General features: G+C 67.8%; 51 protein-coding genes and 1 pseudogene. 22 read left to right on the top strand and 30 right to left on the bottom strand.

Translation table 11 applies throughout. From position 1 onward, the window contains the following. Positions 1-45 precede the first annotated feature (45 nt). From E3O60_RS07265 to rpoB, 5 genes are all read right to left on the bottom strand, one after another. Positions 46-726: a hypothetical protein gene (locus E3O60_RS07265; RefSeq protein ID WP_134408160.1), complete on the bottom strand. Its 681-nt coding sequence runs from the start codon at positions 724-726 to the stop codon at positions 46-48. A gap of 74 nt (positions 727-800) precedes the next feature. Continuing rightward, complete coding sequence (locus E3O60_RS07260) at positions 801-1,499, bottom strand: hypothetical protein (RefSeq protein WP_134497634.1); 699 nt, start codon at positions 1,497-1,499, stop codon at positions 801-803. 197 nt (positions 1,500-1,696) lie between these two features. Further along, the gene (locus tag E3O60_RS07255; RefSeq protein ID WP_166788967.1) at positions 1,697-4,585 is read right to left on the bottom strand and encodes an EAL domain-containing protein; all 2,889 of its coding nucleotides are present in this window, start codon (positions 4,583-4,585) and stop codon (positions 1,697-1,699) included. Between the two features lie 389 nt (positions 4,586-4,974). Beyond that, positions 4,975-8,871 carry a DNA-directed RNA polymerase subunit beta' gene (locus tag E3O60_RS07250; RefSeq protein ID WP_088457226.1) on the bottom strand — a complete coding sequence of 1,299 codons (3,897 nt, stop codon included), beginning with the start codon at positions 8,869-8,871 and terminating at the stop codon, positions 4,975-4,977. A gap of 44 nt (positions 8,872-8,915) precedes the next feature. After that, positions 8,916-12,407 carry a DNA-directed RNA polymerase subunit beta gene (gene rpoB / locus E3O60_RS07245; RefSeq protein ID WP_103429995.1) on the bottom strand — a complete coding sequence of 1,164 codons (3,492 nt, stop codon included), beginning with the start codon at positions 12,405-12,407 and terminating at the stop codon, positions 8,916-8,918. Between the two features lie 642 nt (positions 12,408-13,049). On the opposite strand from rpoB, the gene E3O60_RS07240 reads away from it, so the two are divergent. Then, entirely contained in the window at positions 13,050-13,919 is an 870-nt protein-coding gene (locus E3O60_RS07240) for a spermidine synthase (protein WP_088457228.1), read from the top strand. Between the two features lie 38 nt (positions 13,920-13,957). Here E3O60_RS07240 and E3O60_RS07235 read toward each other — a convergent pair whose 3' ends face one another. Continuing rightward, positions 13,958-14,869, bottom strand: a complete 912-nt coding sequence (locus E3O60_RS07235; RefSeq protein WP_166788966.1) for a metallophosphoesterase — start codon at positions 14,867-14,869, stop codon at positions 13,958-13,960. Between the two features lie 100 nt (positions 14,870-14,969). Then, on the bottom strand, positions 14,970-16,751 hold the full coding sequence (locus E3O60_RS07230; RefSeq protein ID WP_166788965.1) for a CotH kinase family protein: 1,782 nt from the start codon (positions 16,749-16,751) through the stop codon (positions 14,970-14,972). Positions 16,752-16,838: 87 nt separating this feature from the next. On the opposite strand from E3O60_RS07230, the gene E3O60_RS07225 reads away from it, so the two are divergent. The 3 genes from E3O60_RS07225 to E3O60_RS07215 all read left to right on the top strand — a co-directional run bounded on the left by E3O60_RS07225 (position 16,839) and on the right by E3O60_RS07215 (position 19,262). Continuing rightward, complete coding sequence (locus tag E3O60_RS07225; protein WP_240632265.1) at positions 16,839-17,531, top strand: hypothetical protein; 693 nt, start codon at positions 16,839-16,841, stop codon at positions 17,529-17,531. 79 nt (positions 17,532-17,610) lie between these two features. Beyond that, a complete protein-coding gene (locus E3O60_RS07220; RefSeq protein ID WP_134497626.1) occupies positions 17,611-18,771 on the top strand; it encodes a sorbosone dehydrogenase family protein in 1,161 nt (386 codons plus the stop codon). Then, on the top strand, positions 18,771-19,262 hold the full coding sequence (locus tag E3O60_RS07215; RefSeq protein WP_088457232.1) for a SprT-like domain-containing protein: 492 nt from the start codon (positions 18,771-18,773) through the stop codon (positions 19,260-19,262). Before E3O60_RS07220 ends, E3O60_RS07215 begins: the two co-directional genes overlap by 1 nt. 93 nt (positions 19,263-19,355) lie before the next feature. On the opposite strand, the gene E3O60_RS07210 is transcribed toward E3O60_RS07215, so the two are convergent. Then, the gene (locus E3O60_RS07210) at positions 19,356-20,933 is read right to left on the bottom strand and encodes a glycoside hydrolase family 68 protein (protein WP_088458115.1); all 1,578 of its coding nucleotides are present in this window, start codon (positions 20,931-20,933) and stop codon (positions 19,356-19,358) included. 389 nt (positions 20,934-21,322) lie between these two features. Between E3O60_RS07210 and E3O60_RS07205 the strand changes: the two genes are divergently transcribed. Beyond that, positions 21,323-22,180 (top strand): choice-of-anchor L domain-containing protein, encoded by an 858-nt coding sequence (locus E3O60_RS07205; RefSeq protein WP_134497624.1) that lies wholly within the window; start codon positions 21,323-21,325, stop codon positions 22,178-22,180. 4 nt (positions 22,181-22,184) lie between these two features. Continuing rightward, positions 22,185-23,870, top strand: coding sequence for a glycoside hydrolase family 32 protein (locus tag E3O60_RS07200; protein WP_134497622.1), 1,686 nt, complete (start codon positions 22,185-22,187; stop codon positions 23,868-23,870). A gap of 6 nt (positions 23,871-23,876) precedes the next feature. On the opposite strand, the gene E3O60_RS07195 is transcribed toward E3O60_RS07200, so the two are convergent. From E3O60_RS07195 to E3O60_RS07185, 3 genes are all read right to left on the bottom strand, one after another. Further along, on the bottom strand, positions 23,877-24,431 hold the full coding sequence (locus E3O60_RS07195; protein ID WP_134497620.1) for a 2-phosphosulfolactate phosphatase: 555 nt from the start codon (positions 24,429-24,431) through the stop codon (positions 23,877-23,879). Positions 24,432-24,533: 102 nt separating this feature from the next. After that, complete coding sequence (locus E3O60_RS07190) at positions 24,534-25,799, bottom strand: hypothetical protein (protein ID WP_134481001.1); 1,266 nt, start codon at positions 25,797-25,799, stop codon at positions 24,534-24,536. Positions 25,800-26,024: 225 nt separating this feature from the next. Beyond that, a complete protein-coding gene (locus E3O60_RS07185; protein ID WP_241979989.1) occupies positions 26,025-26,471 on the bottom strand; it encodes an EVE domain-containing protein in 447 nt (148 codons plus the stop codon). Between the two features lie 43 nt (positions 26,472-26,514). Between E3O60_RS07185 and E3O60_RS07180 the strand changes: the two genes are divergently transcribed. From E3O60_RS07180 to E3O60_RS07160, 5 genes are all read left to right on the top strand, one after another. Continuing rightward, positions 26,515-27,066, top strand: coding sequence for a hypothetical protein (locus E3O60_RS07180; protein ID WP_134497618.1), 552 nt, complete (start codon positions 26,515-26,517; stop codon positions 27,064-27,066). Between the two features lie 4 nt (positions 27,067-27,070). Beyond that, positions 27,071-27,706, top strand: a complete 636-nt coding sequence (locus tag E3O60_RS07175) for a DUF1684 domain-containing protein (RefSeq protein WP_088457238.1) — start codon at positions 27,071-27,073, stop codon at positions 27,704-27,706. A 311-nt stretch (positions 27,707-28,017) separates the two neighbouring features. Continuing rightward, on the top strand, positions 28,018-29,562 hold the full coding sequence (locus tag E3O60_RS07170) for a DEAD/DEAH box helicase (protein WP_134408150.1): 1,545 nt from the start codon (positions 28,018-28,020) through the stop codon (positions 29,560-29,562). 253 nt (positions 29,563-29,815) lie between these two features. Further along, the gene (locus tag E3O60_RS07165; protein WP_088457240.1) at positions 29,816-30,307 is read left to right on the top strand and encodes a GNAT family N-acetyltransferase; all 492 of its coding nucleotides are present in this window, start codon (positions 29,816-29,818) and stop codon (positions 30,305-30,307) included. A gap of 98 nt (positions 30,308-30,405) precedes the next feature. Further along, positions 30,406-31,374 (top strand): nucleoside hydrolase, encoded by a 969-nt coding sequence (locus E3O60_RS07160; RefSeq protein WP_134408149.1) that lies wholly within the window; start codon positions 30,406-30,408, stop codon positions 31,372-31,374. 60 nt (positions 31,375-31,434) lie between these two features. Here the strand turns inward: E3O60_RS07160 and E3O60_RS07155 are convergent, their stop codons facing one another. Continuing rightward, positions 31,435-32,022 carry an NUDIX hydrolase family protein gene (locus E3O60_RS07155; RefSeq protein WP_088457242.1) on the bottom strand — a complete coding sequence of 196 codons (588 nt, stop codon included), beginning with the start codon at positions 32,020-32,022 and terminating at the stop codon, positions 31,435-31,437. A gap of 202 nt (positions 32,023-32,224) precedes the next feature. On the opposite strand from E3O60_RS07155, the gene E3O60_RS07150 reads away from it, so the two are divergent. After that, positions 32,225-32,902 (top strand): alpha/beta hydrolase, encoded by a 678-nt coding sequence (locus E3O60_RS07150; RefSeq protein WP_134497616.1) that lies wholly within the window; start codon positions 32,225-32,227, stop codon positions 32,900-32,902. Between the two features lie 107 nt (positions 32,903-33,009). On the opposite strand, the gene E3O60_RS07145 is transcribed toward E3O60_RS07150, so the two are convergent. Then, positions 33,010-33,450, bottom strand: a complete 441-nt coding sequence (locus E3O60_RS07145; protein WP_088457244.1) for a DUF5997 family protein — start codon at positions 33,448-33,450, stop codon at positions 33,010-33,012. A 131-nt stretch (positions 33,451-33,581) separates the two neighbouring features. Between E3O60_RS07145 and E3O60_RS07140 the strand changes: the two genes are divergently transcribed. Beyond that, positions 33,582-34,379: a LysR family substrate-binding domain-containing protein gene (locus E3O60_RS07140; protein ID WP_088457245.1), complete on the top strand. Its 798-nt coding sequence runs from the start codon at positions 33,582-33,584 to the stop codon at positions 34,377-34,379. Between the two features lie 123 nt (positions 34,380-34,502). Here the strand turns inward: E3O60_RS07140 and E3O60_RS07135 are convergent, their stop codons facing one another. The 4 genes from E3O60_RS07135 to E3O60_RS07120 are packed head-to-tail and all read right to left on the bottom strand — an operon-like array spanning position 34,503 to position 37,405. Continuing rightward, positions 34,503-35,138, bottom strand: a complete 636-nt coding sequence (locus tag E3O60_RS07135) for a GyrI-like domain-containing protein (RefSeq protein ID WP_134480996.1) — start codon at positions 35,136-35,138, stop codon at positions 34,503-34,505. 5 nt (positions 35,139-35,143) lie between these two features. Beyond that, complete coding sequence (locus tag E3O60_RS07130) at positions 35,144-35,530, bottom strand: VOC family protein (protein WP_134497614.1); 387 nt, start codon at positions 35,528-35,530, stop codon at positions 35,144-35,146. 34 nt (positions 35,531-35,564) lie between these two features. After that, positions 35,565-36,413: an ABC transporter permease gene (locus tag E3O60_RS07125; protein WP_134497612.1), complete on the bottom strand. Its 849-nt coding sequence runs from the start codon at positions 36,411-36,413 to the stop codon at positions 35,565-35,567. Continuing rightward, positions 36,410-37,405: an ATP-binding cassette domain-containing protein gene (locus E3O60_RS07120; RefSeq protein ID WP_134497610.1), complete on the bottom strand. Its 996-nt coding sequence runs from the start codon at positions 37,403-37,405 to the stop codon at positions 36,410-36,412. Before E3O60_RS07120 ends, E3O60_RS07125 begins: the two co-directional genes overlap by 4 nt. Positions 37,406-37,489: 84 nt before the next feature. Between E3O60_RS07120 and E3O60_RS07115 the strand changes: the two genes are divergently transcribed. Next, positions 37,490-38,131 (top strand): TetR/AcrR family transcriptional regulator, encoded by a 642-nt coding sequence (locus tag E3O60_RS07115; protein WP_088457249.1) that lies wholly within the window; start codon positions 37,490-37,492, stop codon positions 38,129-38,131. 5 nt (positions 38,132-38,136) lie between these two features. On the opposite strand, the gene E3O60_RS07110 is transcribed toward E3O60_RS07115, so the two are convergent. The 3 genes from E3O60_RS07110 to E3O60_RS07100 form a co-directional block, all read right to left on the bottom strand. Further along, a complete protein-coding gene (locus E3O60_RS07110) occupies positions 38,137-39,093 on the bottom strand; it encodes a hypothetical protein (RefSeq protein ID WP_088457250.1) in 957 nt (318 codons plus the stop codon). 67 nt (positions 39,094-39,160) lie between these two features. Continuing rightward, positions 39,161-40,168 (bottom strand): hypothetical protein, encoded by a 1,008-nt coding sequence (locus E3O60_RS07105; RefSeq protein ID WP_088457251.1) that lies wholly within the window; start codon positions 40,166-40,168, stop codon positions 39,161-39,163. 50 nt (positions 40,169-40,218) lie between these two features. Next, positions 40,219-41,307, bottom strand: a complete 1,089-nt coding sequence (locus tag E3O60_RS07100) for a hypothetical protein (protein WP_134480994.1) — start codon at positions 41,305-41,307, stop codon at positions 40,219-40,221. Positions 41,308-41,487: 180 nt separating this feature from the next. Here E3O60_RS07100 and E3O60_RS07095 point away from each other — a divergent pair, with 180 nt between their 5' ends. From E3O60_RS07095 to E3O60_RS07080, 4 genes are all read left to right on the top strand, one after another. Next, on the top strand, positions 41,488-42,159 hold the full coding sequence (locus tag E3O60_RS07095; RefSeq protein ID WP_088457253.1) for a potassium channel family protein: 672 nt from the start codon (positions 41,488-41,490) through the stop codon (positions 42,157-42,159). 229 nt (positions 42,160-42,388) lie between these two features. Continuing rightward, the gene (locus tag E3O60_RS07090; protein ID WP_066597804.1) at positions 42,389-42,889 is read left to right on the top strand and encodes a CarD family transcriptional regulator; all 501 of its coding nucleotides are present in this window, start codon (positions 42,389-42,391) and stop codon (positions 42,887-42,889) included. Between the two features lie 40 nt (positions 42,890-42,929). After that, positions 42,930-43,757 carry an endo alpha-1,4 polygalactosaminidase gene (locus E3O60_RS07085; protein ID WP_088457254.1) on the top strand — a complete coding sequence of 276 codons (828 nt, stop codon included), beginning with the start codon at positions 42,930-42,932 and terminating at the stop codon, positions 43,755-43,757. Positions 43,758-43,867: 110 nt separating this feature from the next. Next, positions 43,868-44,269, top strand: a complete 402-nt coding sequence (locus tag E3O60_RS07080; RefSeq protein WP_088457255.1) for an SPW repeat protein — start codon at positions 43,868-43,870, stop codon at positions 44,267-44,269. A gap of 245 nt (positions 44,270-44,514) precedes the next feature. Here the strand turns inward: E3O60_RS07080 and E3O60_RS07075 are convergent, their stop codons facing one another. The 3 genes from E3O60_RS07075 to E3O60_RS07065 all read right to left on the bottom strand — a co-directional run bounded on the left by E3O60_RS07075 (position 44,515) and on the right by E3O60_RS07065 (position 46,207). Next, complete coding sequence (locus E3O60_RS07075; RefSeq protein WP_088457256.1) at positions 44,515-45,303, bottom strand: membrane protein insertase YidC; 789 nt, start codon at positions 45,301-45,303, stop codon at positions 44,515-44,517. 92 nt (positions 45,304-45,395) lie between these two features. Continuing rightward, on the bottom strand, positions 45,396-45,743 hold the full coding sequence (locus E3O60_RS07070; RefSeq protein WP_103478879.1) for a DUF6412 domain-containing protein: 348 nt from the start codon (positions 45,741-45,743) through the stop codon (positions 45,396-45,398). A gap of 74 nt (positions 45,744-45,817) precedes the next feature. Further along, complete coding sequence (locus E3O60_RS07065; RefSeq protein WP_088457258.1) at positions 45,818-46,207, bottom strand: DUF6855 family protein; 390 nt, start codon at positions 46,205-46,207, stop codon at positions 45,818-45,820. A 139-nt stretch (positions 46,208-46,346) separates the two neighbouring features. On the opposite strand from E3O60_RS07065, the gene ppk2 reads away from it, so the two are divergent. Then, complete coding sequence (gene ppk2, locus E3O60_RS07060; protein ID WP_240632267.1) at positions 46,347-47,204, top strand: polyphosphate kinase 2; 858 nt, start codon at positions 46,347-46,349, stop codon at positions 47,202-47,204. A 7-nt stretch (positions 47,205-47,211) separates the two neighbouring features. Here the strand turns inward: ppk2 and E3O60_RS07055 are convergent, their stop codons facing one another. Together E3O60_RS07055 and E3O60_RS07050 are read right to left on the bottom strand one after the other, a co-directional pair. Then, positions 47,212-47,439 (bottom strand): three-helix bundle dimerization domain-containing protein, encoded by a 228-nt coding sequence (locus E3O60_RS07055; protein ID WP_088457260.1) that lies wholly within the window; start codon positions 47,437-47,439, stop codon positions 47,212-47,214. A gap of 96 nt (positions 47,440-47,535) precedes the next feature. Beyond that, a complete protein-coding gene (locus E3O60_RS07050) occupies positions 47,536-48,099 on the bottom strand; it encodes a TetR/AcrR family transcriptional regulator (RefSeq protein ID WP_088457261.1) in 564 nt (187 codons plus the stop codon). 92 nt (positions 48,100-48,191) lie between these two features. Between E3O60_RS07050 and E3O60_RS07045 the strand changes: the two genes are divergently transcribed. Further along, the gene (locus E3O60_RS07045) at positions 48,192-49,028 is read left to right on the top strand and encodes an alpha/beta fold hydrolase (RefSeq protein WP_088457262.1); all 837 of its coding nucleotides are present in this window, start codon (positions 48,192-48,194) and stop codon (positions 49,026-49,028) included. A 104-nt stretch (positions 49,029-49,132) separates the two neighbouring features. Here E3O60_RS07045 and E3O60_RS07040 read toward each other — a convergent pair whose 3' ends face one another. The 4 genes from E3O60_RS07040 to E3O60_RS07025 all read right to left on the bottom strand — a co-directional run bounded on the left by E3O60_RS07040 (position 49,133) and on the right by E3O60_RS07025 (position 54,569). Further along, complete coding sequence (locus E3O60_RS07040) at positions 49,133-50,587, bottom strand: NAD(P)/FAD-dependent oxidoreductase (RefSeq protein WP_134408146.1); 1,455 nt, start codon at positions 50,585-50,587, stop codon at positions 49,133-49,135. Positions 50,588-50,658: 71 nt separating this feature from the next. Further along, the gene (locus E3O60_RS07035) at positions 50,659-51,831 is read right to left on the bottom strand and encodes an AI-2E family transporter (RefSeq protein WP_241979986.1); all 1,173 of its coding nucleotides are present in this window, start codon (positions 51,829-51,831) and stop codon (positions 50,659-50,661) included. 157 nt (positions 51,832-51,988) lie between these two features. Further along, positions 51,989-53,743 carry a pyruvate dehydrogenase gene (locus tag E3O60_RS07030; RefSeq protein ID WP_134408144.1) on the bottom strand — a complete coding sequence of 585 codons (1,755 nt, stop codon included), beginning with the start codon at positions 53,741-53,743 and terminating at the stop codon, positions 51,989-51,991. Positions 53,744-53,867: 124 nt separating this feature from the next. After that, entirely contained in the window at positions 53,868-54,569 is a 702-nt protein-coding gene (locus E3O60_RS07025) for a hypothetical protein (RefSeq protein ID WP_134408143.1), read from the bottom strand. A gap of 83 nt (positions 54,570-54,652) precedes the next feature. Here E3O60_RS07025 and E3O60_RS07020 point away from each other — a divergent pair, with 83 nt between their 5' ends. Beyond that, positions 54,653-55,408, top strand: coding sequence for a phosphotransferase (locus tag E3O60_RS07020; RefSeq protein ID WP_134408142.1), 756 nt, complete (start codon positions 54,653-54,655; stop codon positions 55,406-55,408). 49 nt (positions 55,409-55,457) lie between these two features. Here E3O60_RS07020 and E3O60_RS07015 read toward each other — a convergent pair whose 3' ends face one another. Then, complete coding sequence (locus tag E3O60_RS07015) at positions 55,458-56,513, bottom strand: LacI family DNA-binding transcriptional regulator (RefSeq protein WP_370294247.1); 1,056 nt, start codon at positions 56,511-56,513, stop codon at positions 55,458-55,460. A gap of 240 nt (positions 56,514-56,753) precedes the next feature. Between E3O60_RS07015 and E3O60_RS19090 the strand changes: the two are divergent. Continuing rightward, a pseudogene (locus E3O60_RS19090) lies at positions 56,754-56,871 on the top strand (L-ribulose-5-phosphate 4-epimerase); the annotation flags it as partial.

Genomic DNA, 56,871 nt, shown 5'->3' with positions numbered 1-56,871 from the left:
GGATGCACGCCAACAGAGGCCGTGAACTGCAGGCTTTCAGGTCGGTCAGGCACCGGCCCAAATCGTATTGACCATGTCGTGGGTGTAGCCATCCGGGCCAGCATTCACCCAGAGGGTGGCCAGCCAGATGCCGCCGCGCAGGAAGTGCGACTGGCCGTAGCGGCCGACGTCGGTGGTGGTTTCGGTGATGCAGCGCAGCCCGTCCAATTCCTCGTAACACTCCATGCCCAGCGCACGGAGGCGGGCCTCGACAGCGGCGGTCTGGTCGGCGGCGACCCACACCACACTGGTGGACACGCCGCTGTCGGACGCCCCGGCGGGGCTGACCCACCGGCAGCTGAGGTGCTCGCTTCCGTTGATGATCGCGCGCAGCTCGGGGTCGTCGGCGCCGTCGCGCACATCGGCGCCGGGCTGGGTGGTCCAGGCCGGGTTGAGTACCAGGTCGCCGAACGCACCGACCATCGTGGGGCTGTAGATCTGCTCGCAGGCGGCCGGCTTGGGGGTGCCAGGTTCGAGCACGGCGGTGGGGGCGCTGACCGCGGCAGCCGCCGCCGGCGCTGCTGGCACGGGCCGGGCGTCGGGGTCCACTGCGGGGGTGGGCACGGGCCGGGGTGAGAAGACCACCCACACCGCGGCCAGCACGACGAAGACGGTCACGATACCGCCCAGGATCAGCAGCACCCACTGTGCTCCGGCCGTGATCGTCGGTGTTCCATGAACGGACATTCGGCCTCCCTGAGCGCAATCCTTCCGGAGGATTTTGCGAACAGCATAGCCCGACGGGGCCAGGGAGGTGCTGGTTAGGCGCCGGCCCAGACGGTGGCGACCATGTCGTGGGTGTAGCCTTCCGGGCCCGCGTTCACGTAGCGGGTGGCCAGCCAGATGCCGTCGCGCAGAAAGTGCGACTGGCCCGCGATGCCCTCGGCACCCTCGGTCGATTCGGCGATGCAGCGGATGCCGCCGAGCTCTTCGTAGCAGTTCAGGCCGTCGCCGAGCAGCCGCTGGTGCACCGCTTCGGACTGCTCGGCCGTGACGAAGACCACGTTGGAGGTGAGGCCGCTACCCGAGCCGCCGTCGGGGTTGCCCCATACGCAGGTGAGGTGCTCTGCGCCCTCGATGAGAACGATGAGTTGTTCGTCGTCGGTGCCGAACAGCACGCCGGAATTGACGTCTTTCTCGGCCCACTCGGGGTTGAGGGTGCCGGTCTCGTTCAGGGTGGAAAGCATGGTGGGGCTGTAGATTGCCTCGCAGCTGGTGGGGCGCGGCCCGGCGGCCACCGCGGGCGCGGCGCTGGCGACGGCCTGCGGCTCGGCGGTTGCGGTGGGCGTGGGGCGGGTGCCCGGCAGGGAGTCGTCGGAGCCGGAAGGAGTGCCCGCTCCCCCGCGCCAGACCACGAGCACCACGATCAAGGCCACGACCAGCAGCACGCCCACCGCGCCGAGGGCGAACCACAGCGGGCGCCGGGACGGTGAACCAGTCGGCAACGTTGCAGCACCCATGGCGGTGACCCCCTTCGAGATTTTCCCCCAGCCTAGCTGGCTGTTTGCCTCCGGGCCGGATGCGGGGCATCATGGGTCGCGAGCCACCGTGTGTTCATGACTCCTTGTTGCGCGACCTAGTCCGCACTGTCTGTCACACGGTGGCTCCTCGCATCCGCTGGTCGCGCTTGTCGGCGACGAGCATAAGGACGAGCGAGTCAGGTGGCGAAGACGACCGCGGGAGAAGCGCTGGGAGTCGGCTTCGAGAAGAGGTAACCCTGGCCGTAGCGGCAGCCCATCGCCTGCAGCAGGTCTCGCTGGTTGGTGGTCTCGATGCCCTCGGCGACCACATCCAGATTGAGGGAGTCCGCCAAACGGAGGATTCCTTCCACTATCGCTCGATCGTGTTCGGACCGTTCGAGGTCGCGGATGAACGACAGGTCGATCTTCAACAGGTCCACGGTGAACTCGCGCAAATGTGTGAACGACGAGTAGCCGGTGCCGAAGTCGTCGATGGCGAGCCGCACTCCGATGGCGCGCAGCTCCTGGAAGGTTCGGGCGGCGGAGTCGATCGCCTCGAGCACGGCGCTCTCGGTGAGCTCCAGCCAGAGCTGGTCAGGGGCCAGACCCGAGTCCCTGAGCGCGCGCTTGACGACAGCGCCGAAGTCGTCCTGCACGAACTGCCGGGCCGAGACGTTCACGCTGACGGCAACGTCGCGCTCCAGTGCGGTCGCCGCGTGGCAGGCCTGGCCCAGCACCGTGGCGCCGATGCCCTTGATCAAGCCGACCTCTTCGGCAATAGCGATGAACTCCCCCGGGGAGATCAGCCCGCGCTCGGGCCGCCGCCAGCGCGCGAGGGCCTCGGTCGCCACGACTCGGTTTTCCTGCAGGTCCACGATGGGCTGGTACCACGTCTCGATCTCGCCCTGAGCGACGGCGTCGCGCAGAGCCAGCTCGGTGTCGAGCCGCTGGTGAATGCGGTAGCGCAGGTCGTCGTCGAAGACCTCGTATCGGGCGCGGCCCCGTCCCTTGGCCAGGTACATCGCCTGATCAGCGTTGCGCAGCAATGACTCGGCGTCGTCATGACCGAGCCCGAATGCTATGCCGATGCTGGCATCCACGGATGCGATCTGGTCACCAAACTGGATCGGCTCTGAGATGGCCTTCTGGAACGCCTCGGCGATCTTATTGACATCCCCGCTGCGGCCGACATCCGGGCAGATGACCACGAATTCGTCCCCACCGATGCGGGACACCGTGTCCGTCGCCCTGGCATGCTGGCGCAGCCGGAGCCCAACCTGCATCAGGACGGCGTCGCCGGCGTGATGGCCGAGGCTGTCGTTGACGAATTTGAATCGGTCGAGGTCGATGAACAACACGGCGACGCCGGTACCGCGACGCGACGCCTGGAGGAGAGCCTGGTTGAGCCGGTCGAGTAGCAGCAGGCGATTGGGCAGGTTTGTCAGCGGATCGTGGAAAGCCAGATGCTCGACCCGGGCTTCGGCCAGGCGCCGGGCGGTGATGTCCTCGAGTTGGTACAGGAACCCGCCGGCCTGCTCACCCTCGTTGATCTCGGCGATGCTGACCTTGACCCAGGTTTCCTCACCGTCGTCGCGTCGCATCCGACGGTCCATGCGGCGGCCCGTCGGGCCGTCGAGTCCGACCGTCGCGGATGCCGCGCCATCACCGGCATTCGCCGGGCTGAACATCGACTCGATGGGCTGATTCACCACCGGGATCAATGACCCGGCCAGGTCGAAGAGCCGCTTGTTCGCCTCGACGACTATTCCGTCCAGGGACACGATGGCTGTTCCGAGCGGCGACGAGGCGAAAGCGGCCTCGAAGCGGGCACTGGCCGCCGATGCCGCGTGTTCGGCAGCGCGCAGCGCGGTCACGTCGGTCACGCTGGCAAGGTGCCCCAACACAACCCTCGCGTCTGTAATCGGGGCGGTGCTCACCTGCACCCAGTTGACCTGGCCGGAGGGAGTGCGGAATCGCATGGTCGTCTCGTAGGCCTCCCCGGCGGCGGCGTACTGGTGCCATTCCTGACGCACTCGGTCGGCGTCGTCGGGGTGCATGGCCGCGACCCAGCCGTCGCGCCGCGACTGGCGCTTCGTGAGCCCGCTCAGCTCGAGCCACTGGTCGTTAGCCGAAATGATTCCGCCCGCAGCATCCAGTTGCACGATGCCAACCGGTGCGATCTTGATCAGCGTGTGGAGCGTGTCCGCCGTCTCCGCCAGCTGCCGGGTGCGAGCGTCAACCGTCTCCTCAAGGGTGTGGTTGGCCTCGGCGAGGGCCTGCATGGCCGCGTCCCGCTGGCGATCGAGGGTGCGCAGCCGGCGCGCCGCGATCCAGGCGAGCCCCGTGCCGAGAACTGTCATGACCGCGATCAGGATGGCGACGCCGAACACCGTGTCGTACCAGCCCAGGCGGCGGCCCGCAAGGTCGGCCAGCCCCAGGACGAACGGGCCGAGGAACAAGACAGGAATGACCGGGCGGAGCAGATGCCCCGCGCTGCCCGGGTCGCCCAACAGCGCGATCAGACCGTTGGCGGGACGCTGCAGCAGGATCGACAACGACAAAATGGCCAGCCCGAGCGCCGAGGGCAAGGCCATGCTCGCGAACCCGCCGACACTGTAGAGCGAGGAGACCCCGTAGGCGTAGCCGAGAATCGCGATCAGGCTGATTATGAGCGTCCCGAAGGCCAGTCCGAGCATCACGCTGGCGCGGGCGAGCCGGCTGGCGACGACGGATGCCCCGAGCAGCAGCAGCGACACCGCCGTGGCCGGCGCCATGCGCGCGGTCTGCCCGTCGAAGTCGATACCCGCAAGCTCGTCAATGCCGAGTGATATCCCGAAGATGTACTCGGCCAGGGTGAGCACACCGATCATGGCAACAGCGAGACCCAGACCCAGGCTGACTCGGCGCCGGTCCAGCATTGCCACGGCAGCAGAGACGAGAATGAAGCCCACTGCGGTCATCGGTTTGATCGTCCACAGGCCGGCGATGGCCCCGGGGATCGCGCCCAGCCCGACGTACCATCCGATCAGGAGGATCACACCGACCGCTCCGGCGACGGCCGCTCCGGTGAGACTGGCCAACCGCATGATGTGCCTCTGCTCCCGATGGGCAGGAGCGCCACTCGTCATGATGATTCTACCGGGCCGACGCTCGTCGCAGGTTCTTAACGCAGAATGGGCCCCTGCCGAAGCGGCGGGCATCCGAAATCACGTTGACGGCGTCCGGGGAAGACCGGTGCCGGCCGGGATCAACTCACGGATGATCACGTTCTCCTTCAGGCCCGTTGGCTGAGGTTGTCCAAACCTGGTGACGTGCATTCAGAGGTCGACTCACGGGGTCTCGACAAGCTCGACCGACGAGATGGGGACGCGCCGGAGGATGGCTCACGGGATCTCGACAAGCTCGATCAACGGTGGGGCGTTAACGGGGAATGGCCCCCTGCCGAAGCAGGGGGCCATCCGGGAATCACACTCGGTTAGTTGTACGTACCGGGGGTGAAGTCGTCCGACGAGAAGCTGTCGAAGTCGACGAAGCTCAGGTCACCCTCGGTGAACGCTGCATCATCGGTGAAGATGCGGTTCGGGTAACGCTCAGCCTTGGCTTCATCCGTTGCCTCGACGTTGACGTCGCGGTAACGGGGAAGACCGGTGCCGGCCGGGATCAACTTACCGATGATCACGTTCTCCTTCAGGCCCATCAGCGGGTCGCTCTTGCCTTCCATGGCCGCCTGGGTCAGAACCCGGGTGGTCTCCTGGAAGGAAGCGGCCGACAGCCACGACTCGGTAGCCAGCGAAGCCTTGGTGATACCCATGACTTCCTGACGAGCCGAAGCCGTCTTCTTGCCCTCGGTGAGCGCGGTGCGGTTGAGCTCGTTGTACTTCAACCGGTCAACGAGCTCGCCCGGCAGCAGGCCGGTGTCGCCGTGCTCCACAACAGTCACCTTGCGAAGCATCTGACGAACGATGACCTCGATGTGCTTGTCGTGAATCGGTACGCCCTGCGAACGGTAGACATCCTGCACGCCACCAACGAGGTGCTTCTGCACCGCACGGACACCCTTGACGCGAAGAACTTCCTTCGGGTCGACGGCGCCGATGATGATCTGCGTGCCGAGCTCTACGTGCTGGCCATCCTCAACGAGGAGGGTCGCGCGCTTGAGCACCGGGTAGGCGATTGCTTCGTCACCGTTGTCGGGGGTCAGGATCACCTTGCGGCTACGATCCGTGTCCTCGATGGTGATGCGGCCAGCAACGTCGACGATCGGCGATGCACCCTTGGGGGTACGCGCCTCGAAGAGCTCCTGCACCCGGGGCAGACCCTGGGTGATGTCGTCTGCGGATGCGGAACCACCGGTGTGGAAGGTACGCATGGTCAGCTGCGTGCCGGGCTCACCGATCGACTGTGCGGCGATGATGCCGACGGCCTCTCCGATGTCCACGAGCAGGCCGGTAGCGAGCGAACGGCCGTAGCAGACCGCACACACACCGACAGCAGACTCGCAGGTCAGCACCGAGCGCACCTTGATGTTCTCGACGCCGGCGGCAACCAGCTTCTCGATCATCACGTCACCGACGTCGTCTCCGGCGTCAGCAACGACCTCACCCTTGGCGTTGACCGCGGGGGCGGCCAGGCTGCGGGCGTAGACCGCGTTCTCCACGTTGGGGTGACGTGAGAGAGCACCGGCGGCGTCGACCGTGGCGATCGGCAGTTCCAGACCCTTGGTCGTACCGCAGTCGTCTTCGCGGATGATGACATCCTGCGAGACGTCGACGAGACGACGCGTGAGGTACCCGGAGTCTGCGGTACGCAGAGCGGTGTCGGCCAGACCCTTACGAGCACCGTGAGTAGCAATGAAGTACTCGGCGACGGACAGGCCTTCGCGGTAGCTCGAGATAATCGGGCGAGGGATGATCTCACCCTTCGGGTTGTTAACCAGACCACGCATACCGGCGATGTTTCGCACCTGCAGCCAGTTACCACGAGCACCAGAGGTGACCATCCGGTTGATCGTGTTGTCGGCCGGGAAGTTCGCCTGCATGGCCGCAGCGACGTCTTCGGTCGCCTTGGTCCAGATCTGGATGAGCTCCTGACGACGCTCGAGGTCGGTCGTGAGACCCTTCTCGAACTGCGACTGAACCTTCGCGGCCATCTTCTCGTAGGTACCGACGATCTCCTTCTTGTTCGGAGGCGTCAGGATGTCGCTGAGCGCGACAGTCACACCGGAGCGGGTGGCCCAGTAGAAGCCGGCGTCCTTGATGCGGTCCAGCGTTGCCGCTACTTCCACCTTCGGGTACCGCTCTGCGAGGTCGTTCACGATGGCCGAGAGGGTGCCCTTGTCGGCAACCTTCTCGAAGTACGGGTAGTCAGCCGGCAGCGCCTCGTTGAAGATTGCGCGGCCCAGCGTGGTGTTCACCAGTACGGTTCCGACGGCCTGACCATCGACCAGCTCAACACCATCGGGCTGAGTGCCCTCGGTGAAGTACAGGTCGCTGATGCGGATGCGCACCTTGGCGTTCAGGTCGAGCGACTTCTGGTCGTGGGCCAGGATGGCCTCCGAGACAGAGGTGAACGCGCGGCCTTCGCCGGTGACGCCGTCCTTGAGCGTGGTCAGGTGGTGCAGACCGATGATCATGTCCTGGGTGGGCAGGGTCACCGGGCGACCGTCAGACGGCTTCAGGATGTTGTTCGAGGCGAGCATCAGGATGCGCGCTTCGGCCTGGGCCTCCATGGACAGCGGCAGGTGCACAGCCATCTGGTCACCGTCGAAGTCGGCGTTGAACGCCGCACAGACGAGGGGGTGCAGCTGGATGGCCTTACCCTCCACGAGCTGAGGTTCGAAGGCCTGGATACCGAGGCGGTGCAGCGTGGGTGCACGGTTCAGCAGAACCGGGCGCTCACGGATGATCTCCTCGAGCACGTCCCACACCTGGGGGCGGCTGCGCTCGACCATGCGCTTGGCGGCCTTGATGTTCTGAGCGTGGCTCAGGTCGATCAGGCGCTTGATCACGAACGGCTTGAAGAGCTCCAGAGCCATCTGCTTGGGCAGACCACACTGGTGCAGCTTCAGCTGCGGGCCGACAATGATGACCGAACGGCCGGAGTAGTCAACGCGCTTACCGAGCAGGTTCTGACGGAACCGACCCTGCTTACCCTTGAGCATGTCGCTCAGGGACTTGAGGGCGCGGTTACCGGTACCCGTGACGGGACGGCCACGACGACCGTTGTCGAAGAGCGCGTCAACGGCCTCCTGCAGCATCCGCTTCTCGTTGTTCACGATGATCTCGGGGGCACCGAGGTCAAGCAGACGACGCAGACGGTTGTTGCGGTTGATCACACGACGGTAGAGGTCGTTGAGGTCGGAGGTCGCGAAACGGCCACCGTCGAGCTGCACCATCGGGCGCAGTTCCGGCGGGATGACCGGCACGACGTCGAGCACCATCGCGGCCGGCGAGTTGCCGGTCATGATGAAGGCGTTGACGACGCGCAGACGCTTGATGGCGCGGATCTTCTTCTGACCCTTGCCCTCGGCGATCTGCAGGTGCAGGTTTTCGCTCTCGGTGACCAGGTCGAAGGCCTCGAGGCGCTTCTTGATGGCCTCGGCGCCCATGAAGGCCTCGAAGTACATGCCGAAGCGGTCCTGGAGCTCGTGGAAGACGGAGTCTTCCGGCTTCAGGTCGCCGACCTTGAGGGTGCGGAAGTCTTCCCAGACACGCTCGAGGTGAGCAATCTGCTCGTCGAGGGCCTTGCGGACCTGCGACATCTCCTTCTCGGCGGCGTCCTTGGTGCGCTTCTTCTGGTCGCTCTTGGCGCCTTCGGCCTCCAGTGCTGCGAGGTCGGTTTCGAGGCGCTGCAGGCGGTCGGCGATGCGGGAGTCGCGGCTGCCTTCGAGGGTCTTGATCTCGAGACGCAGTTCGTTCTCCAGCCCAGGCATGTCCTGGTGGCGACCGTCTTCGTCAACCTCGATGACCATGTAGGCAGCGAAGTAGATGACCTTTTCGAGGTCCTTCGGAGCCATGTCCAGCAGGTAACCGAGACGCGAGGGCACACCCTTGAAGTACCAGATGTGGGTGACCGGGGCGGCGAGTTCGATGTGGCCCATGCGCTCACGGCGCACCGACGACTTCGTGACCTCTACGCCACAGCGCTCACAGACGATGCCTTTGAAGCGCACTCGCTTGTACTTGCCGCACGAGCACTCCCAGTCGCGGGACGGTCCGAAGATCTGCTCTCCGAAGAGACCGTCCTTTTCCGGCTTGAGTGTGCGGTAGTTGATGGTTTCGGGCTTCTTGACCTCACCGTGCGACCAACGACGGATGTCGTCAGCGGTGGCCAGGCCAATGCGAAGCTCGTCAAATGTTGTTACGTCGAGCAATTTCTCTCCTTGGAAAGTTTTCGAGTATTCGTCAGTGGCCTGGTTTAGATGTCGTCGATTGACGACGACTCAAACCGGGTGGAAATGTTGATGCCCAGTTCCTCCGCTGCGCGGAAGACCTCGTCATCCGTGTCGCGCAGGCTGACTGCGGTTCCATCGGCCGAGAGCACCTCGACGTTCAGGCACAGCGACTGCATTTCCTTGATCAGAACCTTGAAGCTCTCGGGGATACCGGGTTCCTGGATGTTCTCGCCCTTAACGATGGCTTCGTACACCTTGACGCGGCCGAGGATGTCGTCCGACTTGATGGTCAGGAGTTCCTGCAGGGCGTAAGCGGCTCCATATGCTTCGAGCGCCCACACCTCCATCTCACCGAAACGCTGTCCACCGAACTGCGCCTTACCACCCAGCGGCTGCTGCGTGATCATGGAGTACGGGCCCGTCGAACGTGCGTGGATCTTGTCGTCGACGAGGTGGTGCAGCTTCAGGATGTACATGTATCCGACCGCGATGGGCATCGGGTACGGCTCGCCGGAGCGACCATCGAACAGCTGCGTCTTTCCAGTCGAGTCGATCAGGCGGTCGCCGTCACGAGTCAGAGTCGTCGAGTCGAGCAGACCGGCGATTTCTTCCTCGAGCGCGCCGTCGAACACCGGGGTCGCGACCTTGGTGTTCGGGGCGGCGCTGTGCGCGGCTTCGGGAAGACGGCCGGCCCACTTGGGCTTACCCTCGACCTGCCAGCCCTGCTTGGCGATCCACCCGAGGTGGGTCTCCAGCACCTGACCGAAGTTCATGCGGCCCGGGATACCCAGCGGGTTCAGGATGATGTCAACCGGGGTTCCGTCGGCGAGGAACGGCATGTCCTCGACCGGCAGGATCTTCGAGATGACACCCTTGTTGCCGTGACGACCGGCGAGCTTGTCACCCTCGGTGATCTTGCGCTTCTGGGCGATGAAGACGACAACACGCTGGTTGACGCCCGAGCCGAGCTCGTCGTCGCCATCCTGCGAGTCGAAAACCTTGACACCGATGATGGTGCCACGCTCACCGTGAGGAACCTTCAGGGAAGTGTCGCGAACTTCGCGGCTCTTCTCGTTGAAGATCGCGCGCAGCAGGCGCTCCTCGGCGGACAGCTCGGTCTCGCCCTTCGGCGTGACCTTGCCCACGAGGATGTCGCCGGGGCGAACCTCGGCGCCGATGCGGATGATGCCACGCTCGTCCAGGTCTGCAAGCAGGTCCGGGGAGACGTTGGGCAGGTCGCGAGTGATCTCTTCCTTGCCCAGCTTGGTGTCGCGCGCATCCACTTCGTACTCTTCGATGTGAATCGAGGAGAGAACGTCGTCCTTCACCAGGTTCTGGCTCAGGATGATGGCGTCCTCGAAGTTGTGACCCTCCCATGACATGAATGCCACGAGGAGGTTCTTTCCGAGTGCGAGCTCACCGTTGTCGGTAGCGGGACCATCGGCGATGACCTCGCCGGCCTCGATACGCTCGCCGGCGTTGACGATGACGCGGTGGTTGTAGCTGGTGCCCTGGTTGGAGCGGCTGAACTTGCGCAGGTAGTAGTCCTGCGTTCCGCCCTCGTCGAGCTGGATGGTGACGACGTCAGCCGACACCTCCATGACCACACCGGACTTCTGTGCGGTGAGCACGTCGCCGGCGTCGATGGCCGCGAAGCCCTCCATACCGGTCCCGACCAGCGGGCTGTCGCTGAGCAGCAGCGGCACAGCCTGACGCTGCATGTTGGCACCCATGAGTGCGCGGTTAGCATCGTCGTGCTCGAGGAAGGGGATGAGCGAGGTCGCGACGGAAACCATCTGGCGCGGCGAGACATCCATGTAGCCGATGTCTTCTGCCGGGAAGAGGTCAACCTCTCCACCCTTCTTACGCGCGAGAACACGGGTCTCGGCGAAGCGGGCGGCCTTGGTCAGCGGGGCGTTGGCCTGCGCGACGATGTACTCGTCTTCCTCACTTGCGGTGAGGTAGTCGATCGTCGTGGAGACGACACCATCGATGACACGACGGTACGGGGTCTCGATGAAACCGAAGGCGTTGATCCGCGCGAACGAGGCGAGCGAACCGATCAGGCCGATGTTCGGGCCTTCCGGGGTTTCAATCGGGCACATGCGGCCGTAGTGCGACGGGTGAACGTCTCGCACCTCGACACCTGCGCGGTCACGGGACAGACCACCCGGGCCCAGCGCGGACAGGCGACGCTTGTGCGTCAGTCCGGCGAGCGGGTTGTTCTGGTCCATGAACTGCGACAGCTGCGACGTACCGAAGAACTCCTTGATCGCGGCGACGACGGGGCGCACGTTGATCAGGGTCTGCGGGGTGATCGCTTCGATGTCCTGCGTGGTCATGCGCTCGCGAACGACGCGCTCCATGCGGGACAGGCCGGTGCGGACCTGGTTCTGGATGAGCTCGCCGACGGCGCGGATACGACGGTTGCCGAAGTGGTCGATGTCGTCGATGTCGATGCGGATGTCGGTCTCGACGCCGTCGCGGGTGCCGCGGATCGTGGTCTGGTTGTCGTGCAGCGCAACCAGGTACTTGATCGTGGCCAGGATGTCCTGGAGCGTGAGAACGGAGTCGGTGAGCGGCGCCTCGAGGCCCAGCTTGCGGTTGATCTTGTAACGACCAACCTTGGCCAGGTCGTAGCGCTTGGAGTTGAAGAAGAAGTTGTCCAGCAGCGCACGCGCGGCCTCGGCGGCGACCTGTTCTCCCGGGCGCAGCTTGCGGTAGATGTCCTTGAGGGCTTCTTCCTTGGTGAGGATGTTGTCCTTCTCGAGGGTGAGCTCGATGGACGCAAAGCCCTTGAACTCCTCGAGGATCTCTTCGGAGGTGAGTCCGAGGGCCTTGAGGAACACCGTGACGGACTGCTTGCGCTTGCGGTCGATGCGAACGCCGACCTGGTCGCGCTTGTCGATCTCGAATTCGAGCCAGGCACCACGGCTCGGGATGACGCGGGCGGAGTAGATGTCCTTGTCGGAGGTCTTCTCCTGTTCGCGGTTGAAGTACACACCGGGCGAACGCACCAGCTGCGACACGACGACACGCTCGGTGCCGTTGATCACGAAGGTGCCCTTGGGGGTCATCAGCGGGAAGTCGCCCATGAACACGGTCTGGGTCTTGATCTCACCGGTGAGGTGGTTCATGAACTCAGCGTTCACATACAGCGGTGCGGAATAGGTCTTGCCCTTTTCCTTGCACTCGTCGATGGTGTACTTCTCCGGCTCGAGCTCCGGGTTGGTGAAGGACAGCTGCATCGTCTCGCTGAGGTCCTCGATCGGCGAGATCTCCTCGAAGATCTCGTCGAGACCGGTGCGAGCGTTCAGGTCGTGACGACCGGCAGCCTGGGCCTCGGCGAGGCGAGCTTTCCAGATGTCGTTTCCGACGAGCCAGTCAAAGCTCTCGGTCTGCAAAGCGAGCAGATCGGGAACCGTGAGGTTGTCAGAAATCTTTGCGAACGAAAGACGGCCAGCAGCTCGTCCGTTCTTGGGTGAATTGGTGGTTGCGTTGCGCGCAGCAGCCAAGGAAGTAACCTCCGTGGACCCCGTCAGGTCTAATCACTGTTAGTAATTTGGTATGGACTCCGCAGATCCTGAGCAGGGATGTCCATCCTTGGATATGAGGACATCCGGCTCAGAAATGTGCTGCAAGGTGGCTTGAGCACGCAAAGCCGACCGCAATATGAAGGCAGAGTTAAATCTGGGAGCGCAAAGGTCAACTATATGCCGTTGTTGCGCCCGTGTCTACTGGAATATTGACCTTCGCCAAATTCTCAGGTATAACCCGGTTTCACCGGCCGGCTGGAGCGGCGGGCGGGGTGTTGAGTTGCTCCATTGTGCCTCATCCGGCAGCGTCCTGCTGCGGCCGTCGAGCGCGTGTCGTCGGTATCGCGCAGCCATCCGCTCCGGGCGTGGTCGCCGACTTGCCAGTTGGCGCCGTGTGGCGGGCCCTGAAGGGGCGTCAAGTGGCACCTCACCGCAGGGGCCGGTGGTGAATTGCCAGTTGGCGCCCGCCGCTGGCCCCTGTGGGGGCGTCAACTGGCAACTCAGCTCAGCGACGGCCGCATCGTGGCTCCCGATTTGCCGCAAAGTGCCCCTTCCGGGCCAGCTAAGGCTGCATTTGGCACAAGTCGGCGCACGGATGCGCGGGGCTGTCAGACTGGGGGGATGAGCAGGGGCGAGCACGAACATCCGACGATCACACTGAAACTGAGCGGGCACCAGGCCGTCATCGAGCCGGACCGGTTCACGCCGGGCAGCTACCAGCTGGTGGTGGACGGCACCCCGCAGTCGCACGTGAACATCGACAACCCCGACGAGTTGTTCTTCGAGTACATCCAGCGCATCGGGCACGTCATCGACCTGATCGGCGACCCTGGCGAGGCCATCACGGCCGTGCACCTCGGCGCCGGCGCGCTCACCCTGCCCCGCTATGTGGAGGCGACCCGGCCCGGCTCCCGCCAGCAGGTGGTGGAGATCGAGAGCGACCTCATCGACTTCGTACGCGCCGAACTGCCCTGGGACAAGCGCGCCAACCTGCGGGTGCGGCACGGTGACGCCCGCGAGGTGCTGGGCAAGTTGCCCGCTGGGCTGCACGGCTCGGTGGACCTCGTGGTCGTCGACATCTTCTCGGGCGCCCGCACCCCGGCGCACGTGACCAGCCGGGAGTTCTACGAGCTGGCCGCTCCGCTGCTGTCGCCGCGCGGTGTGCTCGCGGTGAACGTGGCGGATGGGCCGGGCCTCGCGTTCGCCCGCAGCCAGGCCGCCACGCTGTCGGCCGTGTTCGGGCACGTCATCGGCCTCGCCGAGACGCAGGTGCTCAAGGGGCGCCGGTTCGGCAACATCGTCTTCGTGGCCGCGCACACCCCGCTCGACCTGCACTGGGTGCCGCGCCTGCTGGCCGGCGGCCCGCATCCGGCCAAGGTCGTCGAGGGCGCCGAGCTGGCCCAGTTCATGTCGGCCGCGTCGGTGTCCACGGATGCTACCGCCACGCCGTCGCCGCTGCCCGGCCGCACCGTGTTCCAGATCGGCAACTGAGCGCCCTCGCTCACGGTTCTCAGGACCAGGCCAGCGCGCTAGCGGCTGAGCCGGATGGTGTCCCCCAGCGTTGCCGTGCCCTCCGCATCGGGCCGGTAGTACTGGAGCACGAACTCATCGGCCGTCGCCTCGATCACGCTCGCCCCGGTCCCCTCCAGGCAGAGCCGACTTCCCTCTCGCAGTTCGACGGGACACACCCGGGTGTTGGCCGTACCCCCGATGCCGGCTGTGAGGTAGTGCAGACCATCGACCACGACGTCCTCATAGATGTGCTGATGGCCCGCGATGACAATATCGGCCCCCCACCCGGCGTAGTCCCAGCCAGCGGTGGGCCGCATCTCCCGGTTGTCTTCGTGGACGCCGGAGGTGTAGGCGGGGCGGTGGAACAGCACCACGTTCCAGGCATCCGGTCGCTCGGCACGCTGGTCAGTGAGTGTTTCCTTCAACCAGCCCCGCTGGATCTCCAACTCCTCTGGGGTGGTCTCGCTGTCCAGCACGATCAGGGTAACGTCGCCGACATCCTGTGTGTACCAGCGCTGCTGCTCGTCGGCGGCCGTGCTGAGGTACGGGAAGGCCGCACGATAGGCGTCGAGGCCGGCACCCACATCGGAGTAGTCGTGGTTGCCGAGCGTGGGCCACAGAGGTGGCGCGCCCCGCCCGCCCTCGCCTTGCTCGAAGTAGCCCCAGACCGATTCGGCATACGGAGTGCAGTCGACTTCGTTCTGGGTGTTGTCTCCGGCGGTCACGATGGCGTCAACGCCCCAGGAGGCGACCTGATCCGCCGTCCATTGTTCTCCGGCGTCGCACGTCCCGAAGTCGGAGATCAGCGCCAACCGGGTCGGCGGTGGCGGAGACGGTTCGATGCTTTCGGAGGGTCTCGGGTCGGAATTGGCCGGGGGAACGAATACGCATCCGGCCAGGACGAGAACAGCAGCCGCGGAGGCGACCACGCCCGCCACTGTGCGGCGGGCGCTTCGGCCATCCACTGCTCTCGTCTTCCGAGTCCTCACGTGTGACAGACCCCAATTCGGCTCAACACTTCGTCGCTCCCTAGGGCAGCGCCGGAAGGGTGGGCGTTGCCTTGGCCAGCAGGCGCACCTGGATCGCCTCGATTTGCTTGGACTGACCGGTCGTGCCCGCAGAGGCACCATTGCTCACCCACGGCTGCCAGCCGATGTCCTGCACGTGGGTGCGGTACGAGATGTCGTACTGGGAGGCCAGCTCCCCGGTCAGGCGGAACTGGATTCCCTCCATCTGCAGGGCTCGCCCGGTCGTCCCGATGTTGGAGGTAGGACGCCAACCCATCCAGCCGATGTTCTGAACGTGGGCGTTGGCCTCGATGTTCGCGACCGCAGGGGATCCCGGCGTCTCGACGACGAGCGATTCCATCTGCCTGAACTGGCCAAGGGTGCCCCCTACCTGGCCGGTGTTCACTTTGCGCTGCCAGCCGACGTCCTGCAGGTGGGCCTTGTACCGGAGCATCGGTGTGGCGCCCTGTTCCTTGATCAGCATCGTGGCGCGCGTGGCCAGCCAGTCGCGGAGGTAGCCGACCTCGCCGGCGTAGGTGCTGTGGTAGTTCTTGCCGAAACCGGCGATCAGTAGCGTCGGCGTGCCCAAAATGGGCCACACGGCGAAGTTCGCAGCGGCGGAGGCCGCGATTTCGCTCTCCCAGCGGGTGATCTTGGCCGGCATCAGACCGACCTCGTGGGAGATACCCGCTTGCCACAGCTCGTTGGCGCGCTGGACGAACTCCTTGGAACGGAACAGGTCGAAGTAGAAGCCGTTGCCCTGCTGCCGCAGAATCTGCGCATTCTTCGCGTAGTCGGCCTGCGGATCCGAGCCGAGATGCAGCGCGCGGTCGTAGTTGCCCAACGCGCTATCGAAGTCCCACACCGGTCCGGCGAACAGCTTGCTGGCAGGTCCGTTTTTGTAGAAGTAGACGCTTGACTGCGTGATCTCAGGATTGGCTGCCTGTTCGAACACGTAATAGAACTTGACGAACGAGTCAACGTCGATCAGGGCGCTCAGCGCCACCCAGTCGACCTGCGGCGCCGCCAGGATCGCGTCCACCCTGTTCAGGGTGTTCTGGATGTCGTTCCAGCCGGCCTGGGTCTCGGCTGGAAGCGGACCCCCGTCCGGAACGCCGGCCTTCGAGTCCTTCAGGACGAACAGTGACCTACTGGTCGCGGTTCGGAAGTTGTAGGGCTCGGCCAGGCCATAGTTGTTGTCCAACTCGACCATCACGCCCGTCGGGTCAGTGAGGTCCACGCGGTTCGTCTTGACCTCGGTCTTCTCGCTGATCAGATAGTTGCCGAGGTAGGTGCCGTTGACCCGGAGGTCGACCCATCTGGACTCGGGCGAGTAGGCCAGCCCAATTGACGTGGCCAGCTCGAAGGCGGCCTTGTTGCGCATCAGCGACGCATCGGCGGCGTTCGCGAGAAGAATCCACGTCTTCGACGGGGCCATGCCCAGAACAGCGGTGTTCTGCTCGAACTTGATCTGGTACGGCTTTTTGGCCAAGTTCCAGGTGTAGTTGCCACGGCCCTTGATCTCGCCGAGAGCCGGCACCGAGATGCTGTTCACCCCGGCAGGGTCCTCGACAGTCATCGTTGTCGCGACCTTATTGTCTTTGGATGCGTGCACGTAGCTCAGCGTGTTGCGCGAGGCGTCTGGGTCGCTGAGGGTGATGTTCAGGGTAGGCAGGTTCGGTGTCTGTGGTGCTGCGGTGGCGTGTGTCGGGTCACCGACATTGACGAGGGTGATGGTGAGGGCGGCGGTCATGATGACGACCAACGCTCGCAGGGCTAGGCCCTCGCGAGACTGTATCTGCATTGGAGAGGCCTTTCGTGTGGTCCCCTCAACACGGGGACATAAGCCGGATAGCGAGTCGGCGTCGGCGTTGACGACGATGCCCGTCTGGTGGCACACCATACGCCTAACCTGAGGATCTCTCATGCCTCTTGCGCAGATGAAAGCTCGGGACATACCCCCGATCGGGCGTCAGCGCCTCGCCACCGGGGTTACTCTGGAGGGGAACCCGACCTCCCCGCGGCACCCCACGGCCGCCCTGTCAAGGACATCATCCTGACCATCATCACTGGCTACGACGCCGTCACCCTCCGGGAAAAAGTCGACCTTCCTGCCGCCGCAGAACGTCTCGACGACCTCGGCCAACTCCGCAGCCTCTCGGCGCTGAACGAGAAGGTCACCCTGCTGCGCTTGCTCGACCGCCTCGACGAGGCGTTCGAGATCGCCAACCAGGCATTGCGCCAGGCCCGGTTCACCGGTGACCGGCAGGACTTCGTACTGTGCCGCATCCGCCGCGCCCAGGTGATGCAGTTTCAGGCCAAGCTCGAGGAGGCCGCGTCCGAACTGACCCAGTGCGTGCTCGAGTCGGAGACGCACGAGTGGAACCTCACCGCCGCGTTCGCCCGGGAGACTCGCGGCAAGGTGCACTTCGAACAGGACGACCTCGACGGCGCCTTGGCCGACTTCACCGCCGCGGTGTTTCTGCGCGACAAGTCCGGGGCCTCGCCCGATGAGCTGGAGAGCGCCCTGATCGCCGTGGCCGTCGTGGAGTCCTTCATCGGCGAGCGCCGCGCCCTGCGCTGACGCCCCACCGCGCACCGCTCCCGGTGCCGGGGCACGGATCTGACCAATTCCAAGAGTTTCGTGGCATTCTGCAGGAGATATGCATCACAGACGGGTTTGGGCCGGCGTGGTCGCCGCGGGCATGGTGACATTGCTGTGCGCCTGCACGGCGAGCACTCCCCGGCCCAGCGCCAGCACCAGCACGCCGGCGCGGCCCACTCCGGCGGCGACCGCCCCGGCGGCGGACGCGTCGCCCGTGCCGGTGCGTCCGCTGGGTGAGCCCGTCGTGATCGCGGAGGGGTTGGACGCTCCGTGGTCGATCCTGCGGTTGCCCAGCGGCGCCACCCTGATCAGCGAACGTGACACGGCCCTCCTGCGCGAGCTGCTGCCGGACGGTGGCCTGCGGGACGCCGGGACCGTCGCCGGGGTCGAACCGGTGGGCGAGGGCGGGCTGCTCGGGCTGGCGTTCCTGGCCGCGGGCGACGGCGCGGCCGACCCGACCACCCCTGATGCCGGCTGGGTCTACGCGTACTTCACCGCCGCATCCGACAACCGCATCGTGCGGATGCCGCTGACCGGCACCGCGGGCGGCCTCGGTCTCGGCGAGCCGGAGTCGGTGCTCAGCGGCATCCCCGCGGCAAGCAACCACAACGGCGGGCGCATCGGGTTCGGCCCGGACGGCCTGCTCTACGCCACCGTCGGCGACGCGGGCGAGTCCGGCAACGCGCAGGACCTCGGGTCGCTGGGCGGCAAGATCCTGCGCATGACCCCGACCGGGCAGGCCCCGGCCGACAACCCGTTCGGCAGCCTGGTCTACTCGTACGGCCACCGTAACCCGCAGGGCCTCGCCTGGGACTCGTCCGGGCAGCTCTGGGCCAGCGAATTCGGTCAGAACACCTGGGACGAGCTCAACCTGATCACCGCCGGCGGCAACTACGGTTGGCCCGAGGCGGAGGGTGCAGGCGGCGGTGGCGCCTTCATCGACCCCGTGCAGCAGTGGTCCACCGATGAGGCGAGCCCGAGCGGCCTGGCCGTGGTGAACGACACCCTGTTTCTGGCCGCGCTCCGCGGCGAGCGGCTGTGGCGCGTCGATCCCTCCACAGGCACCGTCGATGGGTGGTTTGTCAACAGCTTCGGGCGCCTGCGCGATGTGGTGTCCGGGCCGGATGGCACACTGTGGTTCGTGAGCAACAATACGGATGGCCGGGGCGCCCCCTCCCCCGGCGACGACCGTCTTTACCAGGTGCAGGTGGGGCCCTGATGGCCGACCTGGTTCGGGTGCGCCACTGGGCGGACGCGCTGATAACCCTGCACCTTGACCCCAGCTGGTCCTTCGACTTCGACAACGCCAAGAAGCGCGCGGGGCTGTGCAACTTCACCGCCAAGAAGATCACCGTGTCCCGGTACCTGGCCGCCCGGTACGGCGACGACGAGATCCACCAGATCCTGCTGCACGAGGTGGCGCACGCCCTGGCCGGCGCCCGGGCCGGGCACGGCCCCGTCTGGCGGAGCGTGGCCCTCGGGCTCGGCTACGACGGCAAGCGCACCCACGACGGCGAGATCGCCGACGACCTGGCGCCGTGGGTGGGCACCTGCTCCGCCGGCCACACTCACTACCGGTACCGCCAACCCACTCGTCCGCTGGCCTGCGGGCTGTGCGGCCGCGGCTTCACGGCCGCGCACGTGATCACCTGGACCCGGCGCGAGATCACTCCGGCCGCCCGACGCCGGGCCGCCGCCGCCGCCCGCTGACGTCCACGGGCGGGACACACCTCGATCCCCGCCGCAGCAGCCGCGGTGGGGATCGAGGAATCAGCCGACGCCCGGGATGGGCGCCTTCTGGTGCTACCCGATGGGACGGGGATCGGGCGTGTCCGGGACATCCGCGATTTCGTTCGCGGGGATGTCGGCGTATGCGCCCAGCCCGTCGGTTCCGTAGCTGCGGTCGACGAGCACCTCAGCTCCATTGATGTCCACCCTCACCGTCGGCGCCAGCGTTCCGCCTCGACGGAAGTCATCCGACGTTCCGATGGTGTCGATGAAGGACTGAACCAGGCCGTCGGGCATGACGTAGTGCGAGTACGCCTGGAACTGCCCCGGGTGCTGGTTGAAGTCGGGCGCGAAGGGGAACCCGGCCGCGTAGTTGAGATTGGACGGGCTGCCCAGGGCAAGACCCGAACCCCGGTTGACCGGCTCGAAGTCACTGCGCACGCCGTTACCGACGAAGCCGTACACACCTTCGGGACCGTCGATGCCCGGCGCGAACGTCGAACGGTGACTGATCGTGAAGATGTAGTACTTGCCGTCCTTCATGTAGATCTGAGGACGTTCCGTCTGGTCGGTCACGCAATTCGCTGACAGGATCGGTGGCAGGAAGTGCCACTGGGTCAGCGCCTTGTTGTCCGCGACCGCCAGGCCGACGTTACCCATCCGCAGGTTCGCGTCAGACGCGATCTCCGGCGGACCGCCCGGAACCCCCTGTCCGACCGGCACCTCACGTTGCGGATCGGCGGGATCGTAACCGAGGTCCTCTGCCGTGCACTCGACCGCCTCGCGGTCTCCTGCCGTGTTGCCCTCGAAGACCATGAAGGTCTTGCCGGGGTGAGCGGGATCCTCGAAGGTGAACGGGTCACGGAAGTTCACGGACGAGTTCTGGTCCTTGGTTTGGTACAGGGTGCCGTCTGGAACCAGCAGCTGGTGCTGGTCGCGGAAACCGGTGAGCCACACGCCGGTGTCATCGGCGAAGATCCGACCCTCGGTCTGCACGATACGCGGATCGGCCGGCTTCACGTCCTGACCGGCCGCGTCGCGGTAGAAGGCGACCGCCGTGTAGAACGTACGCAGCTTGTTGCCGGCGAAGATCCGGGTGGAACCGGACCATTCCGTCTGATGGCTGAACGACTGGTCCTCGTAGATCGCCCCGGAGGCGCCGTCAGGGAAAACCAGACCGCCGTAGGTCCAACCGCCGTTCTCCGGCCTCTGCTCGATCGGAACATCCGCCTTGCGGAAGAAGAAGCCGAGCTTGGCGTAGGTGTGTCGCTCATCAAAACCCAGATTGCGATCAGCGACCAGCGAGAAAATCACCTCCCACCCCTTGAAGCTGAGCTGATCGGCTTGACCGTTGGTCAGGGTCCAGGTGTCCCAGACCCACACCTGCCCGCCGCTCATGTCGGGAAAGCTCTGCGGGATGGTCGGCATGGTGTATTCCTCGGGCATCGAGTTCTCCCGCGGTGGGGCGCTGGGGTCACTCATCGCCTTCAGCTGCCGCGCGTCAGCGCGCGTCCAGCGTGAGGTGAAATCCGCCTCAGGCTCATAGGCCTGTTGGCTGTGCGGTGTGGGATTGGGAAAGCCCGGGTTGACGGGAACGAAGTCCGCCGCCTGGGCAGGAAGTGTGCCTAGGGCCAATGTGCCCGCGATGAGCATGGTGGCGGAGAGCAGGCCAATGGCCGCCCGCCGCGCTGGCCGGTATTGAATTTTCACGATGTCCGCTTTCGATCAAAGTTGGATGATCGACCGCTCAATGACGCTTACCCCAGGGCCAACCATCTGCCTCCCATCGCGAAAGGTCAAGCGTTCTTGAGAAAAAGTCAAGACTCCAGTCCGGGTTCTCGGCAATGTTGAGGGAATTTCAAAGCTTGAGATCCGCGTGATACTGCGGCAGGGGTCCCCCAGGGCACTCTCGCACCGAAATGGCGCTCTTGACGGTGGTTCTGGCACAGGCGTAACCTCCACGGAGATCTCTCAGGTGGCGTCTCTCCCCAGAAGCACCATCCATCGCGGTCGTCCCCCGACGACCCAACACCTGGAGAATCATGGATACCAAAACATCACGGCGCGCGGGCACCCTAGGACGGGGCCTTACCGCCGGCGTGGCCGCCGTTGCCGCCATACTGCTGACGGCCTCTCCCGCTCTCGCCGCCCCGTCCGTGTCAGTGTCGACACTGCGCGAGGTCTCTGCAGCGCAATTGGCCGATTCGCTCGCCGGCCGCGGGCTCAGAGTGCAGGACGCCACGTTCTCGGGCGTCGACGTGCAGGCCGGACTGTACAAGGCTCCGATGCTCGAAAAACGGAATTCGTCCGGCGTCGCGCTCTCGACAGGGAGCCTCATCAACGCGGATCCACAGTCGGATGCCGACGTCGACTTCACCAGATCCTCGCTGATCGGACCCAATACGAGCCTGACGACGACGGGCGACTTCGGTGGAGCCGGCGATGCTGACCTCACCGCGCAAGCGGGAGTCTCCAGCTACGACGCCGCCGTGCTGACACTCACCGTGAAGCCCAAGCACAAGCATCTTTACCTCGAATACGGATTCGGCAGCGAAGAGTATGCGAACTGGACCGCCCAGGGATACAACGATGCGCTCGGCATCTGGGTGAACGGCCAGCTGTGTTCCACCGTTCCCCGCACCTCGGAACCCGCCGGAGTCAGCACCATCAACCCGACCGCCAACCCAGAGCACTACGTGCCCAACTTCACCGACCGCACGCCGGGCACCCTGCCCACGGAAATGAACGGATTCACCAAGCCGCTCCAGTGCCACGCGAGAGTCACGCCCGGCACACCGGTCACTGTGAAGATCGCCGTGGCCGACACCCTTGACGGCCAACTCGACACGACTCTGCTGCTCGCGGCAAAGTCGCTCTACTCCAGCCCTTCGCGTCGCTGACGACATGGAGAGCTCGCCGGCCACTGCCGGGACCCCGACGGGAAAGAACGGTGGGAAGAAGCGGCGTGCCCGCCTCATCGTGATCGCCTCCGTCGTGGTCCTCGCGGTGGCCGGCGCCCTAACGTGGGCGCTGCTGGCGCGGCCTACCGCCCAGCCACCCGTCACGTCGTCGCAGACGCCCGCGCCTCAGCCCACCGACGCCCGGCAATTCGAGCGACCGACTGACTGGTCCGACTACCGCCCGGCGTTGCACCTCACGCCTGCGCACAACTGGATGAACGACCCGCAACGCCCGTTCCTCCTTGACGATGTGTGGCATTACTACTACCTCTACAACGCCGACTACCCCAACGGGAACGGCACCGAGTGGTACCACGTCACCTCCACTGACCTCGTGCACTGGAAGGACGAGGGGGTGGCGATCGAGAAATACGGCAACGGCCTCGGTGACATCGAGACCGGAAGCACGGTCATCGACGTCGACAACACCGCCGGTTTCGGCGCCGGAGCGGTCATCGCGATCATGACCCAACAGGCCGACGGCATCCAGCGCCAGTCCCTGTTCTATTCGACGGACGACGGGTACACCTTCACCTCGTACGAGGCGAACCCCGTGATGGAGAACCCTGGGACGACGGATTTTCGCGACCCGAAGGTGATCTGGGATGCCGCCGGTCAGGTCTGGGTCATGGTGCTCGCCGAGGGAGCCAAGGTCGGCTTCTACACCTCGCCGGATCTCACCGAGTGGACCTACGTATCGAGTTTCGAGCGGGACGACCTGGGCACACTGGAGTGCCCCGACCTGTTCCAGATGTCCGTGGACGGGGAACCAGCGAACACCCGCTGGGTGCTGGCCGCCAGCGCCCACGGCTCGAAGTACGACAAAACCACCGGTTTGGCCTACTGGACGGGAGACTGGAACGGCACATCGTTCACGCCCGACAGCGAGGCTCCGGGCTGGCTGGATGACGGGGCGGACTTCTATGCCGCGGTGACCTGGGACGACCCCCGCGAAAGCGCCGAGGAGAGACTGGCCAGCCGTTACGCGATCGGCTGGCTGAACAACTGGGGGTACGCCGGCGACCTGCCCACGACGGACTGGCAGGGCGGGATGTTCTCGATTGTGCGCAGCATCCGGCTGGTGGACCTCGACGGTGCCGCGACCCTCGTTTCGCAACCGGTGGATGCTCTTTCCGAACTCGGCGGGGAGGCGATAACCGCCGAAACGACTGTGCTGCCGCCCGGCGACTCGGATACTCTGCCGCAGCCCGGGACCGGTTCCTATCGGCTGCAGGTGACCCTGTCGCCCGACGAGGCCGGCCCGGCGCGGGAAGTGCGGTTGAAGATCAAGGACGGCGGCGGCCATTTTGTCACCGTCGGCTATGACTTCGCGCTGCAGAACGTGTTCATCGCCCGGGATGCCGATGCGGCCGCAGCCACCATGCCGGAGCTGTACCGGGCGGTCCGCGGGGTGTCCAGCCCGCTGCGAGATGGCGCCGTGGACCTCGACATCTTCGTCGACTATTCCTCCGTGGAAGTGTTCGCCGACGGCGGCCGGCAGACCCTCAGCTCGCTGGCTTTCGGGGAGCCGGGCGCCAACGGCCTTCGCGTGGAATCCGTTGACGGCAGCACGGTGGTCAGGTCACTGACCTTGACTCCGCTGGCCGTCGCGGCTCCGGAGCGCCAGTAGCTGCTCTCAGGCCGGGAAGGTGAAGTCGGTGACGACAGCGACCGCGGCATCCGTGGCCGGGGCCAGTGCGGCGGCGACCGCTGCGGTCCGGCCGGTTTCAGCGAGGGCCTGACCGGTTTCGGAGGCCTTCACGAGGTGCTTCACGGCACGCTTGAGGCCCACAAAGCTCGCGGCAGCGGCGGCGGCTTCGGGTGAGCAGTGGTCGATGCCCCGTTCGGCGAGGGCGTCGATCACGGCGCCGGCCACGAGCAGGTCTTCCATGGCGAAGCGGATGGTGCCGTCGGCACGGCGCTCCCCCACCGCGACGACCGCCACCGAGAAACGGTCACCCTTCTCGGTCTGGCGGGCCAGCGCCCAGTCGGCCACGAGGGTGCTCGTGGCGAGGTCGGCCGCGATCACGGTGTGTGCGCCGAGCGGCGTGGGGAAGCCGCGCGCGACATCCACGGCCGGCAGGGCATCGGCGAGCACGACCACGTCGGCCTCGGCGGCGAGGGCCTGGAAGCCGGCGACGCCCCAGTCGAATCGGACCTGGTACTTGATCTGGGGCTCGGCGTCGCTCACCGGTTCAGAGTACCGGGCGCGGTGCTCTCCCCGCCGGGATTCTCGTCACCGGACGACACTGTCGGCGGGCAGAACCACTCCGAAGGCGGGCAACTCGGCGAGCTAGCGGGCGTCGTAGTGCGCGAGGGCGTCGGCGTCGGTGGCGTGGGTCATGGCCCGGCGGGCGGCGTCGAGCGCGGTCACCGGGTCGGCCTCGGCCTCGGCGAGGGCGAGCTGGCGTTCGGCCTCGGCCAGACGGGTGCGGGCGCCGGCGCCGACCCGGGCGCGGTTGGCGGTGATGAAGTCGCGGGTGATGCCGATTTGACTGCGAGCGGCCAGCCGGGCGCCCACGTAGGCCTCGCGGGCGTTGTCGCGGCGCAGCTGCCGGTTGCGGGCCTCGGAGCGGGTGACGTCGAGGCCGTCGAGGGCCTCGCGCAGCCGGGCGAGGTCGGCGGACGGGTCGCTCACCCGGCCGGGACGGCGCAGCTCAGCCACGACCGCATCCGCGGCGGCGATCACCCGGTTGAGGTCGGCGCTGGCGTCGGACTCCTCGTGCCGGTCGCGCAGCGCGCGCGCCTCGGCGAGTTCGGTCTCGGCCACGGCGAGGGCCGTGCCCAGGCTGGCGAAACCCACGTGCAGCTCGTCCTCACCGGTTTCAATGGCGTCCAGCAGCGCCGAGGCGGTGAACAGGGCGTGCTCGGCGGCGCTGACCTGCTCGCCGACCGGTTCCGTGGCCCCGGCCGCCAGGCGCGCGTCGGCGGCATCCGCGGCCCTGAGGCCCACATCAATGGCGGCACGGGCGCGCTCGACATTGCCGCTGATCGAGGCGAGCGCCGACGCGGAGTAGCTGGTGGCGAGCCGGTTGAGGGTGGCGGCGCCGCCGGCCAGCCGGTCGTTCGCGCGGTCGAGGCGGCGTCGCAGCCGCTCGAGTTGCAGCGGAGCGTTCTGCTCGACGACCCGTTTGGTATCAAAATCGCGCGTCTGCGCGTCGAGGCGGGCGGTGGCCTCGTCGGCGAGACGGGTGATCTTCTCGGTCCACTGGCGGACCTGCGCGTCGGTGTCCGGGTCGCTGTCGTCGAGCTGGTGTTTCAGCGCGAAGGCCTCGCGCAGCTGGCGCCTGGACACGGTGAGGGCGTCGGCGAAGTCGGCTGTGGCTCGTTCACCGAACTGGGCGATCGCGAAACCGAGCTCATCGGTGGCGGCCTCGATGAGGTCATCCGCCCGCACCAGGCTGATCGCCGCGGCGCGCTCTCGTTCGGCGATCTCGGCGATCTCGGCCGCACGGATGCCGCGGGCCTTGCGCCGGGACGCCGACACGAACAGCCAGATGACGCCCACGACCACGCCGAGGACGATGACGGACGGGAGCCACCACAAAGCATCAGTCATGCGGCCATCCTATTGAGCGAAGCTGGTGGAATGGCTGGTGGCAGGCCGGTCCCGGGCGCGTTTCGGACGGCGCCCGGAGGGAGCGGGACCACCCCGAGACCACCCCGAGCTGCTCACTGCACCTCCTGCGGCCCAGCGCGCCCGCTATAGCGGGCGCGGCCAGCCATACGAGGTGCAACGAAGCCTCACGGGCGCGAGGCACGGGCGGGCGGCGAGGCCGCGCGGCTAGCGGCGGCGGTCGTCGGCGCTGGGCCGGCGCATCTGCGCCCGGATCAGCTCGAAGTCGTGCCGGCTGATCTCCAGCAGCCCTCGGCGCAACTGCCGGCCCCAGTCGGGGTCGTCGCGGGTGAGGTCGAGCACCTTCAGCAGCGGCCGGATCGACGCGGGCTCGGCGGCCGGGTCGTACTGCACCCGTCGCCGCCAGGGCCGGTACTCGCTGCCGGAGTCACCCACCTGCACCACCACGTTGTCGCTGACATAGCCGATCGCCGTGAACTGCCGCAGTCGCTCCCCCTCGAATTCGGTCTTGGGCGAGTAGTAGACCAGCCCATCGGATTCGTTCATGCTTTCGAGGATCTCGCGGGCGGCGAAGTTCATCTGGGCCAGGCCCATGGCGACGCTCCGCAGCACATACTCCTGCTGCACCACCCCGAGCCAGTACCGAATCGCCACGTACCAGTTGTACTGCATCGCTCTGACAGCACAGACTGAGAGCATGCGCGTACTGCTGAAAGTGATCCTCGACTGCACCCCGGATGCCGCCTGGCGGGCCCTGGCGAGCCCCACGGTGTTCCGCGAGGTCAGCGGCCCGCTGATGAGCATCGCCTCCCTCGAAACGGAAGGCTTCCCCACCCGCTGGACGCCGGGAGAGCACCCGGTGACCATGAGCGGTCTGGGCCTGGTGCCGCTGGGCGAGCAGATGATCCGGCTGGAGATGCGCACCACCCCGGACGGCGTGCGCATCGTGCACGACACCGGCAACGGCGTCTCCGGCGCGATGAAGACGCTCACGCACTGGGACCACCGCATGGCCATCTCCCCCGACCCGGCCGGCACCGGCAAGACCCTCTACCGCGACCAGCTGATCTTCTCCGCCGGTCCGGCCACTCTGGCGGTGTGGCCCGGCCTCTGGGCGTTCTGGCAGCTGCGGATGCGTCGACTCAAGGCCCTGGCGCCCACCTGGCAGTACGACTTGGGCGCCGACGATCCCGCATTCGTGGCCGCGGGCGCGGCCGAGGGCCCTGACGGGAACGACGGGTTAGCCTGACGGTATGAGCACAAGCATCGGAGCCCTGCAGATCGCCGACTGGCGCCGCCGCGTGTTCGGGCTTTACGGCGGGGTGCGGCAGCTGAGCGCTCGCAAGCCGGCCGCCGGCCACGAACTCTGGCGCTCCGGGCGCGATGAACTCTTCGCCGGGCATCCGGCGTCGCCGCTGCTGCCGGACGACAGGGCCGCATTCACCGGGCTCACCGTCGCAGCTTACGACCCGGACTGGCGCTTCGAGGTGGAGGTGCACCGGGCAGCGGAGCCGCTGCGCATCACGGTGGAGACCGGCACCGACGGTGTCGTGCCGTTCGACCTGGTCGGCTCCGTGCGGCTGCCCTACATCGGCTCCCTCGACCTCTGGCGGCTCGCCAGCTACGGCGGCGGCCTGTTCCTGCCGCTCAAGGACGCCCTCGCGGGTAAGTCCGGCGGCACCTACGGCGGCGGCCGCTACCTGCTGGACACCATCAAGGGCGCCGACCTCGGCCCGGGCACCGGCGACGACAGCCTGATCCTGGACTTCAACTTCGCGTACAACCCGTCCTGCGCGTACGACCCGATGTGGGCCTGCCCGTTGCCGCAGGCCGGCAACATCGTCACCGCCGAGGTGCCGGTCGGCGAACTGTACCTGCCCAGAGACTAGAGTCGAAAGTCCCGGCCAGCCCCTGATACGGCTGGATTCTGGCTGCGCGCTTGACAGCATCCGCTAGAGTAGGGGTACTTGTGAGTGCGTAGTTGCGCTCACTGCGTCGTAGAACGCCCTCTTCTTATCGACGGCCGCCTCGCCCGAGTATGACTCGTTGCTGGCGGCCCTCTCGATTTCCGAATGAAACTTTCTTACGGCGAACGGATGTGCCCATCGGCACCTTCGCCATGTGAATCCTCCTGGCTCCGGCCGTCGCTCTGTGCGTCACCGGTTCGAGCGAGGAGACTGATGCCCCGAAAGGCACCACTTTGTCTGAAACTTCCTTTGGCGCGCTTGGCGTGCCCGCTCCCCTCGTTGCCGTGCTCACCTCGCAGGGCATCGACAGCCCGTTCCCGATCCAGGTCGACACCCTGCCCGACACCCTCAAGGGCCGCGACGTCCTCGGCCGCGGTAAGACCGGCTCCGGCAAGACCCTGGCCTTCTCCATCCCGATGGTGTCCCGCCTCGGCGGCAAGCTCGCCGGCGGCAAGCGCCGCCCGGGCCGCCCGCTCGGCCTGATCCTCGCGCCGACCCGCGAGCTGGCCACCCAGATCACCGCGGCGCTCACCCCCCTCGCCGAGGCCTACGGCCTGAACACCACCACCATCTTCGGCGGCGTCTCGCAGAACCGTCAGGTCGCCGCGCTCAAGGCCGGCGTCGACATCGTCGTGGCCTGCCCCGGCCGCCTCGAGGACCTCATGAAGCAGGGCTTCGTGAACCTCGACTCCGTTGAGATCACCGTGCTCGACGAGGCCGACCACATGGCCGACCTGGGCTTCCTGCCCGTCGTCACGCGCATCCTGGACAAGACCCCGTCCAGCGGCCAGCGCCTGCTGTTCTCGGCCACGCTCGACAACGGCGTGGACAAGATCGTGCGCCGGTTCCTGCACAACGAGGTTCTGCACTCCGTCGACGAGGCCACCAGCCACGTCTCCGCGATGACCCACCACGTGTTCGAGGTCGATGGCGCCGACAGCAAGAAGGAGCTCATCGAGAAGCTCGCTTCGGGCAGCGGTCGCCGCATCCTCTTCATGCGCACCAAGCACCACGCCAAGAAGCTGGCCAAGGCGCTGACGGATGCGGGCATCCCCTCCGTCGACCTGCACGGCAACCTATCGCAGGTGGCCCGTGACCGCAACCTCGCCGCGTTCAGCGCCGGCGACGTGAAGGTTCTCGTTGCCACCGACGTGGCCGCCCGAGGCGTGCACGTTGACGACATCGAACTCGTCATCCACGTCGACCCGCCCGCAGAGCACAAGGCGTACCTGCACCGCTCGGGCCGTACCGCCCGCGCCGGCAGCGCCGGTGACGTCGTCACCATCGTGCTGCCCGCGCAGAAGCGCGACACCGACCAGCTGCTGCGCAAGGCCGCCATCACGGTGACCCCGCAGCGCGTGAACGCGTCGTCGCCCGCCGTTGTCGCCCTCACCGGTGACGTGGCCGCGTACGTCAAGCCGGTGCCGCGTGTCGAGCAGCCGCACGGCCAGTCGCAGGGCGGCCGCTCGCAGGGCGCCAACGCCCAGCGCAAGCGCGTCAACCGTGACGAGCGCGACAACGGCGGCCGCGGTTCACGCGACGCCGGTGGCCGCAGCGGCCGCAGCGGCGATGCCGTCGCCGCCGGTGGCGCCCGTCGCGACCGCACCGAGCGTCCGGCCTCCTCCGGCCGCAGCCACGCTCCCCGCACGGGTGGTTCAGGTTCGGGCACCGGCGGCTCCGGCCGCTCCGGTGGCCTTCAGGTCGGCGGACTGGTGCGCGGCTCCGGTTCCACCGGCGGCGGCGCCCGTCGCTCGGCTCCGCGCCGCGCGCAGGGCTAGTCAGCCCGTACTGCTTGTACGACCCGAACGGGCCGGCTCCTCACGGGGCCGGCCCGTTCGTCGTTCCCCGGCCCTGGCTGCATAACTCCTGCAGAGCTCTGCCCGGCCGGGGTTCCGCCGCGTGATTCTGGGGTGCCACCGGCGCATCCCTTGAAAGTGCAGGAGTAGTGCTCGGGCCGGGCCGGCGAGGGGCAGGGCGGGGCCGGCGGCTGGATGGTTCGGCGGGGTCGGTGGCCGGGGTTAGGGTCGAAGTATGAACACCACCGTTGTTGTTCGGCCCGTCACCGAGACGGATGCCGACAGCCTGGGCCGCGTCCACGCGGCTTGCTGGCACGAATCCTATGACCACATCCTCAGCCAGGCTGCACTGTCGCAGCTGCACCCGGAACGCCTTGCCCAAATGTGGCGCCGTTTCTCGGTGCAGGGCCCCGGCTACCGCCACGTCGTGGCTGAACTCGACGGCGAGATCGTCGGTTTCGCCGGCAGCGGCCCCGGCCGCGACGCCGGCAAGCCCACCGAGCACGAGCTTTACTTCGTCTACCTGCTGCAGGCCCACCAGGGCACCGGCATCGGCCAGGCCCTCTTCGACGCCGTCGTCGATCCCGGCCCCACCTACCTCTGGGTCGCCGCGGACAACCCCCGCGCGCACCGCTTCTACGCCCGTAACGGCTACCTGCCCGACGGCCAGGAGCGCACCGAAGAGGTGCTGGGCGAACCATTCCGCGAGGTGCGCCTCGAGCGTTAGCAGCCGGCCACCCAGGCCCTGAGCCGAGCCCGATCCCGCCCAGCGGGGTCGGGCTTTCGCGCGCCCACCAGCCACGCCCGGCACCGTAAAATCAGGGGATGCCTACGATTCCTGTGATCCTCGACGTCGACACCGGCGTCGATGATGCCCTCGCCATCCTCTTCGCCGTCGCCCACCCCGACATCGAGGTGCTCGGCATCAGCTGTGTCGCCGGCAACGCCTCACTCGAGCGGGTCGTGGAGAACACCCTGCGGATCCTCGATGTCGCCGGAGCTCCCGACATCCCGGTCGCGGCCGGCGCCCGCCGTCCGTTGATCTCGCCGGCCCGCAGCGCGTCGCACGTGCACGGCGAGGGCGGTCTGGGCACCGTGCACCTGCCGCCGGGCGAGCGCACGCCGGCGCCGGTCAACGCCGTCGAGCTGATGCGCCGGCTCATCACCGACAGCCCCCGCCCGGTGACCGTGGTGGCACTGGCCCCGCAGACCAACCTCGCGCTGCTGCTGCGCCAGTACCCCGACCTGGCCGAGAACATCGAACGGATCGTGTTCATGGGCGGCTCGGCCAGCGTGGGCAACGCCACTGCCGTGGCCGAGTTCAACGTGTGGCACGACCCCGAGGCGGCGGCGATCGTACTCGACGCGGGCATCCCCACCTTCATGTACGGGCTGGACGTCTTCAACCAGGTGAGCGTTGACCGCGACCTGGCCACCGCGCTGGAGAGCGGCGACTCCGGCTACGGGCGGGTGGTCGGAGCGCTGCTGGCGAACCGGGTCGCCCGCAGCGAGAACAGCGCGGCTGAGTACACCGGGCTGATCGGTGACGCCGGGGCGCTTTGCGCGCTCGTCGACCCGGATGCGCTGACCACCCGACTGTTGCCCGTGCGGGTGGAGCTCACCGGGTACGGTCGCGGCCAGACCATCGTGGACCAGCGTCGCCGGGTGGGCGAAGACATCCTGCACGGCACCGCGGGCACCTGGGAGGTCGTGGAGGTCGCCCTGGACGTGGACGCCCCACGCTTTGCCCGCCTGTTCCTGGACACCCTGGGCCTCTCCCCCCTCGCGAACTGAGAGAAAAGCCCAAAAACTCGCCCGCGAAGGTGCTTAGGTCACAGTTCGCGGATGCGGGGGTCAGCGCAGGGCGCCGACCGAGGCCAGGGCCATGCGCAGGAGGCCACCGCGGCCGCCTTCCATCTCGGCCGAGACGGCGTCGGTGGCCGCCTCCTCCGGGGTCATCCAGGTGAGCTCGAGGGCATCCTGGCGGGGGTCGCAGGTGCCGGTGACGGGCACGACGTAGGCCAGCGACACGGCGTGCTGGCGGTCATCCGTGAACGCGGTGATGCCGGGCATCGGGAAGTACTCGGCAACCGAGTACGGCACCGGGCTCGGCGGCAGCTGCGGGAACGCCATCGGGCCGAGGTCCTTCTCGAGGTGCCGGAACAGGGCGTCGCGCAGGGTCTCGCCGTAGAGCACCCGGCCGGAGACCAGGGTGCGGGTCATTTTGCCCTCGGGGGTGGCGCGCAGCAGCACACCGACCTCGACGACCTGGCCCAGACCGTCGACGCGCACGGGCACGGCCTCGACGTACAGCAGCGGCAGCCGCTGGCGGATCTCGGCGAGCTCGACATCGCTCAGCCAACCCGGGTTCGAGTTGGGCGGCGGTGCGTCATCCCCGCCAGGCGTCCAGTCCGGATCGGGGTCAGGGGTGCGCACGCTCATAGTTCATTCTCACTCACGAGAGCCGCGGATGCACCACCGGGGTCCGCGAGTCCGCCCGCCCCGACCCCGCGAGCTGTGAGAAAAGGCACTTTCGTGGGCCTTGGGTCTTAGTTCGCGAGACCCCGCGGGTCTCGGGCGGGCGTGGAAGGATTGAGGGAGTCGGCGCTTTACCTGCGTCGACACCGACGTGAGGAACCGACACATGGCCACCAGCATCCGCCCCGAGCCGATCGATCCGGCCGCCGTGCTGTGGTCGGCCGCCGCACCCGACCGGGTGGGGCGCCCGCTGCTGCTGGTGCTGCACGGCTATGGGTCGACCGAGGGCGATCTGTTCGCGCTGGCCCCGCACCTGCCGCTGCAGCCGACGATCGCGGCGCTGCGGGCGCCACTGCCGGCCGGTCAGGGTTGGTCGTGGTTTCCCATCGGGGTGCCCGGCGATCCCGTCGGTGACGCTCTCGACGCGGCAGCGCTCGGCATCATCGAGTGGCTCGACGCCCTCCCCGAGCAGCCCACGTCCATCGGCCTGCTCGGCTTCTCGCAGGGCGGCGCCATGACGCTGCAGCTGATGCGGCACGCGCCGGAACGGTTCGCGTTCGCGGTGCAGTTGTCCGGGTTCATCGGCAGCGGCACGCATCCGGGCGACGCACGGCTCAAAGAGCTCGCGCCGCCGGTGTTCTGGGGCCGCGGCACTCTGGACCCGGTGATCCCCGAGGGCGCTGTCGCCCGCACCCAAGCCTGGCTGCCGGCGCACTCCACACTCACCGAGGGCATCTACGAGGGAATGGGCCATTCCATCTCGCAGGCCGAACTCGGCGAGATCGTCGCGTTCCTGCGCGAGCAGTACGCGGCTCCGGCGACGCCGGCGGTGCCGACCGTCTGACCGGCGCACCCCGGCACGGATGCCCCGACGTGCCCCCGAACGGACGAATTGCCCCGTCCCAATGGAGCAACTCGTCCGGGGCGGGGCAACTCGGTGAAACCAGAGAGCTAGGAGTTCTTGCGGGCGGCCTTCTCGTTCTGTGCGGCGAAACGCTCGGCGTGCGCCTTCTTGCGGGCCTTCTCAGCATCGCGGTCCTTCACGCGGATCTGCTCCTCGCGCACCTCGAACTGGGTGGCGCGCTCTGTGACGAGCCAGGCCGGCGGCTGCTGCAGCAGTGCCTGGATCTCGGCGCTGGTCAGCGGCTCGGTGACCTCACCGCGCACCAGGCCTGAGATCGACACGCCGAGCTTGGCGGCGACGACCTGCTTGGGGTGCGGGCCGTTGGCGCGCAGCTGGGTGAGCCACTCCGGCGGGTTCGCCTCGAGGGCGGCCAGCTCGGTGCGGGACACCGGCGTGGACTGGAACTCCTCGGGTGCTGCTTCGAGCAGAATCCCGAGCTTCTGGGCAGCCGTGGCCGGCTTCATGGTCTGGGGCTTCTTCTCGCTCATGGTTCCAGCGTATAGCCTGAGAGCACTATGGTTTCGGTGTCCTGCGCCCGGACACCACCAAAACGGCCCGCCGCCGGCACGTCGCACGCGCCCGCGGAGCCACCACCCACACTGATTTTGCACACGAGAGGATGCCGGTGACCTTTTCCATTGCCTTCGTCGCCGGGGTCACCCCCACCAAATGGACCCGCATCTGGGCCGAGCGGCGCCCGGAGGTCGAGCTCTCGGTCTTCCGCACCAGCATCGCCGATCAGGAGCTCGTTCTGCGCGACGGCCGCGCCGACGTGAGCCTGGTGCGCCTGCCCATCGATGACGACGGCCTGAGCCTGATCAACCTGTACAACGAGATCCCCGTGCTGGTGATGGCGAAGGATCACTTCCTGGCCGACGCCGACAGCGTGGTCGTGGCCGACCTGGTCGACGAGCACTTGCTGCAGGATCCCGACGACGTCCCCGAGTGGCGCGACGCGGCCGTTGAGGTGCGCGACGGCAGCCGCCGCCCGCTGCCGCCGATGCGCGACATGGACGAGACCATGGAATTGGTCGCCGCCGGCGTGGGCATCGTCATCCTGCCGCACTCGGTGGCCCGCCTGCACAGCCGCAAGGATGTCGTCTCCAAGCCGGTGGAGGACACCGCCGAGAGCCGCATCGCACTGGCCTGGCGCACGGTTGACACCACGCCCGACGTGGAGGAGTTCATCGGCATCGTGCGCGGCCGCACCCCGGACAGCTCACGCACCAACGCGGTCGCGGCCGGCGACGAGCCCGTGAAGAAGGAAAAGAAGACCGCCAAGGCCAAGGCCGCCGCCAAAGCAGTGCGCGCCGCCGCGGCGGCGGCCAAACCGGCCACCGCGCGCAAGACGCAGAGCGCCGGCCGCACCCGCAACTCCCCCAGCCCGCAGGCCGGCAAGCGCCGCGGCGGTCGCTGACCCGCCTCCCGCACGTCCCCGCGGGGAACACCACCCCCGAGATGCCCCGCTGCGGACGAGTTGCCCCGGCGCACCGGGGCAACTCGTCCGCAGGTGGGCAACTCGCGGAAGTGGGTCGCGCAATTACGCGAGCGACACCGGCTGCCGCACCACCGTGCGCAGCTTCTCCGGCGCGACGCGGCGCGGGTCGCCCAGGTAGACCTCGTGGTGCCGGCCGCGCTCGCGGAGGCCCGCCTGCGGGAGAACCTCGCCGTGCAGCCGGGCCAGCGCCGGCGCCTCGTCGTCGTAGGAGCCCACGTGCAGCAGCTGCGCGCAGAGTCCCTCGTCGAGCCGCTCTATGCGCACCCGGTCGAGGGCGGGCAGCGTCTTCTTCTTGCCGCGGGCCGCCGTGATGGCCTCCTCGATCGCCCCGTCGCTCACCCAGTCCGGTTGGCTGATCAGCATGGTCCAGCTCCACGCGGCCTTGTCGCGGGCACTGAACACGGATGCGTCGTCGGCGTACCAGAGCCCCTCCAGCGGGCCCACCACCAGGTCGCGGCCGCCACCGCGTTTGCTGGTGAACTTCACCGTGTACGACACCGCGTAGAGCGCCTCGACGGCCTCGACGTAGGCCGGCGCCGTGTTCGGATTCCCCGACCCGTCCACGGCGAGGAAGCGTTGCGGCGGCACCACCAGCGTCTCCCAGTCCCGGTTCTTCGGGGCGTACACTGCGCGCAGTTCTCGCTTCACGTCGTACGGCGCGGTCGCGACCTCGGTCACCAAAATCAGGCTTCCATCACTGCGATGACGTTGCCGGCCGGGTCGGCGAACCAGCCGCCGGTTGGCATCCCGCCGCCGCGTACGATTCCCCGCTCGTCCTGCTCGAAGCCGTCGTAGCGCAGCATTTCCACACCACGTTCCACCAGGGCATCCACCGACAGCTCGATGTCGGCCACTGCGAGGTTGAGGATGGTGAACACCGCGGGTTCGTGGTCCTCTTTGGGGTAGACGATCACCATCGCGCCGCCCGGCAGGGTGATTTCCAGCAGGCCCATCGGGTTGTCCACGACGTCGAGTCCGAGCACATCCCGGTAGAAGCCGCGGGCTTCCTCCAGGTCCGGCACGGCGAACCCGCTGAAGCCACGCAGGTAGGTCAGTTCTGATGTTGTCATGATCAGCTCCCTCTGGTTGAGTTTCCGAACCCGGTCAGCGGGAGCTGATCGAGGCGAACTTACGGATGCACAATGGCACAAACACCACGAGCAGCACAACAACCCCGATGAGCACGGTCAGCACTGGATTCTGCAGCGTCCAGACATCAGGCACCGGAGCGCTGCCCTCGTTGCCGAACAGTTCGCGGGCGGCCTGCACGAGCGCTGACACCGGGTTGAGTTCCGCGAAGACCCGCAACGGGTCGGGCAGGGTCTCGATCGGCACGAACGCGTTGGAGATGAAGGTGATCGGGAACAGGATGATGAACGAGGCGTTGTTGATCACCTCGGGTGAGCGCACGCTCATGCCCAGCAGCGCCATAACCCAGCTGAACGCATAGCTGAACAGCAGCAATAGCCCGAGCCCGGCGAAGAACTCGCCCATCGACGAGTTCACCCGCCAGCCGACCAAGAAGCCGGTGGCCATCATGATGATCATCGAGATGGTGTTGAGCACCAGGTCACCGTTGGTGCGGCCGACCAGCACCGCCGACGAGCTCATCGGCAGGCTGCGGAACCTGTCGATGATGCCGTCCTTGAGGTCCTGGGCCATGGCCGACCCGGAGAAGGTGGAGCCGAACACCACCGTCTGGGCGAAAATGCCGGCCATCAGGAACTGCACGTAGTCGGTGCCCTGCACCGCGATGGCGCCGGCGTACACCTGGCTGAACAGCAGCACGAACATGATCGGCTGGATGACGGCGAACACCAGCATGTCCGGGGTGCGCTTGATCTTGATGAGGTTGCGCTTGGTGGTCGTCCAGCCGTCCGAGTACCACAGCGACAGCGGGTTCCAGGTGGGCGGCGCCGGGGCGGGCCGGGTGGCGGTGGCGGTGGCGGTCATTTCACCTTCTCCATCTTGTCGTCTTCGTTTTCGCCCGCCGCCATGTCGGCCTTGTGCCCGGTGAGCTTGAGGAACACGTCATCGAGAGTGGGCCGGCGCATGCCGGCGTCGTGCAGTTGGATGCCGGCGGTACGCAGGTCGGCGAGCACCTGTTGCAGCGCCGGCGGGCCGTCGGTCACGGCCACGTCGAGGCCGCGTCTGTCGCTGGAAACCTGCGGTTCACCCGCTCCGTACCGGGCGAGCACCTCGCGGGCGGCGGGGGCGTCGGCCGCGTCGACCAGGGCGATCACCACCCGGTGGCCGCCGATCTGCGCCTTGAGCTCGTCGGAGGTGCCCTCGGCGATGACCTTGCCATAGTCGATGACCGCGATACTGTCGGCCAGCTGGTCGGCCTCCTCGAGGTACTGGGTGGTGAGCAGCACCGTGGTGCCGTTGTCGACGAGCTTGTTGATCACGCCCCACAGCGCAATCCGGCTGCGCGGGTCGAGCCCGGTGGTCGGTTCGTCGAGGAAGAGGATCTTGGGGTTGAACACCAGGGCGCCGGCCAGGTCGATGCGTCGCCGCATGCCGCCGGAGAAGCCCTTGACCGGCCGGTTACCGGCCGCGGTGAGCTCGAACAGTTCGATCAGCTCCTGCGCCCGCCGACGAGAGGCCGCGCCGCCGAGGTGGTAGAGCCGGCCCACCATTTCGAGGTTCTCGAAGCCGGTGAGGTTCTCGTCGACGGCCGCGTACTGGCCGGAAACCCCGATGATGCTGCGCACCGCCTTCGGGTCCTCGAGCACGTTGATGCCGTCCACGACAGCGGTGCCGGTGTCGGGCCGGATGAGGGTGGTCAGGATTTTGACCACCGTGGTCTTGCCGGCACCGTTGGGCCCGAGGATCGCCTTGACGGTGCCGCGCGGCACGGTCAGGTCGAGTCCGGCGAGCGCGTGCACCGGTCCGGACTTGGATTTGTAGGTCTTGGTAAGCCCGAAGGCTTCGATGATTGTCATGCCATACCCCTGCCGTCGGATGGCTACACTGATATGTGTACGTTGTGCACATGTGAGCTTTTATCGTAACGAAACGGATGCGCGTTGACAACGGGTCTCGGCAATTCTCCGGCGCGAACTTCGTACCGGCATGGCGACCTGCGCCGCGCCCTCATCGAGGCCGGCGTCGACCTGGCCGGCGAGGGCGGGCCGTCCGCTGTGGTGCTGCGGGAGGCCACCCGGCGGGTCGGGGTCACCCCCAGCGCGGCGTACCGGCATTTCGCTGACCGGCAAGCGCTGTTGGATGCCGTGTGCTCGAGCTGCCAGGCGCTGGTGGCGGGGGCCATCGAGGCCGATCAGGCGCGCATCCCCGCGACGGACGCGACAGAGTCGGCCCGGCTGCGCTTTCGCGCCGTGGGCACCGGGTACCTGCGTTTCGCCCTCGAGGAGCCCGGCCGATTCCAGACCGCGTTCTCGGCGTCGTCGGACCTGGAGAGCGCCACCAGCTCCGCGCGCGCCGGCGAGCGCGGCCTCACCCCGTTCCAGCTGCTCACCGTCGCGCTCGATGATCTGGTGACCGAGGGTCTACTGCCGGCCGAGCGCCGGCCGGCAGCGGAGTTCCTGGCCTGGTCTGCCGTGCACGGGCTGGCGGAACTGTTCATCGACGGGCCGCTGCGGGCCCTGCCGGACCCGGTGAAGCAGACCCTGATCACCCGGGTGATCGACATGGTGGAGCAGGGGCTGTAGCCGCCTCAGCCGACCGCTGCCTCGGAGCCCAACTCCACGCTCCCGTCGGGTCGCCAGGTGAGGTAGGTATTCAGCGGGCCCGTCAGGGAGCCGTCGACCGGCGACGAGAAGATTCCCTCCGCCCGCCAGTACAGCCGCAACCCCGTCGCCGGGAACTCCTGCTCCAGGGTGCACGTGGACAAATAGTCCAGGGTCTGGGGCACCACGATCAGGCAGACCATGTTCGAGGTCGTGCGGGCGACGTAGTAGACCAGCTGCGGCACGGATCCCGCCTCGACCGAGCCCATCGAACCCAGTTGCCGCAGGGTCGGCGGGTCAAACACCTCGGGGAGCGGGATCGCGGGCAGGTCCTCCGGCGTCTGCTCCCGCTGGAAGGCCGACAGCGCGAGGGGTGGTGAAGTGCTGGCAGCGGTGGTCGAGGGCGCGGGCGCGCCGCCCGGCACGGTGCCGGCGGAAAACTGTCCGCCGACGATCACGCCCACCAGCACCGCGGCGGTGAGTCCGCCGATGAGCAACAACCGCCGTCGCCCCGCGGCGGGACGAGGCGCATCCGCCGCCGGCCAGTCATCCGCTTCGCCGACCGCGTCGGGTTCGGCGGTGTCTCCGGGGCCACCCAGGTTGTCGGCTCCGGCGAGCGCCGCGCCGACACCCGTCTGCGCAGCGATCACGGCCGCATCGATGGCGCCGGTCTCCCGAATGATCTCGGCCTCGAGCCTGCGCAGGTCCTCGTGCACCCGATGATCGCCCGCGGCGTCGGCGTCCGCCGCGAACACCCGGTGTTGCAGAGCACGCACTCGGGCCAGCGGCGCGAGCAAGCCGCCCGGCGACGTGTCGAGCGGATGCGATGCCCACCACAGCGCGTCGAGAACGTCCCAACTCCCGGCGTGGTGAGAGCGCACCGCCTCGAGGAATTCGGGGTCGTTCAGCGCCAGGTCGTACAGGTCGTCGTGGTGCTGTGCCACTGGGTCCCCCTCATCGCTGGGCACAGCCTGACACACGGGCCGGCGGTGCGCTCACCCCGGTGGGGGGCTACGGGCCGGTGGGCGAGCGGAGCGTCATTTCCGAGGTGACCTCACCCGTGCGGCCCCAGATCACGGTGACATCACCGATCATGTCGCCCATCTCGTCCTCCACGTAGAAGTCCGGCGGCAACTGCGCGAGGTAGTCAGCGCTCTCCCAGGACAGGCGCAACCCGATCGACGGATATTCCGACTCGAGAGCGCAGGTCGACAGGTAGCCGCTGCCCTCCGGAATCGCAACGAGGCAGATCAGGCTGCCGCTCGCCCGCACCGCGTAGAACGGTGACCGCCCCACCAGGTTCGGGCCCTCTGCCCACCCCGCCGAGCCCAGATATCTGAAGGAGTCCGGCTCGAAGGTGGCGGACATCGCCCGCGCGGGGATGTCCTCCGGACGCTGCGCCTGCGCGAACAGCGCCGCCGGGTTGCCGGGTGTCTCGGCGGTGGCGCTCGCGGACGGCGCCGGCGACGAGGCCGCCTCGGTGAGCCGGCTGCCCAACACCGCGCCGATCACGGCTGCCGCGACCAGGGCCACGGCCACGATCGCGGAGGGCAGCAACCGTCGGCGCGCGGTGCGCCCGGTCGGGACCTCGGCGGGTGTCGCCGGTGCGGGTGAGTCGCCGGTGGCCTCGGTCGGGTCGAGGTGCGGCGGGCCGTCGGCTGTCGGGGCGGTCGGCTCCGGGTCGGCCATGCGGCGCCTGAGGTCAGCGTGGGCGGCGGTGATCGCGTCCGTCGCGGCCGAGCGTTCGGCCACGATCTCGGCCTCGAGCTCCCGCACGACCTGGGCCACAGCGTGGTCGCCGGCAGCGTCGCCATCCGCCGCGAAGACCCGGCGTTGCAGCTCCCGCAGCCGGTGGATGGGCGACGGGCTCCCGCTCGGGGCGGGGTCTTCAGGGTGCCACTCCCACCAGAGCGCATCGAGCAGGTTCCACCGACCGGTATGGGCCGCGGTCGCCGCCGCCAGGAAGCGCTGATCAGCCAGCGCCTGGTCATACGGGTCGTCGTAGACGTTCTCAACCAATGAAACCCCCATCATTGTTGCACCCAGCCTGTCACACCCCGCGGCCGGCTTCAGGGGACCAGCGCCCGGCCGGTGCCCCGCGTCTCGATCGTCGAGTCCCGCATCCAAGTCACCGTGATGTCCATCACCATCGCTGTCCGGCCGTTCTCTTCCACCGGAAGAACGTCGCTGCTCTGCCAGGACAGGCGGAGGCCGCCCCGGGGAAAGTCCGCCTCGAGGGTACAGGTGGTGAGATAGCCGGCGCCCTCGGGCATCGCCACGAGGCAGATCGTGTTCGACGCACCGCGCGCGGCGTAGTAGGGCGAATCCGTCACGCCGTTGGCATCGACGTCCCGCCACCCCGACGAGCCGAGATATCTGAACGAGGCGGGGTCGTAGGCCCCCGGCAGCGGCACCCGCGGGATGTCTTGGCCGGTCTGGACCCGGGCGAAGACCTGGGCCGCCAGCACCGGCACGGTCGGGGTGCGGGTGCTGGTTGCGGTGGGGGTGGGTTCCGGGGCGCCGGACCGACTGGCGCTGGTCACCTGGCTGCCCACGAGGGCTCCGAGCAGCAACGCTCCGACCAGGCCGGCGCCCAGCAGCAGGCGGCGGCGCGGAGGCACCCACCGGGGCGTGCTGCCGACGATACTGCTGCCGACGACGACGTGAGGAGCGAACGGCGTCCCGGTGGCCGGCAACTCGGTGGCCGGCTGCTCGGTGCCGGACGACTCGGTGCCCGGCCGCTCGATGGCCGGCGACTCGGTGTCCGGCGGCTCGCGACCCGCGTGCGCTGCAGCGAGCGCCGCGCCGATGTTCGCCCGTTCTTCCCCGATCTCCGCTTCCAGCTCACGCACGGCATCGGCCACGGCACCGTCGCCGGCCGCGTCGCCATCCGCCGCGAACAACCGGCGTTGCAGGCTGCTCAGCCGGGCGACGGGTGAGGGGCTGCCGCTCGGGGCCGCCTCGGCAGGATGCCTGCACCACCAGAGCGCGTCGAGCACCGGCCAGTGGCCCCGGTGGGCCGCGGTCACGGCGCGCAGAAAGTCCGGATCGGTCAGGGCGCGCTCGTACGGGTCATCGTCACGCCGCGCCTGTGCCACGAGACTCCCGTCATTGATGCGCACATCCTGCCACCATCCGGCCGATCCGGCCCCGGGCATCCGCCGGCCTTGCCCGGTCAGCGCGAGAAGGACACGGTGCTGTTTCCGCTGAAACGCCCGGTGCCCTACGCGCTGGTCGAGCGGCTCGCCCGCGCCCTCATCGCCGCGCGGGCGACGTAGAACCGTCGGCGCGGCCCCGCCGCCATTGGCCGGGTCCCCGGCCGGTGGCAGGATGCCCGCATGATGGCGACCGGCATCCGTACCAACCCGTGGGGCGGGCAGCGCCAGACACGCTGGCAACAGGCGGTGGACTGGCCGCTCACGATCGCAGCCATCCTCTTCCTGGTCGCCTATTCGATCACGGTGATCGGCGATGTGGATGTCGCCACCGCCGACCTCCTGCGGCTGCTGATCCTGGTCAGCTGGGCGCTGTTCCCGGTGAGCTACCTCGTGGAGATCGCCCTCGCCGACCACCCCTGGCAGTGGGTGCTGCACCATCCGGTCAACCTGCTCTTCGTGTTGCTGCCGCTGCTGCGGCCACTGCGGCTGCTGCGGGTCGTCGCGCACAGCAACGTCTTCCAGCAGTCTGCGGGCACGGCCTTTCGCGCCAGGGTGCTGGTCTACCTCGCCGGCGCCGCGACCCTGGTCACCTACATCGCCGCCCTCGCCGTACTCGAGGCCGAACGGGCGACCCCGGACGCCAACATCACCTCGTTCGGTGACTCCTTCTGGTGGGCCGCCGTGACCATCACCACCGTCGGCTACGGCGATTTCACTCCGGTCACCCTGCGCGGGCGCACCATCGCCACCGCGCTGATGCTCGGCGGCGTGGCCGTGCTGGGTGTCCTCACGGCCACCCTCTCGTCCTGGATCGTGCAGCGGGTGTCCGAGCTCGAGGACCGCCACAAGTAGCCGAAAACCGGCCGCGGACACGAATAGGGCCAGCGAGGCGGGAATGATACACTCTCCGAATACCCTTAACGAACCGCTGTGCCATTTTCAGTCGCGTGTTGTATCCAGTGAGTTGCCCTGGGTGCGTCGAATCGGCTGTGGCAGCACCGCGGCGGAGCACGGCCGGCGCCCCGCGCCGCCGTCCGGGTGATACGTCAACCACGCTCAACGAATTATGAGGCTGCATCAGATGATTTTCGAAGTCGGCGAGACCGTCGTCTATCCCCACCACGGCGCGGCAACCATCACCGCGGTCGAGACCCGCACGATCAAGGGTGTCGAGAAGCGTTACATCACGCTCACCGTCCACCAGAGTGATCTGGCCATCAACCTGCCCATCGACAACGCCGAGCTCGTCGGCGTGCGCGACGTCATCGACGCCGCCGGTGTCGAGGCCGTCTTCGACGTGCTCCGCAGCGATGTCGAAGAAGAGCCCAGCAACTGGTCGCGTCGTTACAAGGCCAACACCGAGAAGATGGGCAGCGGCAGCGTCTATCGCGTCAGCGAGGTCGTTCGCGACCTGTGGCGCCGCGACCGCATCTCCGGCGTTTCCGCCGGCGAGAAGCGGATGCTCATCAAGGCTCGCCAGGTTCTCGTCTCCGAGCTCGCGCTCGCGCAGAAGTCCACCGAAGAAGAGGCCTTCGTCACCCTTGACGACGTGCTGAACGCCAGCGTCGCCGAAGTCGCCTAGTTCACCACCTCTGTAGTTCATCACCTTGACGCGTCGCCGGATGCGCAGCCTGTCTGCTGCCGCCCGGCGGCGCGTTTGTGTTGTCGGGGTGCTGGTGGGCCTGGCGCTGTCCGGCTGCGCGTCCGGCCCGTCGCCCGCATCCGGCCCGGTGCCGCCGCCGGTGGGCGGTGGCCTCGACTATCAGCTCGGCGGCGCCTACGACCCACCAGCCGGAGTGGACATCGTCGTGCGTGACAGCACCGATGAGCCCGCGGCCGGCCTCTACTCGGTGTGTTACCTGAACGGTTTCCAGACCCAGCCGGCAGAGTCCCAGCGGATACTCGAGGATTCGCCCGAGCTGATCCTTACAGCCGGCGGCGGGCCGGTGCGCGACGAGAATTGGCCGGACGAGCTTCTGTTCGACACCGGCAGCGCCGGGAAGCGCACCGCACTCGCCGCGCTGCTGCTCCCCCTACTGACGAACTGTGCGACGTCCGGCTTCGACGCCGTGGAGATCGACAACCTCGACTCGTACACCCGGTCGGCCGGTCTGCTCACCGCCGAGGACAATGTCGCGTTCGCGCGCATCCTGGTCGCCGCCGCGCACGACGAGGGCCTGGCGATCGGCCAGAAGAACGCCGCCGACCTGGCGGAGCCCCTCGCCGAGCTGTTCGACTTCGCCGTCGCCGAGGAATGCGACCGTTGGCAGGAGTGCGGGCTCTACCGGGCGGCCTACGGCGATCGGGTGCTGGCCATCGAATACACCGACGACCTGCGCGTTGACTTCGCCGCAGTCTGCGCGGTGCCTGACCGGCCGCGGTCGATGATCCTGCGCGACCGCGATCTCGTCGTGACCGGTGCACCGGGGTACGTATACGAACGCTGCTGAGGCGGCTCCGCCGACCGGGTTCGGTGGGGCGACCAAACCATCCGGCCGACGGCGGCGAATCAGTGTCGTGAGGCAACGGGCCTTGCGGTTCACACTTCAGGAGCTCCCCCATGCGATTCATTCCCACCAAGGTCCACGCGGTCCTCGACTACGTCGTTGCGATCGCCCTGATCCTCGCCCCCACCATCTTCATGTTCGAAGAGGTCGGCGGCGCCGCGGTCATCGTTCCCCGCGTCCTCGGCGTCGGCCTGATCCTCTACAGCCTGTTCACCCGCTACGAGCTGGGCCTGATCAAGGTCATCGGCATGCCGATCCACCTCGTCTTCGACGTGCTGGCATCGATCGTCCTGATCGCGTCGCCGTTCCTGTTCGGCTTCGCTGACGAGGCGCCGAACGCCTGGCTGCCGCACATCGTAGTCGGCGTCGCCGTGATCCTCGTCGTGCTGTGCTCGAAGAGCCAGCCCGGCGTCAGCGTCTCCGGCACCAGGGCGCACGCCAACAGCGTCGCCTGACCCGCACGGCCCTCGACTGCGGCAGGCGCCCCCGGCACTGGGAGCGCCTGCCGCTTTTTCGCGCCCGGACATGCCGAGTTGCCGCAAGATGCCCCTCCGACCGTCCCTAGCGGGATCTTGCGGCACGTGCGTGTATCACCCGCGCTCGACTTGCCGGAAACTGCCCCCTCGGGCGCGCGATGGGGCGTTTTGCGGCAAGTCGGCGCCGCGCTACTGTCCGTACCGCGACGGGCTAGCGCGGCGGATTAGCGCGCCGGACGCAGCATCCGCCACAGCAGCGCTCGCTCGGTTACGCCCCAGAGCGCGCTCACCGTGAGGTAGATCGCCGCGGCCAGCGGCACGAAGGCCGCGAAGACCACGCTGATCAGCGGCAGCCAGCTGAGCACACCGGTCATGGTCGCCTGGGCGGCGGGCGAGAGCGCACCCGGGGCGGCCGGCGACGCCGCGCCAGGGGCGGGCGCGGCGGCGGATACGGCTCCCTGGGCCAGCATCAGCCGTCGGCTGAGCAGCTGGGCCACCAGCAACACGCCGAGCAGCACGCCGCCGACCAGAAGCACCGTGGGGGTGGGCCCGGCACCCCAGCCGGTGAGGATGCTGGTGCCCAGCGGACTGCCGAACAGGCCAGCTGCGAGAAGGGCGTTGTCGTGCCCGTTGATGGTGCCCAACACAAACAGGCCGTAGACGATCGAGAGGATCGGCGCCTGCACCAGCAGGGGCAGGCACCCGGCCAGCGGCGAGGCGTTCTCGGCGGCGTAGAGGGCGGCCGTCTCGCGTTGCAGACGCTCCGGGTTAGTGCCGTGCAGCCGCCGCAGCTCGGTCAGCCGCGGGGCGAGGCGTTGGCGCAGCTGCTGCGCGCGCGCTTGGGATACCCCCACCGGGATGAGCAGCAGGCGCAGGGCGAGGGTGAGCACGATGACGGCGAGGGCCGCCGCGTTCGCGGTGGCGAACGGGGTGAGGAACAGGGTGAGGTTGTGCAGAACGGCGTAGGCCGCGTCGAGCACGGCCGCGATGGGGCCGAAGGCATAGATGTCCATGGAAAGCTCCCGGTCGGAATACGGAAAAAGAGGAACCGTATGGTCGCGACAGGGCGGCGGGGCACCCGGCGGGTGCGGCGCGAGAGAGCTCCCTAGGCGACCGGGAGGGCGCGGCCCGGGGCGCGCGGCTGAGGCTTCCCTGGCGCATCCGGAACGCTTTGGCCGACCTGGGAGGCCAGCTCGGGGTAGGGCCGGGCGACGGGGGTGGGGGCGCCGGTGAGCACCATGACCAGCATCGCGAGCACCTGCTGGGCCGCGCCGGTGACGGCCACGGCCGAGGCGGCCAGGGTGAACAGCGCCGCGAGGGCGAGCAGCTCGCCGAAGCCGCGGCCGCCGAGGGAGAGCGCACCGAGGCCGAACCCGGAGCCCAGGCTCAGGCCGAGCAGCACCGACAAGCGGGCAGTCGGCGACGCCGGCGGCATCAACGTGCGTGCGCGCATCCGGGGCCCCTTTCTTGCGGTCGACCCGGCCAGCCTAGCCGGATGCAGCGCGGCTGCGCTCAGCGCGGCCGGACTCAGAGCGCCCGCATCGAATTGTTGCGCTTCTCGTGGGTGAGCTCGGCCAGGCCCAGGTGCTCGAGCAGCGGGGGCAGGTACATGCCGAAGCGACCGCGGTAGCCCTTGCGCAGGCCGTACCAGCCGCCGACCGGATTGTCCGGGGACCGGCCCCACGCTTCGACGCTGCCCTCCGGTGCGGTCTTCTGTTCGTCGCTGGCGCCGAGCGGCACCCAGTCGCCCTGCTCGACCAGCCAGGCGTGCAGGTCGTCGATGGCCCTGGCCTGATACTTCAGGGTCGTGGCGCCCACCTGGCAGACAAGTTCGTCGCCCTCGCGGTACATCGAGTACGTCGAGGTGCCGGGCGCTGTCGTGAGCTGCCAGGGCTCGGCAGGCGTTCCGTCGGTCATCAGGGTCTCCATTCGTCAGCGAATGCGGGGAACCCACCGGCTCCCGTCGGCCCCAGCCTAGGCCGGGCGCCGCGAAACGCCACGGCGCCGTCACGCCACCGAGTACGCTGAGCGCACGTGAATCAGGGAGGACCCGCGCATGGCGAAGAAGGATGCATCCGCCACACCCCGCATGGACAAGAAGCTCTACGAGGGCGAGCTGCGTCGGCTGCAGTCCGACCTCGTGACCATGCAGGAGTGGGTCCGCGAGTCCGGCGCCCGGATCGTGGTGATCTTCGAGGGTCGTGATGCCGCCGGCAAGGGGTCGGCCATCAAGCGGGTCACCGAGTACCTCAATCCGCGCATTGCGCGCATCGTGGCGCTGCCCGTGCCCACCGACCGCCAGCGCGGCCAGTGGTATTTCCAGCGCTACATCGAGCACCTGCCCACCGCGGGCGAGATCGTACTGATGGACCGGTCCTGGTACAACCGTGCGGGCGTCGAGAAGGTGATGGGCTACTGCACGCCAGACGAATACCGCCGGTTCCTGCACCAAGCTCCCCTGTTCGAACGGATGCTCGTCGAAGACGGCATCATCCTGCTCAAGTACTGGTTCTCGGTGTCCGACCGGGAGCAGGAACTGCGCTTCCGGTCACGGCTGAACGACCCGATGCGGCGCTGGAAGCTCTCGGACACCGATGTGCTCTCGATCACCAAGTGGGTGGACTATTCGAAGGCCAAGGACGAGATGTTCGTGCACACCGACATCGCCGAGGCACCCTGGTGGGTGGTCGAAAGCGAAGACAAGCGCGCCGCCCGCCTGAATATGATCAGCCATTTCCTGTCGATGGTGCCCTACGAGCAGATGGAGCCGCCGCCCGTGCACATCCCGCACCGGCCGCCGTCGTCGGACTACGAGCGGCCACCGCGCGAGCTCACGCGCCCGGTGCCCGATCACGCGGCGCGCATCACCGAGCTGGCCGCGGAGGCCAAGGCCAAGAAAAAGAAGAAGAGCTGACCCGGGGTCAGCCGATGGTGCGGGGTCGGGCGGGTTCGCGCAAGCGTGCCTTGGCCCCGTGCTCGATCAGCACCGGGACGTAGTCGCGGATCGGCTTGCCGTCGAGCAGGTGGCGTTCCTCGGTGACGACGCCTTCGATGACCGACCGCGGCCGATCGGGAAACTTCTCGGCCAGCCTGTCGATGACTTGGGAGACGGCCTGGTCTTCGTGCTGCTGACGTTCTTGAGTGTCCACGGGATCAGTTTGCGCCGACGCCCGCACCCGGGTCAACTTCGGAGATACTGAACGCCCCACCCTGCACGGACGTGCGCGCCCGCGTCGCGACGATGGTCAGGCCGCGCGGGGCCCGTCGAGCAGGGCCTCGGCGGCGGCGCGGGCCGATCTGGCGGCATCCGGGGTGCCACAGATGGCCGCGGTGGTCTGAGCGCCCTCGGCCAGCAACACCAGCATGGGTGCCAGCTCGGCCGGGGCGCCGGCCGCCGCGACCAGCTTCCCGACGTAGCCCTGGAAACCGACCTTCTGGGCCCGGGCGGCCTCGGCCACGGCCGGCACCGTCGCACCGAGTTCACCGAAGGCGTTCACGAATCCGCAGCCCCGGTAGTCGTCGCTGACGAAGCACTCGAGCAGATAGTCGTAAATCGACAGCACCCGCTCGCGCGGGGTCGTCGCGGTCGCGGCAGCGCGTTCCAGGCCGGCGGACCACTGCTCGTGCCTGCTGTGCAGCACGGCGAGCACGATCGCCTCCTTCGACGGGAAGAGGGCATAGAGCTTCTTCAGTGACAGCCCGGTCTCGGCGCGCAGTTCGTCCATCGACACGGCCTGGATGCCCCGGCTGTAGTACAACCGGTCGGCGGCGGCGGTCGCGACTTCACGCGGGCTACTTACAGTGTTCACACAAACCTCACTTGCATTGAGAACGTTCGTTCTCTAGGCTAGCAAACAGATCGGAGAACGCACGTTCTCTGGCAGACGAAGGGGACCATGACATGTCGTTCATCACGGTTGGCACAGAGAACAGCACCAACATCGACCTCTACTACGAAGATCACGGAACCGGCCAGCCGGTGGTGCTGATCCACGGCTTCCCGCTCGACGGGCACTCCTGGGAGAAGCAGTCTGCGGCCCTCCTCGACGCGGGCTACCGCGTGATCACCTACGACCGCCGCGGCTTCGGCCAGTCCAGCCAGCCCACGGTCGGGTTCGACTACGACACCTTCGCCGCCGACCTCAACGTCGTACTCGAGACCCTCGACCTGCGGGACGTCGTCCTGGTCGGCTTCTCGATGGGCACCGGAGAGGTCGGTCGGTACCTGGGCAGCTACGGGTCCGACCGGGTGGCGAAGGCCGTCTTCCTCGCCTCCCTCGAGCCGTTCCTGCTCAAGACCGACGAGAACCCGGGCGGCGCCGCGCCCCTGGAGTTCTTCGAGGGCATCGTCGACGCCGTCAAGGCCGACCGCTACGCCTACTTCACCGAGTTCTACACGAACTTCTACAACACGGCCGAGAACCTCGGCAGCCGGCTGAGCGTCGAGGCCCTGCAGAACAGCTGGAATGTGGCCGCCGGCTCCGGATCGTTCGCGGCGGCCGCGGCCCCGCTGACCTGGATCACCGACTTCCGCGCCGACGTGGCGAAGATCACGGTTCCCTCTCTGATCGTGCACGGCACGAGCGACAACATCCTGCCGATCGACTCCACCGGCCGACTCTTCGCGAAGGCCCTGCCGGCGGCCGAGTACGTCGAGATCGACGGCGCCCCGCACGGGATGCTGTGGACCCACGCGGCCGAGATCAACGAGGTTCTGCTGGCCTTCCTGGCCAAGTAGGCGGCACCCCTCGACCACCGCAACTGTTGCCCGTGCGGACAACTGTGCCCGGCGTACCGGGCGCACCTGTCCGCATGGGCAACGGTTGGGCCTAGGAGCATGCCTCAGGGGCGCTGGGCGGGCGGCGCCTCGGCCAGGAGGGTGCGGGCCGCGAGGCCGATGATGGCGCTGTAGGTGGGGTAGGCGAACCGCACGTGGGCGAGGGTCGCCACATCCACGCCGGCGGCGATGGCCGTGGTCACCGACTGCACCACCTCGATGGCGTTCTCGCCCACGGCGTGTGCACCGAGGATCAGCTCCCGGCGCCGGTCGGAGATCAGCATCAGGAACCCGCGTTCCCTGTCGTCGATCACCGCTCGGTCCAGGCTCGCATACGGCACCGTGGCCACCACGCAGAGCGGGTCACGGGCACGTGCCTGCTCCTCGGTGAGCCCCACCCCGGCATAGTCGGGATCGGTGAACCCGCCCGCGGGCAGCAGGTGGTGCGGGGTGCGACGGTTGGTGCCCAGCACCGCGTTCTCGGCCGCGGCCTCACCCTCGAACTGGGCGGCCTGCACGAGCATGTCACGGCCGTTCGCGTCGCCGACGGCGAAGATGTGCGACACCTCGCTGCGGAAGTACTGGTCGACGGGAATCGCGGACCGCTCCGTGGCCACGCCCGCGTTCGCGAGGCCCAGGTCGTCGACATCCGCCGGCCAGCCGGTCGCCATGATCACGGCATCGAACTGTCCTGACACCGGTTCACCGGCCGCACGCCAGGTCAGGAGGATCGAGCCATCCGGCTGCTTCACCAGCGACTCGACGGTCTCGATGCCGGTCTCGACCCGAGTGCCCTGCTCGCGGAACGCCGTGGTCACCCCGGCGGAGACGGCGGCGTCGGAGGCCATCAGGATCCGCGGTGCCACGTCGAGCAGCGTCACCCTCGAGCCGAACGAACTGAAAATGGTCACCAGCTGGGCGCCGGTGTTGCCGCCGCCGATCACCGCGAGGCGTTCGGGCAGGGCGGGCAGGGTGAGTACGTGTTCGGGCACCGTCGCCAGGTCGGCGCCGGGGATCGGCAGCCGGCGTGAGTGACCGCCCACGCAGATCAGGATGTTGTCGGCGCTGATGCGGCGGCCGCTGTCGAGCTCCACGGTGTGCGGGTCGACGAACCGGGCCCGTCCCTCGAGGACGAGGTCGATGCCGGCGGCGCTGAACCGCTCGGCCTCGCGTTTGATCGACCGTACTCTGTCGACGGATTCGGTGACCCTGGCGGCCGTGGTGCGCCAGTCGAATCGCTGGATGACGGCCTCGATGCCGTAGGTCTCGGCGGTGCGCACCTCGCGCATCAGCCTGGCCGCCTTCGCGAGCGCCCGGGTGGGCACGCAGCCGGTGTTCACACAGGTGCCCCCGGTGCGATCGGCCTCGACGACCACGACCCCGGCCCCCAGCTCGGCCGCGCGGAGGGCAGCGGCCGTGCCGGCGGGGCCGGCGCCGATCACCAGCACGTCGTAGTGCGAGCGGGGTGCGGTGGCCGCGGCGGAGCCGGCCGGGGAGGAGACAATGGGATCAGCGGGCATGGGAACCTCCTGGCAACAGAACGGAGCACCGACTCTGCCAGCGGGTCCTGAGAAAAGCCCTTGACCGGCAGCTAGGCGGGGCCTGGCACACCCTTGGTCGGCTTGCCCTGGCTGGACTTGGCCGCCCGGCCGGCCTTGCGCAGGGCGCGCTGGCGGGCATCCTCGACCTTCATCAGGGTGCGGGTTTCATCGAGGTCGCCGATCAGGGGGCGCCACCAGGCGGCCGCGGGGTCGGCATCCACCAGGATCGTTCGGATCAGCAGGGTGAGCGGAATCGCCAGGATCGCGCCGATGGCACCGAGCACGATCGCCCAGAACAGCACCGAGGCGAAGGTTAGGGATTGGCTGAGGGCGACGGCGTTGCCGACCACCCGGGGCTGCACGATCGACTGCACCACCCCGTTGACGATCGCGTAGATCACGATCACGGGCAGCGCGAGCTCCCAGCCGCCGGTGAGGAACGCGAACACCGTGGGCGGGATGATGGCGATGAAGTAGCCCACATTGGGGATGAAGCTGCACAGGAATGACAGCAGCCCCCAGAGGAACGCGCCCGGCACCCCGAGCAGCACGAGCGCCACGGCGTTCAAGACACCTTGGACGATGCCGAGGAGGGTGGTGGCCACCATGTAGCGGCGCACGCTGGAGGCGAAGTTCGTCAGGGCCTCCACCAGTGTGGGTCGGGTCGGCCGCAGTTGAGTGAGCAGGGTGGGCAGGTAGCCGGCGTCCGCCGCCATCAGGATCAGCATGGTCAACACGATCACGAGGGCGACCGTGATGTTGGTGATGCTGCCGAAGAGTCCGGAGACGACCGAAGCCAGATTGCTCGGGTCAAGGCTGTCCTCGACGGCCTGCACCTGCGCCGAGCCGAATCCGAGGCTCGCGAGCCAGTCGGTGATGGTGGTGGCGATGTCGCTGATCTGGCTGGAGAACTGGGGCAGCAGGGTGGCGAATTGGCCCAGGGCCAGGCCCAGCGCCGCCACGAAGGCCGCCAGCACGATGAACACCGTCGCGACAACGGATCCCGTGGCCAGACCCCGCGGCACGCCGCGCCGTTCCAGGCCCCGGCGCACCGGGTGCGCGCAGATGGTGAGCACCAGCGCCAGGAGGATCGGCGCCGCGATGCCGGCAATGGCGGCCAGGCCGAAGACCGCCACCGTGGCACCGCCCAGACCGACGAGGATCGAGGTGCTGCGGTGCGACGAGACCGGCGGACCGACGATCACCGGCTCGTCGCTGGCCACGCCTCGGGGGTGCGCCTCGTCCCTCTGGGGTTGTTTCCTTGATCGGCGTCGCCACATGGGGTCCCTTCCGCATCGGTTCGCGTCAGGCACAGTGTCCTCCCCCGCAGCCCGCCGCGGCGTCACCCGTTTCGGGTGAGCCCGCGGGGTCAGGCGGGCGTCAGAGCCCGGGTAGGTGCCGGATATTGGACCGCGCCATCTGCACCGCCTCACCCACCCCACCGTTGAGCACGGTCTTCGACAGGGCCAGCGCGAAGCCCTTCACCTGCTTGGCGGTCACGTTCGGCGGCAGGGACAGCGCCAGCGGGTCGGTGACGATGTCGACCAGGGCGGGCCCCTCATGGGCGAAGGCGGCCGTGAGCGCGGACCGCAGCACCGCGGGGTCTTCCACCCGCACGGCATGGAAGCCGAGCGCGGTGGCCACGGCAGCGTAGTCGACGGCGGGCACGTCGACACCGAAGTCGGGGTACCCGTCGACGAACATCTCCAGTTTCACCAGGCCCAGAGTGGAGTTGTTGAACACCACGACCTTCACCGGAAGCTGCTGCGCGGCGATGGTGATGAGCTCGCCGAGCAACATCGCCAGTCCACCGTCGCCGCTGATGGTGACCACTTGTCGGTCGGGGTAGGCGCTCTGGGCGCCGATCGCCTGCGGCACCGCGTTGGCCATCGACCCGTGCAGGTACGAGCCGATCAGCCGGCGACGCCCATTGGGGGTGAGGTACCGGGCCTGCCAGACGTTGCCCATGCCGGTGTCGGCGGTGACGATGGCGTCGTCGGCGACGAGCTCATCGAGCATGGCGGCCGCGAACTCCGGGTGGATCGGGCGGCCGTGGTCGACATCCGTGTAGGTGCCGACGACCGAGCTGAGCAGTTTCTCGTGCTTCTTGAGGGTGCGTTCGAGGAAAGCCCGGTCGGTCTTCTTCGTCACCAGGTCGGTGAGGGCCGCGAGCGTGGCCGCCACGTCGCCGTGTACCGGATGGGTGACGCTGACCCGACGGCCCAAGTGGGACGGGTCGGTGTCGACCTGGGCGATGACCACCTTGTCGCCGTCGGGCAGGAACTGCTCATAGGGGAAGTCGGTGCCCAGAAGCAGCACCAGGTCGGCGTCGTGGATGCCGGCGTGCGCGGCCCCGTAGCCGAGCAGACCGGTCATGCCCACGTCGAACGGGTTGTCGTACTGGATCCATTCCTTGCCCCGCAGGCTGTGCCCGATGGGCGCGGCGACGAGGTCGGCGAAGGCGATCACCGCGTCGTGGGCACCGGCGACGCCGGCCCCGGCGAAGATCGCGACGGTCTTGGCCCGGTTGATCGCGTCGGCCAGGGCACGCACGTCATCCGCTGCGGGCACCACGGTCGGTCGCCCCGGCAACACGAAACGGGGCACGGCGCCCTCGGCATCGAGTTCGGCGACGTCACCGGGCAGGGTGACCACCGATACCCCGCTCAGGGCGACCGCGTGCCGCATGGCCGCGTTGACCACCTTGGGCGACTGCTCGGCGGAGGAGACCAGTTCCCGGTAGTGCGAGCACTCGGTGAAGAGCCGGTCCGGGTGGGTTTCCTGGAAGAAGCCGCTTCCGATCTGACCAGTCGGGATGTGGCTGGCGATGGCCAGCACCGGCGCTCCGCTGCGGTGTGCGTCGTAGAGTCCGTTGATCAGGTGCAGGTTTCCCGGACCGCAGCTGCCGGCGCACACGGCGAGGCGTCCGGTGAGCTGGGCCTCGGCGCCGGCCGCGAAGGCCGCGGCCTCCTCATTGCGCACGTGCACCCAGTCGATGCCGCCCTTGGCGGCTCCGCCGGTTCGACGCACGGCGTCGACGACGGGGTTGAGGCTGTCCCCGACGATGCCGTAGATGCGGCGCACCCCGGCGTCCACGAGTTGGGCGATGATCTGGTCTGCGACGGTCTGAGCCATCCGTCCAGTAAACCCCGCGCGCCCGGCACGGCGATATCCCTCGAGGGCACAGTCAGCGAACTCTCAGCGGCGCTGGACTTGGCTCACGGAGAAACTCCAGGGGCGTCACCGTACCGAGGTCGGTCTAATCGCCCGCGGATACCGCGACCGGCGTGACGTCCCAGACCACGGGTGCGGGGTAGAACGGATTGACGGCGGGATCAGGCGCCGAGAAAGCCATGCCACCCAGGTTGTGCCAGCCCAACCCGACCACCGTGGAACCTTTGGGTGCCGTGTACAGCACACAGGCGAGGTACTCGTCCGGTCCCCGGTCCTCGTCGAGGTCGAACCGCTCGAGCTCGAACGGGCAGATCGTGTTCGCCGTCAAGGAGCCCATGTATTCGCGCTCCACGATGCCGCCTTCGGTGCCGTCGTCGAGCACCGGACGCAGGAGCGGGGTCGCGTAGGCGGTCACGCTGCCGGTGACCCAGCGGTACTGAATCACGGCGAAGAACGGGGTTTCCCCCGCGAACCCCGCACCGTTGTCGAAAACGTCCCAATAGGAGGGTTCTCCCTCGACGACACCCAACACGGTTGTTTCGATCGCGTCCCCCGGCACACCCTTGTAGTTGGACTGCGGAAGCAGGGCGATCTCGCCGACCTCGAGGTGCTGTCCGGGCGTGGCCGTTGGCGCCCTGTCGACCGGCATGGCGACGGTGTCGAACGGCAGCGCGGGCAACTGGTCGTCGTCGGCATTCCCCGAGCAGCCGGCCAGCAGAACGCCGACGGCGAGTGCGCCGACGAGCGGCAGCGCGGCCCCTCGACCCACCAGTTCACGAAGTCTCATGTGTATCCCCCTGTGGCAAACATCGCAGCGCGTCGGGACAAAAGCAATTCCGGGCAGGGGCATCGTCGTGGGAGGCTTACCGCGTGAACGGAAAACTGGCTGGCGGATTTGACGGCGGTGCCCATCTGGTCGACGGCACGATTCGTCGAATTCCCGGCCCCTGGACACCGGCCGTGAACGCCCTTCTGCAGCATCTGGCATCCACCGGTTTCGTCGGAGCGCCGCGCCCGCTCGGCTCTGACGCGCAGGGCCGCGACGTGCTCAGCTATCTCGACGGTTCGACCGTCGGCAACCTCCGCCCGTGGCCGCGCTGGACCCACAGCGACGGAGCGCTCCTGGATGTGGGCGACTGGCTCAGGCGCTATCACTCCGCCGTCGCCGACTTCGTCCCGCCCGCAGGGTCGCGGTGGCGCGAGGGCCGGGCGTGGAAACCCGGCTTGATCATCGGCCACAACGATGCGGCGCCCTACAACGCGGTCTGGAATGCACACGGGCTCGTGGGTTTCGTGGACTGGGACATGGCCGGCCCGACCACGAGCGCCGAAGACCTCGCCTGGGTCGTCTTCTCCTGGGTGCCGCTCCACGCGCGTCAGCTCGTTGTTGACGAAGGATTCACCGCATTCGGAGAGCGCCGGGCTCGTTTGGAGTCGATTCTCCGGGTCTACGGGTGGGGCGGAACGACAGACGATGTGCTCGAGCTCATCCGTCGACGCGTGCAGACGCAACGGGACATCATCCGCTCAGTGGCCAGCTGCGGCGACGAGACCTATCGAAGGATGCTGGCTCACGGGGTCGATCTCACCCTTCAGTCCGCGTTGGGTGAGCTCGATACGGTCTGATGGCGTCGCTCGTGGGGGTCGACACCGCGAGCCCCTGCAGGACTCGGCGTCAGCCGCGGGTGCGGGGCGCCGTGGTGCTGTCGCGCACGATCAGCTCCGGGGCGATCGCGGGAATCGTCTCCGCGCCCTCGCCGCCCATCAGCTGCAGCAGACGGCCGACCGCGAGGCGGCCGACCTCGTCGAAGTCGAGCCTGATCGTGGTGAGTCCGGGCTGGAAATACCTGGCCTCGCTCATGTCGTCGAAGCCCACGACGCTCACGTCGCCAGGCACCGACAGGCCACGTTCGGTCAGGGCCTTCATGATGCCCAGGGCCATGGAGTCATTCGCGGCGAGCACCGCCGTGATGGCCGGGTTCTCGGCGATCAACAGTCCGGCACGGTAGCCGGATTCAACGGTCCAGTCTGCCGTGGAGAACTCGGGGTTCACCGGGCGGTGGGCGACGGCCAGCTCGGCCAGCCAGCCGGCGCGGCGAGCGTCCGACGCCATCCAGCCCCGCGGTCCGGCCACATGCCACACGGTGTCATGCCCGAGGTCGAGCAGATGCCGGGTGGCCAGTCGCGCCCCGAGCCCGTCGTCCATGGTCACGGCGTGAGAGCTGGCCGGCGCGCCCTGTTCGAAGCGGACGATGGGCACGTCCAGGTCCAACCCGTTGAGTACCGGGGCCGCGGCGGACATCGGTGCCAGCACGACAATCCCGTCCACGGAGTCACCGAGCAGGGTGTCCACGGCCGCCCGGATGTCATTCGAATCGACATCGGAGATACTCACGAGGCTGGTGGCGTAGCCGTTGCGGCGCGCCTCCTCTGCGACGCCGAAGAGCACCATTGTCGAGCCGTGCACCGGCAGGGAATAGCTGAGCACCCCGAGGTTCATCGAACGATTGGTCGCCAACGCGCGTGCAGCCGAATTCCGGTTGTACCGCAGCTGGGTGATCGCCCGTTCGACCCGTTCCCGCACCTCGGGCCCCACATTGCTGTGGCCGTTCACGACCCGCGACACGGTTTGTTGGGACACTCCGGCGAGCCTGGCCACGTCGATCATGCGCACACTGCGGTTCGCCGGGCGCTGGCTCTCGCCCACCGGGCCCACGGGAGAAGTCGACATCGGTCAAGAATACCCTCATGGGGTGCGAGAGCGCACTATCGCGAGGGATCTCTGGTGCTTCGCCCAGTGACGAATATCAGTCGAAATTCACCTGTTCATCAGGGAGCGTGCCGCATCGACTGCGCGCTGGAAACCAGAAACCGTCGTGATAGTGCGCTAACATTCAGCGCTGATAGTGCGCTAACATACAACCGCGTGATAGTTGTCTCAAAGCGCAACACAACGAAGGCGGAATGCTAAATGAGTTCCTATGAACCCGAGATCGAGGTCGCGATCGCGCGTGTGCGGGCGGATATCGCTCGGCTGCATGGTGAGTTGACGGCCAATGGCTTGGTGGTGTGGACCGGCGGTAACGTGT

It is taken from the genome of Cryobacterium sp. TMB1-7, from assembly GCF_004402435.1.
Lineage (GTDB): Bacteria > Actinomycetota > Actinomycetes > Actinomycetales > Microbacteriaceae > Cryobacterium > Cryobacterium zongtaii.
Note: the sequence above shows the minus strand (reverse complement) of the source record. Positions and strands in the feature narration are given on the sequence as shown.

Bases quoted from the DNA above. Each gene is read 5' to 3' on its own strand.
- E3O60_RS07265 (WP_134408160.1), bottom strand. From the start codon at position 726: ATGTCCGTTCATGGAACACCGACGATCACGGCCGGAGCACAGTGGGTG.
- E3O60_RS07260 (WP_134497634.1), bottom strand. From the start codon at position 1,499: ATGGGTGCTGCAACGTTGCCGACTGGTTCACCGTCCCGGCGCCCGCTG.
- E3O60_RS07255 (WP_166788967.1), bottom strand. From the start codon at position 4,585: ATGCGGTTGGCCAGTCTCACCGGAGCGGCCGTCGCCGGAGCGGTCGGT.
- E3O60_RS07240 (WP_088457228.1), top strand. From the start codon at position 13,050: ATGAGCAGGGGCGAGCACGAACATCCGACGATCACACTGAAACTGAGC.
- E3O60_RS07230 (WP_166788965.1), bottom strand. From the start codon at position 16,751: ATGCAGATACAGTCTCGCGAGGGCCTAGCCCTGCGAGCGTTGGTCGTC.
- E3O60_RS07220 (WP_134497626.1), top strand. From the start codon at position 17,611: ATGCATCACAGACGGGTTTGGGCCGGCGTGGTCGCCGCGGGCATGGTG.
- E3O60_RS07215 (WP_088457232.1), top strand. From the start codon at position 18,771: ATGGCCGACCTGGTTCGGGTGCGCCACTGGGCGGACGCGCTGATAACC.
- E3O60_RS07210 (WP_088458115.1), bottom strand. From the start codon at position 20,933: ATGCTCATCGCGGGCACATTGGCCCTAGGCACACTTCCTGCCCAGGCG.
- E3O60_RS07205 (WP_134497624.1), top strand. From the start codon at position 21,323: ATGGATACCAAAACATCACGGCGCGCGGGCACCCTAGGACGGGGCCTT.
- E3O60_RS07200 (WP_134497622.1), top strand. From the start codon at position 22,185: ATGGAGAGCTCGCCGGCCACTGCCGGGACCCCGACGGGAAAGAACGGT.
- E3O60_RS07190 (WP_134481001.1), bottom strand. From the start codon at position 25,799: ATGACTGATGCTTTGTGGTGGCTCCCGTCCGTCATCGTCCTCGGCGTG.
- E3O60_RS07180 (WP_134497618.1), top strand. From the start codon at position 26,515: ATGCGCGTACTGCTGAAAGTGATCCTCGACTGCACCCCGGATGCCGCC.
- E3O60_RS07175 (WP_088457238.1), top strand. From the start codon at position 27,071: ATGAGCACAAGCATCGGAGCCCTGCAGATCGCCGACTGGCGCCGCCGC.
- E3O60_RS07165 (WP_088457240.1), top strand. From the start codon at position 29,816: ATGAACACCACCGTTGTTGTTCGGCCCGTCACCGAGACGGATGCCGAC.
- E3O60_RS07160 (WP_134408149.1), top strand. From the start codon at position 30,406: ATGCCTACGATTCCTGTGATCCTCGACGTCGACACCGGCGTCGATGAT.
- E3O60_RS07155 (WP_088457242.1), bottom strand. From the start codon at position 32,022: ATGAGCGTGCGCACCCCTGACCCCGATCCGGACTGGACGCCTGGCGGG.
- E3O60_RS07150 (WP_134497616.1), top strand. From the start codon at position 32,225: ATGGCCACCAGCATCCGCCCCGAGCCGATCGATCCGGCCGCCGTGCTG.
- E3O60_RS07145 (WP_088457244.1), bottom strand. From the start codon at position 33,450: ATGAGCGAGAAGAAGCCCCAGACCATGAAGCCGGCCACGGCTGCCCAG.
- E3O60_RS07140 (WP_088457245.1), top strand. From the start codon at position 33,582: ATGCCGGTGACCTTTTCCATTGCCTTCGTCGCCGGGGTCACCCCCACC.
- E3O60_RS07130 (WP_134497614.1), bottom strand. From the start codon at position 35,530: ATGACAACATCAGAACTGACCTACCTGCGTGGCTTCAGCGGGTTCGCC.
- E3O60_RS07125 (WP_134497612.1), bottom strand. From the start codon at position 36,413: ATGACCGCCACCGCCACCGCCACCCGGCCCGCCCCGGCGCCGCCCACC.
- E3O60_RS07120 (WP_134497610.1), bottom strand. From the start codon at position 37,405: ATGACAATCATCGAAGCCTTCGGGCTTACCAAGACCTACAAATCCAAG.
- E3O60_RS07100 (WP_134480994.1), bottom strand. From the start codon at position 41,307: ATGCCCGGGGCCGGATCGGCCGGATGGTGGCAGGATGTGCGCATCAAT.
- E3O60_RS07095 (WP_088457253.1), top strand. From the start codon at position 41,488: ATGATGGCGACCGGCATCCGTACCAACCCGTGGGGCGGGCAGCGCCAG.
- E3O60_RS07090 (WP_066597804.1), top strand. From the start codon at position 42,389: ATGATTTTCGAAGTCGGCGAGACCGTCGTCTATCCCCACCACGGCGCG.
- E3O60_RS07085 (WP_088457254.1), top strand. From the start codon at position 42,930: ATGCGCAGCCTGTCTGCTGCCGCCCGGCGGCGCGTTTGTGTTGTCGGG.
- E3O60_RS07080 (WP_088457255.1), top strand. From the start codon at position 43,868: ATGCGATTCATTCCCACCAAGGTCCACGCGGTCCTCGACTACGTCGTT.
- E3O60_RS07075 (WP_088457256.1), bottom strand. From the start codon at position 45,303: ATGGACATCTATGCCTTCGGCCCCATCGCGGCCGTGCTCGACGCGGCC.
- E3O60_RS07070 (WP_103478879.1), bottom strand. From the start codon at position 45,743: ATGCGCGCACGCACGTTGATGCCGCCGGCGTCGCCGACTGCCCGCTTG.
- E3O60_RS07065 (WP_088457258.1), bottom strand. From the start codon at position 46,207: ATGACCGACGGAACGCCTGCCGAGCCCTGGCAGCTCACGACAGCGCCC.
- ppk2 (WP_240632267.1), top strand. From the start codon at position 46,347: ATGGCGAAGAAGGATGCATCCGCCACACCCCGCATGGACAAGAAGCTC.
- E3O60_RS07045 (WP_088457262.1), top strand. From the start codon at position 48,192: ATGTCGTTCATCACGGTTGGCACAGAGAACAGCACCAACATCGACCTC.
- E3O60_RS07040 (WP_134408146.1), bottom strand. From the start codon at position 50,587: ATGCCCGCTGATCCCATTGTCTCCTCCCCGGCCGGCTCCGCCGCGGCC.
- E3O60_RS07030 (WP_134408144.1), bottom strand. From the start codon at position 53,743: ATGGCTCAGACCGTCGCAGACCAGATCATCGCCCAACTCGTGGACGCC.
- E3O60_RS07025 (WP_134408143.1), bottom strand. From the start codon at position 54,569: ATGAGACTTCGTGAACTGGTGGGTCGAGGGGCCGCGCTGCCGCTCGTC.
- E3O60_RS07015 (WP_370294247.1), bottom strand. From the start codon at position 56,513: ATGTCGACTTCTCCCGTGGGCCCGGTGGGCGAGAGCCAGCGCCCGGCG.